38 protein-coding genes, 2 tRNA genes and 1 pseudogene are annotated in these 45,927 nt (G+C 65.8%); 15 read left to right on the top strand and 26 right to left on the bottom strand.

The genetic code is table 11. From position 1 onward, the window contains the following. Both AC27VE_RS26250 and AC27VE_RS26245 read right to left on the bottom strand, forming a co-directional pair. Positions 1–996, bottom strand: a 996-nt coding sequence (locus tag AC27VE_RS26250) for a peptidylprolyl isomerase (RefSeq protein ID WP_488705415.1), incomplete at its 3' end; no start/stop codon positions are given. After that, complete coding sequence (locus AC27VE_RS26245; RefSeq protein ID WP_488705416.1) at positions 993–3,398, bottom strand: LPS-assembly protein LptD; 2,406 nt, start codon at positions 3,396–3,398, stop codon at positions 993–995. The genes AC27VE_RS26245 and AC27VE_RS26250, both read right to left, overlap by 4 nt. 169 nt (positions 3,399–3,567) lie before the next feature. Between AC27VE_RS26245 and AC27VE_RS26240 the strand changes: the two genes are divergently transcribed. The 6 genes from AC27VE_RS26240 (at position 3,568) to AC27VE_RS26215 (ending at position 8,576) form a co-directional block, all read left to right on the top strand. Next, the gene (locus tag AC27VE_RS26240; protein ID WP_488705414.1) at positions 3,568–4,608 is read left to right on the top strand and encodes an aminoglycoside phosphotransferase family protein; all 1,041 of its coding nucleotides are present in this window, start codon (positions 3,568–3,570) and stop codon (positions 4,606–4,608) included. Then, positions 4,608–5,294, top strand: a complete 687-nt coding sequence (gene murU / locus AC27VE_RS26235; protein ID WP_488705413.1) for an N-acetylmuramate alpha-1-phosphate uridylyltransferase MurU — start codon at positions 4,608–4,610, stop codon at positions 5,292–5,294. Before AC27VE_RS26240 ends, murU begins: the two co-directional genes overlap by 1 nt. Before the next feature lie 146 nt (positions 5,295–5,440). Then, complete coding sequence (locus AC27VE_RS26230; RefSeq protein ID WP_488705412.1) at positions 5,441–6,139, top strand: DUF6776 family protein; 699 nt, start codon at positions 5,441–5,443, stop codon at positions 6,137–6,139. Positions 6,140–6,265: 126 nt separating this feature from the next. Further along, on the top strand, positions 6,266–7,891 hold the full coding sequence (locus AC27VE_RS26225; RefSeq protein WP_488705411.1) for an FAD-dependent monooxygenase: 1,626 nt from the start codon (positions 6,266–6,268) through the stop codon (positions 7,889–7,891). Further along, positions 7,888–8,115, top strand: coding sequence for a hypothetical protein (locus tag AC27VE_RS26220; RefSeq protein WP_315138107.1), 228 nt, complete (start codon positions 7,888–7,890; stop codon positions 8,113–8,115). Before AC27VE_RS26225 ends, AC27VE_RS26220 begins: the two co-directional genes overlap by 4 nt. Next, positions 8,112–8,576: a MarR family winged helix-turn-helix transcriptional regulator gene (locus AC27VE_RS26215; RefSeq protein ID WP_088587666.1), complete on the top strand. Its 465-nt coding sequence runs from the start codon at positions 8,112–8,114 to the stop codon at positions 8,574–8,576. Before AC27VE_RS26220 ends, AC27VE_RS26215 begins: the two co-directional genes overlap by 4 nt. Here the strand turns inward: AC27VE_RS26215 and AC27VE_RS26210 are convergent. From AC27VE_RS26210 to AC27VE_RS26150, 13 genes are all read right to left on the bottom strand, one after another. Beyond that, positions 8,573–8,899, bottom strand: a complete 327-nt coding sequence (locus AC27VE_RS26210; protein ID WP_006226318.1) for a 4a-hydroxytetrahydrobiopterin dehydratase — start codon at positions 8,897–8,899, stop codon at positions 8,573–8,575. The genes AC27VE_RS26215 and AC27VE_RS26210 overlap by 4 nt on opposite strands. Before the next feature lie 8 nt (positions 8,900–8,907). Continuing rightward, positions 8,908–9,555 (bottom strand): YiaD family glycine zipper/OmpA-like lipoprotein, encoded by a 648-nt coding sequence (locus AC27VE_RS26205; protein ID WP_035213772.1) that lies wholly within the window; start codon positions 9,553–9,555, stop codon positions 8,908–8,910. Positions 9,556–9,690: 135 nt separating this feature from the next. Continuing rightward, entirely contained in the window at positions 9,691–10,356 is a 666-nt protein-coding gene (locus AC27VE_RS26200; protein WP_427959137.1) for an HAD family hydrolase, read from the bottom strand. Between the two features lie 101 nt (positions 10,357–10,457). Then, positions 10,458–12,902, bottom strand: coding sequence for a TonB-dependent siderophore receptor (locus AC27VE_RS26195; protein ID WP_488705410.1), 2,445 nt, complete (start codon positions 12,900–12,902; stop codon positions 10,458–10,460). A gap of 112 nt (positions 12,903–13,014) precedes the next feature. Next, positions 13,015–14,016, bottom strand: a complete 1,002-nt coding sequence (locus AC27VE_RS26190; RefSeq protein ID WP_488705409.1) for a FecR domain-containing protein — start codon at positions 14,014–14,016, stop codon at positions 13,015–13,017. Beyond that, positions 14,003–14,518 carry a sigma-70 family RNA polymerase sigma factor gene (locus tag AC27VE_RS26185; protein WP_085946966.1) on the bottom strand — a complete coding sequence of 172 codons (516 nt, stop codon included), beginning with the start codon at positions 14,516–14,518 and terminating at the stop codon, positions 14,003–14,005. The genes AC27VE_RS26190 and AC27VE_RS26185 overlap by 14 nt, the downstream gene beginning before the upstream one ends. 84 nt (positions 14,519–14,602) lie before the next feature. Continuing rightward, the gene (gene pdeM / locus AC27VE_RS26180) at positions 14,603–15,286 is read right to left on the bottom strand and encodes a ligase-associated DNA damage response endonuclease PdeM (protein ID WP_488705408.1); all 684 of its coding nucleotides are present in this window, start codon (positions 15,284–15,286) and stop codon (positions 14,603–14,605) included. Then, complete coding sequence (locus AC27VE_RS26175) at positions 15,270–17,732, bottom strand: ligase-associated DNA damage response DEXH box helicase (RefSeq protein ID WP_488705407.1); 2,463 nt, start codon at positions 17,730–17,732, stop codon at positions 15,270–15,272. Before AC27VE_RS26175 ends, pdeM begins: the two co-directional genes overlap by 17 nt. Beyond that, on the bottom strand, positions 17,729–19,333 hold the full coding sequence (locus tag AC27VE_RS26170; protein WP_488705406.1) for an ATP-dependent DNA ligase: 1,605 nt from the start codon (positions 19,331–19,333) through the stop codon (positions 17,729–17,731). Before AC27VE_RS26170 ends, AC27VE_RS26175 begins: the two co-directional genes overlap by 4 nt. A gap of 21 nt (positions 19,334–19,354) precedes the next feature. Continuing rightward, positions 19,355–20,356, bottom strand: a complete 1,002-nt coding sequence (locus AC27VE_RS26165) for a ligase-associated DNA damage response exonuclease (RefSeq protein ID WP_488705405.1) — start codon at positions 20,354–20,356, stop codon at positions 19,355–19,357. A gap of 202 nt (positions 20,357–20,558) precedes the next feature. After that, on the bottom strand, positions 20,559–21,323 hold the full coding sequence (locus tag AC27VE_RS26160) for an SMI1/KNR4 family protein (protein WP_488705404.1): 765 nt from the start codon (positions 21,321–21,323) through the stop codon (positions 20,559–20,561). 187 nt (positions 21,324–21,510) lie between these two features. After that, a tRNA-Lys gene (locus tag AC27VE_RS26155) sits at positions 21,511–21,586 on the bottom strand. 164 nt (positions 21,587–21,750) lie between these two features. Next, positions 21,751–22,497 (bottom strand): SDR family oxidoreductase, encoded by a 747-nt coding sequence (locus AC27VE_RS26150; protein ID WP_488705403.1) that lies wholly within the window; start codon positions 22,495–22,497, stop codon positions 21,751–21,753. 115 nt (positions 22,498–22,612) lie between these two features. On the opposite strand from AC27VE_RS26150, the gene AC27VE_RS26145 reads away from it, so the two are divergent. Together AC27VE_RS26145 and AC27VE_RS26140 are read left to right on the top strand one after the other, a co-directional pair. Then, positions 22,613–23,257: a TetR/AcrR family transcriptional regulator gene (locus AC27VE_RS26145; protein WP_488705402.1), complete on the top strand. Its 645-nt coding sequence runs from the start codon at positions 22,613–22,615 to the stop codon at positions 23,255–23,257. 11 nt (positions 23,258–23,268) lie between these two features. Continuing rightward, positions 23,269–24,864 (top strand): sensor domain-containing diguanylate cyclase, encoded by a 1,596-nt coding sequence (locus AC27VE_RS26140; protein WP_488705401.1) that lies wholly within the window; start codon positions 23,269–23,271, stop codon positions 24,862–24,864. Positions 24,865–24,919: 55 nt separating this feature from the next. On the opposite strand, the gene AC27VE_RS26135 is transcribed toward AC27VE_RS26140, so the two are convergent. After that, a complete protein-coding gene (locus tag AC27VE_RS26135; RefSeq protein ID WP_488705400.1) occupies positions 24,920–27,004 on the bottom strand; it encodes an AsmA family protein in 2,085 nt (694 codons plus the stop codon). A 357-nt stretch (positions 27,005–27,361) separates the two neighbouring features. On the opposite strand from AC27VE_RS26135, the gene AC27VE_RS26130 reads away from it, so the two are divergent. Next, entirely contained in the window at positions 27,362–29,302 is a 1,941-nt protein-coding gene (locus AC27VE_RS26130) for an LTA synthase family protein (protein WP_488705399.1), read from the top strand. Here AC27VE_RS26130 and AC27VE_RS26125 read toward each other — a convergent pair. Then, positions 29,271–29,891 (bottom strand): DNA-3-methyladenine glycosylase I, encoded by a 621-nt coding sequence (locus AC27VE_RS26125; protein WP_488705398.1) that lies wholly within the window; start codon positions 29,889–29,891, stop codon positions 29,271–29,273. The genes AC27VE_RS26130 and AC27VE_RS26125 overlap by 32 nt on opposite strands. A gap of 138 nt (positions 29,892–30,029) precedes the next feature. On the opposite strand from AC27VE_RS26125, the gene AC27VE_RS26120 reads away from it, so the two are divergent. Continuing rightward, the gene (locus AC27VE_RS26120; protein WP_088587645.1) at positions 30,030–30,491 is read left to right on the top strand and encodes a YkgJ family cysteine cluster protein; all 462 of its coding nucleotides are present in this window, start codon (positions 30,030–30,032) and stop codon (positions 30,489–30,491) included. 116 nt (positions 30,492–30,607) lie between these two features. Here AC27VE_RS26120 and AC27VE_RS26115 read toward each other — a convergent pair. Together AC27VE_RS26115 and AC27VE_RS26110 are read right to left on the bottom strand one after the other, a co-directional pair. Then, a pseudogene (locus AC27VE_RS26115) lies at positions 30,608–31,321 on the bottom strand (alpha/beta hydrolase); the annotation flags it as partial. A 144-nt stretch (positions 31,322–31,465) separates the two neighbouring features. After that, positions 31,466–32,242 carry a helix-turn-helix transcriptional regulator gene (locus AC27VE_RS26110; RefSeq protein ID WP_088587644.1) on the bottom strand — a complete coding sequence of 259 codons (777 nt, stop codon included), beginning with the start codon at positions 32,240–32,242 and terminating at the stop codon, positions 31,466–31,468. Between the two features lie 108 nt (positions 32,243–32,350). On the opposite strand from AC27VE_RS26110, the gene AC27VE_RS26105 reads away from it, so the two are divergent. The 5 genes from AC27VE_RS26105 (at position 32,351) to AC27VE_RS26085 (ending at position 36,815) form a co-directional block, all read left to right on the top strand. Beyond that, positions 32,351–32,791 carry a transcriptional repressor gene (locus AC27VE_RS26105; protein WP_488705397.1) on the top strand — a complete coding sequence of 147 codons (441 nt, stop codon included), beginning with the start codon at positions 32,351–32,353 and terminating at the stop codon, positions 32,789–32,791. After that, on the top strand, positions 32,788–33,207 hold the full coding sequence (locus AC27VE_RS26100; RefSeq protein ID WP_006226297.1) for a hypothetical protein: 420 nt from the start codon (positions 32,788–32,790) through the stop codon (positions 33,205–33,207). The genes AC27VE_RS26105 and AC27VE_RS26100 overlap by 4 nt, the downstream gene beginning before the upstream one ends. A gap of 422 nt (positions 33,208–33,629) precedes the next feature. Next, on the top strand, positions 33,630–34,571 hold the full coding sequence (locus tag AC27VE_RS26095; RefSeq protein ID WP_488705396.1) for a LysR family transcriptional regulator: 942 nt from the start codon (positions 33,630–33,632) through the stop codon (positions 34,569–34,571). Positions 34,572–34,760: 189 nt separating this feature from the next. After that, positions 34,761–36,377, top strand: coding sequence for a methyl-accepting chemotaxis protein (locus AC27VE_RS26090; protein ID WP_488705395.1), 1,617 nt, complete (start codon positions 34,761–34,763; stop codon positions 36,375–36,377). 150 nt (positions 36,378–36,527) lie between these two features. Beyond that, positions 36,528–36,815, top strand: coding sequence for a ClpX C4-type zinc finger protein (locus AC27VE_RS26085; protein WP_006226294.1), 288 nt, complete (start codon positions 36,528–36,530; stop codon positions 36,813–36,815). Between the two features lie 49 nt (positions 36,816–36,864). Here AC27VE_RS26085 and AC27VE_RS26080 read toward each other — a convergent pair whose 3' ends face one another. From AC27VE_RS26080 to AC27VE_RS26050, 7 genes are all read right to left on the bottom strand, one after another. Continuing rightward, positions 36,865–39,342, bottom strand: coding sequence for a heavy metal translocating P-type ATPase (locus AC27VE_RS26080; RefSeq protein WP_488705394.1), 2,478 nt, complete (start codon positions 39,340–39,342; stop codon positions 36,865–36,867). A gap of 241 nt (positions 39,343–39,583) precedes the next feature. Further along, positions 39,584–39,659: transfer RNA gene (locus AC27VE_RS26075), tRNA-Lys, on the bottom strand. A gap of 137 nt (positions 39,660–39,796) precedes the next feature. Then, the gene (locus AC27VE_RS26070) at positions 39,797–40,594 is read right to left on the bottom strand and encodes a MetQ/NlpA family ABC transporter substrate-binding protein (protein WP_088587638.1); all 798 of its coding nucleotides are present in this window, start codon (positions 40,592–40,594) and stop codon (positions 39,797–39,799) included. Between the two features lie 56 nt (positions 40,595–40,650). Further along, a complete protein-coding gene (locus AC27VE_RS26065) occupies positions 40,651–41,304 on the bottom strand; it encodes a methionine ABC transporter permease (RefSeq protein ID WP_006226291.1) in 654 nt (217 codons plus the stop codon). Then, entirely contained in the window at positions 41,261–42,349 is a 1,089-nt protein-coding gene (locus AC27VE_RS26060) for a methionine ABC transporter ATP-binding protein (protein ID WP_088587637.1), read from the bottom strand. The genes AC27VE_RS26065 and AC27VE_RS26060 overlap by 44 nt, the downstream gene beginning before the upstream one ends. A gap of 225 nt (positions 42,350–42,574) precedes the next feature. Next, positions 42,575–44,800, bottom strand: coding sequence for a glycoside hydrolase family 31 protein (locus AC27VE_RS26055; protein ID WP_427959093.1), 2,226 nt, complete (start codon positions 44,798–44,800; stop codon positions 42,575–42,577). Positions 44,801–45,069: 269 nt separating this feature from the next. Next, the coding region (locus AC27VE_RS26050) for an FAD-dependent oxidoreductase (protein ID WP_488705393.1) at positions 45,070–45,927 on the bottom strand (858 nt) is incomplete at its 5' end.

Here is a 45,927-nt window from a genome sequence, read left to right as displayed (position 1 = left end):
GCGGTCCATCACCTTGATGATGTGGAAACCGTTGCCGCTCTGGATCAGGTTCGTCACCTCGCCCTTCTGCAGATTGCTGATGGCCTTGACGAACAGGTCGGGCCAGCCGTCCAACGGACGCACTCCCATGACGCCGCCTTGCAAGGCTTCGGGGCCGTCCGAGGCCGCCGCCGCCAGGCTGGCGAAATCATCGCCGCGCTTGGCGCGCGCCAGGATGCCTTCGGCCTTCTTGCGCAACGCGGCAAGCTGTTCGGACGACGAGCCTTCCGGCACGCGGACCAGGATCTGCGCCAAGGCGTAAAGCATCGGGCCGGAAGGTGCCGCAGCCTGTTCGGGCGCGGGTTCCGGTTGAGCCTGCGGCTGCGGCTGGGCTTGCGGTGCCGCGCCAAACGCCGGATTGCGGCGCTGGTCCTTCAGGAAGGCATCGACTTCGGTATCGGAGATGACGATGGTGGAATCCACCGCGCGCTGGCGCAGGCGATCCGTACGGATCTCATCGCGCAGCGACTTGCGGTAGGCATCCCACGTCGTGCCCGATTTTTCAATTTCGCCGCGCAGTTGCGCCACGCTGATCTTGTTGCGCCCGGCGATGGTCTGGATCGCCTGATCGACCTGGGCTTCATCCACGCGGATGCCAAGGCGATCAGCTTCATGGCGCTGCACGCGCTCCATGATCAAGCGCTGCAAGACCTGGTGCTGCAAGGTCTGGTCGTCGGGCACCTGGATGCCCCGCGACTTCAGTTCACCGGAAATGCGAAGCGAAGCATCGCGCAATTCGCGCAACGTGATCACATCCTTGTCGACCACGGCCGCGATGCCATCGACGAACTGCTCGCCCTTCGCTGCGGGAGCCGCAGCCTGCGGAGCGGCCTTGGCGCCATTGCTTGCGGCCCGGCCAGTCTGCTCGGCCGCATGCGCGGCGGGCAGGCCGGCGCAAAGGGCCAGCAACAGCGCGCTGCCGGACAGGCGGCGCAAAGAGTGCAACCTACGCATCATTCATACCTTTCAAATGTGGTCCCAGCCGGCACGGGCGGTGTAATGCTGGTGTAGCCGGGGATACTTCTGTTCAGCAGGTTCATCGGATCGGTTCCCAGGGAACCCAGGCCCGTCAGCTCAAGCTGGAAGAACACTGCGGAGTTGGCGTCCGTAGCCGATACGGCATAGCGCTGGTAGACCACGCGGCCCACCCAGCAGCAATCGCCTTTGTACTCCAGACCCGCAATAGCCTGCGTCACGCGAGGCGATTCCGTGGTGTTGGCCACCGTGCTGGACGGCCCGGAGCGCAGGGAATAATCCACCCGACCAACGCCGTACCAGCGCTTGGTGAAGGGCCATTGCAGCGCGAGGCTGACCTGATTCTGGCCCTGCGGCTGGTACGAAACCCCGGTCTGCGGGTCGCGCTGATAACGGTAGGACACGGCCACCGTCGTCAGGCGCTGCGGCGACCAGCGCGCGCTGATCAACCCGCGCGACCACTGGTTTTCATACGGGTTGTACTGGGCCGCCACGTCAGTGCTGAGCGTGTCGGTCAGTGCGGCGCTGGCGCCCACGAGGAAGTCGGAGCGCACGTTTTCACGCGGCGTTTCGCCCGGAAGCGTGACCTGTTGGTCTTCGAAATACAGTCGTTGCGCCACGGCCAGCGACATGCGCTCGAAGCCGGTGTTGGCGTCCAGCCAACGCGTCGTCAGCGCTGCAGTCAGCTGGTTGGCGTTGGAAATACGGTCCCAGCCGCCCGTGTAGATGTTCTCTTCAAAAGCCTGCGAGAAACTGAAATCCGCCAGCGACGTATCGTAGACCGGCAGCTTGGACTGATCCCGGTACGGAACGCGCAGGTAGTACAGGCGCGGTTCCAGGGTCTGCGTGGACGCCTTGCCGAACAATGTGGTGTCGCGTTCGAAGATCATGCCAGCATCCAGGGACATGATCGGCACGGTGCGCGATTGCGTCGACGGATAGCCGGAAGACGTGCCGGCGCTGGATGTGCCCGAATTCAGGCCCAACCAGTCTCTGCCATACCAATTGGTCTGGTACTGGGTGTAGTTCACGCCCGCCTTCGGGATGACGAACCAGCCCGGCCGCACGATCGGATAGGACACCGTCGGATAGGACTGCAGGCGATCGCCCTCGGGGCCGCTGCGCCTGCCGGCCACGGTGGGAATCTGGAAGCGGACCGCGGTCGACGTCCAGTCCACGTCAAAGCCGCCCCAGTCATATCGGGCGCCGCGCAGGTAGAGCTCGGGCACCTTGTCGTACGGCGGCACCAGTGGCGCGTCCGGATCTTGCAGGGTCTGGTACTTGTAGACCTGCGCGTACGTGCTCCAGTACGTCGAGGACCAGCCCACCCGCGCACGCTGCGGCAGATAGGTGGTGGACGCCTGGTTCAAACCCAATTGGGAAATATCCCGGAAATAGTTATCGTCCGAAACCTTCGCGATATCCCAGTCCGCATAGAAACCATGCGAGAACGTCTGCTGATGGCGCCACCAGTACATCCAGCGGTCTTCGCTGGTGATGTTGTCATTCGGCAGATAAGTACCGTCCAGCGTGCCGGCATAGCTCGCGCCCAGGTAACGGAATTCGCCGCCAAGTTGCATGCCACGCTTGGAAAAATAGCGTGGCTGAATGGTCGCGTCGTAGTTGGGCGCCAGGTTCAGGTAGTACGGCAGCGAGAAATCGAAACCGCCTTGGCTGGTCGTACCGTAGGTCGGCATCAGGAAGCCGGACTTGCGTTCCTTCTTGACCGGAAAGGTCATGTAGGGCGACGCCAGGATCGGCACATCCTTGAAATACAGCACGCCATTGCGCGCCACGCCTTCGTTCTCGTCGAAGTCGATGTCGACCGTGTTGGCCTTGATGTACCAGGACGGCGTCTCGCACGAGCAGCCGCTGTACGTGACGGTATGCAGCCGCATCTGCGACTTGCTGAAGATGTCTGCGTGCTCGGCCACGGCAAACCCGCCGGTGGCCCCCATCCAGAAGTTGGGCTTTTCAACTTCGCCGGAATACTTGTCGACGTTGAACTTGGCGTTCGGACCGGTCACCAGCGTGCCGTCGCGCATCATGCGCGCGCTGCCCTGCACGTCGACTTCGCCCGTATCCTTGCGGTAATTGATGCGGTCGCCCTTGATGATGCCGTCGATGCGGCGCACTTGCGCGCTACCGGTCAAGGTCAGGTCGGAATCAGGATCGCCCTCGATGCTGTCCGCTTCCATGTAGGCGGGAATGCTGCCATCGGGCAAGCGATGCACCCGCAAACCGGGGGACGTGCGCAGCACAGGGGCCGCGGGCGACGCGGTAGCGGATGATGCGGCGGAAGCCGGACCCTGGCTACCCTGGGCCTGAACGGCCCCGGCGGCGACGCTGACAGCAGAGAGGATCAACCACCGAACCTTGCGCACGAGTGAAAACAGCCCTTTTTTGACGATGGGGGAACCTGGCACGGGCGCCACGGAAGGGCCAATGCGAACGGAAACGAGCCGGTATTATAGAGAAGCCGCGCCATACGCCCAGCCTTATGTGCGCCGAACGCAAATTTCAGCAATATTGCCTTTCTGACACGGATCTTCCTTGAAAAACGATCACGACCCCCGCCTGGCACAGATCCGCAACTGGCTGGAAAGCCTGCCCGCCGACCTGCATCTGGCCGTGGACACGCTGCGCCCGGCCTCTGCCGACGCCAGTTTCCGCCGGTATTTCAGGCTGGACGCCGGTAAGCGCACCCTGATTGTCATGGACGCGCCCCCGACCCATGAAGACTGCCGCCCTTTCCTACACGTGGGGCAATTGCTGGCCGACGCCGGCCTGAACGTGCCCAAAGTGCTGGCTCAAGACCTGGACCTGGGCCTGCTGCTGCTCTCCGACCTGGGCGAACAGACCTATTACCAGCGCATCCAGGACGGCCTGTCCGACAGCCAGCTCCAGACGCTCTACCGCGAGGCGCTGGCCGCCCTGGTCCAGCTGCAGAAGGCGTCCACCGCCGGACTGGCGTCCTATGACTCGGCCCGCCTGGCCGACGAGCTCAAGCTGTTTCCCGAGTGGTACGTGCAAAAGCACCACGGCGTGACGCTGGACGACAAGACGGCGAATGCCCTGGAAAAGATCTTCGCGCTGCTGTCGGCCAGCAATGGCGGCCAGGCGCAAGTGCTGGTGCACCGCGACTTCCATTCGCCCAACCTCATGGTCTGCGATCAGGCGCAATACGGCCCCAACCCGGGCATCATCGACTTCCAGGACGCCCTGGCCGGCCCGATCACCTATGACCTCGCGTCCCTGGTGACCGACGCCCGCACCACGTGGGAAGAGCCGCAGCAGCTGGACTGGGCCATCCGCTATTGGGAAATGGCGCGCGCCGCCGGGTTGCCGGTAGAGGCCGATTTCGCCGATTTCCACCGCGCCTACGAATGGATGGGCCTGCAGCGCAACCTGCGCATCCTGGGCGTGTTCGCACGCCTGAACCACCGCGACGGCAAGGCGCACTACCTGGCCCACATGCCGCGCGTGAACGGCTACGTACGCCAGGTCGTCCAGCGCTATGGCGTCTTCACCCCCCTGCTGCGCCTGCTGGACAAGCTGGACGACCGCCAGGTCAGCGTCGGGTACACGTTCTGATGCAAGCCATGATTCTTGCCGCGGGCCGCGGCGAACGCATGCGCCCGCTGACCGACAAGCTTCCCAAGCCCCTGCTGGCGGTCGGCGGCAAGCCTCTGATCGTCTGGCACCTGGAGCGCCTGGCTGCGGCCGGCATCCGCGACGTCGTCATCAACCACGCCTGGCTCGGCCACGAGATCGAGCGCGCGTTGGGCGATGGCGGCGCCTTCGGCGTGCGGATCCGCTATTCGGCGGAAGGCACCGCGCTGGAGACGGCCGGCGGCATCGCCCAGGCGCTTCCACTGCTGGGAGACGCGCCCTTTCTGGTGATGAACGGGGACGTCTGGTGCGACTGGGACTCCGCGGCGGCCCCTGGCCTGGCCGCCAGCCTGCCCGACGGCGGAGCCTGGCTGCTGATGGTGGACAACCCCGCCCAGCACCCCAACGGCGATTTCCGGCTGGCGCCCGACGGCAGCCTGCACGCCCAGGGGGAACCGCGTTTGACCTATGCAGGCATCGCCGTCTACCATCCCTCGTTGTTCGCGGATGTCCCGCGCGGCACGGCCATGCCCATGCTGCCCCTTTTTCGGCAGGCCATGGCCCAGGGCCTGGCGCGCGGCGCTCACCATACCGGCCGATGGACTGATGTCGGCACCCCTGAACGGCTTGCCGACCTGGACGCCGAGCTCCACGCAGCGGCGCGTTGACGCTCACATATTTCACAATATCAAGGTGCGCAACCAGGATTTTCCGCGCACCCATCGCCCCCGGCTAACGGGGTATTCTCTGACGCTTTGGCACGCGCGGGCACCGCGCGGACGAGCAACACACAGGAAGTTTTCTAGGAATGGGGATGTTTGGAAGATCGCAACGGGCCGTGTTCAAGCCCTCCGTATACCAACCCGGTCAACGCACGCGACGCCTGCCGCGCTGGCTCGTCCTGCTGCTTGTGGGCATTGCCCTGGGTGCTGGCGGCGTGCTCTTCCTGCAAACCAACTATGGCCCGCAACGCCTGACGGTGGAGCAGTCCGAGTCGCTGCATAGCGAACTGAGCGCGTCCAACCTGGAACGCCAGCGCCTGCAGACGCAACTGGACGAAGCCACCCAGCAGCGCGACGCCAACAAGTCGGGCCACGAAAAGCTGACCTCCGATCTGGCAGACGCGCGCAGCAAGATCGAAACCATGAACAAGGAACTGGTGCTGTTCCAGGACGCCATGCCGCCCGATCCGCGCGGCGGTAACCTGGGCATCCGCTCGGCCACCTTCAAGCGCGCCCCCGGCCAGCTGGACTACCAGGTGCTGGTCATGCGCGAAGAGCGCACCGGCGCCCCCTTCAAGGGCACGCTCACGTTCTCCATCGACGGCAGCTACCCCAACGGCCGCGCCGCCACCGTCACGCCGGAAGGCCCGGCGCTGAACGTGGACCGTTACGACTACGCACTGGGTCAGTTGAAACTGCCCGACGGCTTTACCCCCAAGGTGGTGGTGCTGCGCGTGATGGACGGCGCCCAGAAGCAGCAGGCGATGCGCATCTATTACGTGCGCAACTGACGCCCACGGCATCGCCCGCGAAGACCCGCCCTGATCCGGCGGGTTTTTTTTCGCCCTGCGCAAGTAGTTGCGTGCACAACCTTTTCGGGAATATAGTTGCGCACACAACTACATATCGGAGACAAGATGCCGCTCCCCTCGCACGTTCCCGTCCTGATCGCCGGCGGAGGCCCCGTGGGCCTCACGCTTGCCGCCCTGCTGGCCGAATACGGCATCGCCTCGCTCACCGTGGAAGCCGACGATGATTACTGCGCCGGCAGCCGCGCCATCTGCATTTCGCGCCGGTCCCAGGAAATCCTGAGCTGGGCCGGCGCCGACCAGCCCTTGATGGCAACCGGGCTGCCCTGGACCGGCGGGCGCAGTTACTTCCGCGATCGGGAAGTCCTGCACTTCGAAATGCCGCATGACCCGTTGCAGCGCTATGCGCCGATGGTGAACATCCAGCAGTACTCGATCGAGGAATACGCCCATCAGGCCATGCAGCGCCATCCCGGACAGGCCGCGCTGCAATGGTCGGCCCGGGTGGCCGGATTGCAGGCGGATGCGGACGGCGTCACGGTCGAGGTGGATGCTGGCGGCCAGCGCCAGACCGTGCGCGCCGACTGGTTGATCGCCTGCGACGGCGGACGCAGCACCGTGCGCGAAGCAATGGGCCTGAAACTGGAAGGCATGCAGTACGAAGGCCGCTACGTCATCGTCGACATCGAGCAAGCCTCCAGCCGCCCCGTCGAGCGCCTGGCCTGGTTCGATCCCCCTTCCAACCCAGGGTCGACGCTGCTGATGCATCGGCAGCCTGGCAACGTATGGCGCGTGGACTATCAGATCCGCGACGACGAAGACCCCGACGAAGCCGTCAAGCCCGAGAACGTGCTGCCGCGCGTGCAAAGCCATCTGGACATGATCGGCGAGACCGCCCCCTGGAAGCCGCTGTGGATCTCCATCTACAACGCCAAGTGCCTGACGCTGGACCAGTATCGGCATGGCCGCGTGCTGTTCGCCGGTGACGCTGGCCACCTGGTGCCGATCTTCGGCGTGCGGGGCCTGAATTCCGGCCTGGACGACGCGGGCAACCTGGCCTGGAAACTCGCCTGGGTGCTGAAGAGCCAAGCGCCGGCCAAGCTACTGGACAGCTACAGTGTCGAACGCGTCCACGCCACCCGACAGAACCTGGCCTACGGCGCGAAGAGCACCGAATTCATGGCGCCGCCGGATTTCGGTTTTCGCCTGATGCGCGAGGCCGCGTTGCGGCTGGCGTTGGTGGACGACAACGTGCGCTCCTTGATCAACCCGCGCCAATCCGCGCCCATTTCCTACGACACCTCGCCCCTGAATCTGGCGGACGGCGCGCCTACGGCCGGCCCCGCCGCCGCGCCCGGCCAGCCCGCGCCCGACGCGCTGCTGCAGGACGGCGATGCGCCGCGCTACCTGAGCGAATGCTTTGGCCGCGGCTTCGTGGCGCTGGCGGTCTCGCTCGCCACGCCCCTGTCGGCGGAACTGGATGCGCTGGCTGCGGCAACGCAAGGCTTGCCGCATCCCCTGCAGGTCGTGAGTGTGGGCGCCGGCGGCTGGCACGATGCGCATGACCAATTGCGGCAACGCTATGGCGCGGCTGACGGCATGGTCTACCTGCTGCGCCCCGATGGCTATGTGCTGGGCCGCTGGACCGCCCCCGACGCAGCGACCCTGCGCACCGCCCTCATTCCCTACTATCCCTCGATCGCCCTGCCCGCCAAGAAGGAAGCCCAAGCATGAACCACGAAGAACTGGACCAGGTCTATACCGGCATGGCGCAGGCGCTGACCCGCGTGGGCGAATCGAACGCGCCGCTGTTCCTGTCGATACTCGGTTTGTCGTTGCTGAGCCGGCAACCGGATGCAGCGTCCGCGCTGGCATTGCTGGCACAGGCGGAAAGCGCCTGCCGGGGCGATGACGCTGTGGCAAACTATCCCGCCGCCACTCCTGCCCGCCCGACGTGAAAACGCCTGCCCTGGAACGATTCCTGACCTATCGCCTGCACGTGCTCAACAAGATCACGGACCGGGATACGAATCGCGCCTACCTGTCAGACTGCGGCATTCCGTTAGGCGAAGCGCGCTGCCTGGCGGCGATCGGCCGCTACGCGCCGCTCTCCGTCAACGACCTGGCCCGGTCGGCCAACCTGAACAAGGGTCAGGCCAGCCGATCGGCCCAGGCGCTGGTTGAACGCGGACTGGTCGAAAAAGCCCTGTCGGCCGCCGACGGACGCGGCGTGGTGCTGACGCCGACCGACGCAGGCGTGGCGCAGTACCAGCGCATCATCGCGCTGATCGCGCAACGCAATGACGAGATCTTCGCTTGCCTGGATGCCGACGAACAACGCGTCCTGGGCGACATGCTGGATCGCCTGATCGACCATCTGCAAGCGCGCGAAGACGGCGAACCTGGCGAAGGCGCCTAAGCGCCTGCCTTCGGCGCCGTCGCGCCCATCTGCGCGGCGGCCTCGTCCATGAACTGCGCCATGCGCACATCCAGTTCGGTCACGCCGCCGGCGTCATGCGTGGTCAGCGTCACGTCCACCCGGTTGTAGACGTTGGTCCACTCCGGGTGGTGGTTCAGCTTTTCCGCGAACATGGCCACCCGCGCCATGAAGCCGAACGCCGCGTTGAAATTCGGAAAGCGGAAGCGCTTCTCGATGGCATCGCGCGTGGCCACGGCCTGCCAGCCTGACAACGCGGCCACGGCGATATCGGTGCCGATACGGGCGGGAGGAAACATGCTCATGACAGACCTTATTGCTTGACCGCGTACAGGTAGATTTCCACGCGCCGGTTCAGCGCGCGCCCTTCGGCGGTCGCATTATCGCCGATGGGGTCGTTCGGACCGCGCCCTTCCACCGCCATGCGCCCGGCGGCCACGCCTTGCTTGGCCAGGTAGTCCGTCACGCTCTTGGCGCGGTTGACCGACAGCGTCTGGTTATGCGCAAGCGCGCCTGTGCTATCCGTATGGCCGACCACCTTGGTGCGCAGCTCCGGATGCTGGTTGAGCGAACGCGCCACGCTGTCGAGCACCGGCAGCAACGCGGGCTTCAACTGCGTCTTGTCCGTGTCGAACGACACGCCGCTGGGAATATTGACCTTCAGGCTGCCGTCGGGCATTTCCACGACATCGATCCCCAGGGACGACGCGCCGGACTGCTGCACGTCATCCTTGACGACCTTCCAGTTGTACCCGACCAGACCACCCGCCACCGCGCCGATGCCGGCGCCGATGGCCGCCCCCTTGCCGTGACCGATCAACGCGCCGATGCCGGCGCCGACCGCCGCGCCTGCACCCGTGCCCACGGCAGTGTTCGTCTGCTGCTGCGTGGCGCACCCCGCCAGCAACGCACCCGCCGCCGCGACCACCGCGATCCGGTTGAATATTGTTCTTGAGTTCATGGCAACCTCCACTATCCCGTCGGTGCGCCGGATCATTCCGGCGTAAACCATGCTAGCAAGGGGAGGCGGCGCGACCGGCAACATTTTGTATTGGCGGACGGCCCCAAAAGGACCCCCACGGGACGCCCGAACGGGTCAGGCGGTACGGAACCGGGCCAGCCACGGCAGCGCCTCATCCAGGCGGGGGGATTCACGTTCCGGCGCGGGCGCCCCTTCGGGCAAGGACAACCCCACGCGGTTGTGCCAGTACGTGCGCAGGCCCACCTTGCTGGTGCCGAACAGGTCGTAACCCGAGCCGGCGACGAACGCGGCATCTTCCGGCCGCACCTGCAAGCGCGCCAACGCCAACGCGTACGGCCGGGGATCAGGCTTGTAGAAACCCGCCTCTTCGGACGTCACCACCACGTCCCAGTCCACGCCCAGCAGACTGGCTGCCTGGCGGCCCAGGCGGTCGGAACAGTTGGTAACCACACCCAGGCGGCAATGCGGGCGCAAGGCCTGCAGCAGCTCGCGCGCCCCATCCCACACGGGCAGCTCCACCCAATGCGCTTCCAGCGCCTGGGGCGCGCTGGCAGGAAGCCCCACCGCGGCAGCAGCCTCTTGCACCAATTGCTCATAGGGCTGATACGCACCGCAACCATAGGTGCGGCGCAGATAGTCAGCGCGCCAGGCGCGGCCCTGGGCTTCGCTGCCCGCCGCGCGATTCCAGACCGTCCAGGAATCCAGCAAGGCGGTCAGCAGGTCGAACAGCACCGCTTGCGGGTAGCCGGACGGGACAGGGGTATCGGTGGAATCGGACATGCGGCGCTCCTTGGATGGCAATGCGCCCACTATAAAGAGCCGGACGCCCGCTGTGATTTAGCGGGCGTTTACCCATCGTTAAGCCGGCCCTTAATGCCGGACTACCAGCGGTAGGTGGCGGTCGCCAGCACCGTACGCAGGTCGCCGTAGCGGCAGTCGCCCTGGCTGCAATTGCTCAGATAGGTCTTGTTGGTCAGGTTGCGCACATTCAGCGCCAGATTCCAGCGCTGCATCTGATAGCCGACCATCGCGTCGATCAGCGTGTAGCCCGGCAGCTTTTTCGATGCGGATTCCGCGTAGCCCTGGTTGGGTCCGGTGTAGCGCGCGCCGACGCCCACCTTGATGCCCGACCCGAAGCGGTAATCGGTCCACAGCGCAAACTGGTTGCGCGACACTGCCTGCATCTGCTTGCCCACTTCGCTGGGCGTGCTGCTGGCCGTCACATCGGCTTTGGGGGTATAGGTGTAGGCCGCCACCACATTCATCTGCGGCACGGGGCGGAACCCGGCTTCGAACTCCAGGCCGCGCACCTGCACTTCGCCCGTCTGCTTGGGCAGGAAATCCTCGGTATAGGTGATGTAGTTGCGGCGCCGCAGGTCGAACGCCGCGACGCTGTAGCGGCTGGTGCCGCCCGGCGGCTCGTAGCGCACGCCCACTTCGTACTGGCGCCCCGTCTCCGGCTTCATCGGACTGTTGGTGACGGGATCGATGGTGGCCGTCGGCGAGAACGACTCCGCATAGCTGAAGTACGGCGCAATACCGCTCGGATGCAGATACACCAGCCCGCCGCGGCCGCTGAAATTGTGTTCGTCGACCTTGGTCCGCGACCCGTCGATATTGCTGCTGACATCGGCGGAGGCCCGGTCATAACGACCGCCCAGGGTGGCGACCCAGTTGCCCCACTTGATCTGGTCCTGCAGATAGAAGCCAGTCTGCGCCAGACGGGTGGTGCCGTCGAACCAAGGGTCGGCGGGGTTCACGGGGCTGCCGTGCACCGGCGAATAGCCATCGATCGGTCCCACCGTGCCGTCGTTGTAGGTGGCCTGATAGTTGCGCGAATGCTGGTAGTCCAGCCCGGCCAGGAACGTGTGCTGCCAATCGCCCAGCCTCAACTTGGCTTGCGCCTGGTTGTCGATCGTGAAGAGCCGAGCGTTCTCGTTGCTGCCGAACGGATAACGGTCCAACAGGCGGAAGTTGGAGGGGTCGCTGGGATTGTCGGCGTCGACCGTCGCAAAGCCGCGCACATAGACCTGCCGATAGTCCACGCTGGTATAGCCGTAGCGCGCGTTCTGCCGCACCGTCCAAGTGTCGTTGAAACGGTGCTCCAGCATATACCCGACCATCCACTGTTCCTGGTTGAAGCGGTCAAAGCCCGGTTCGCCCACGTAGGTCTTCGGCGAGAACTTGCCGTTCGGGTTGGGCTGCAACGTGCCCGCTTCCGGGAAACTGCCATACGAACTGCCATCGCGTACGCGCAGATAGTGCGACAGCAGCGTCAACGTCGTGTCGCTGGACGGCTTGATGGTCAGCGCAGGCGCGATGTAGAAGCGGTCGTTCGGCAAGCCGCTGGCGGGCAGTTCGGCGTCGCGCGCCAGGCCGGTAATGCGGTAGAGCACTTTGCCCGCCTCGTCGACCGGCCCGGAAAAATCCGCCGCCACCTGGCGTCGCGCGTTGTTGCCGACCTGCACTTCCATCTCGTGCAACGGTTCCTCGGTGGGCCGCTTGCTGACCACGTTGATCATGCCGCCCGCCCCGTTCTGCCCATACAGCACCGACGTCGGCCCGCGCAGCACTTCGATGCGCTCGGCCCCGTAGACCTCGGTCTGCCAGACGGCCCAGCTGTTGTTGTTGCGCAGTTGCAAACCGTCCAGGTAGTAGCCGGGCGTCTGCGCGTCAAAGCCCCGGATGATCGTCCAGTCGAACCGGGAATCCGATCCCCACGGCGACGTGTTGATGCCCGGCGTATAGGACAGGCTTTCCTTCAGCCGGGACGCGCCGATCTCCTTGATGAAATCCGCGGATACCACCGAGATCGATTGCGGGGTCTCGAGGATAGTGCTGTCGGTCTTCGTGCCGGTGGCGCTGCGCTTGGCAAGATAGCCGTCGACCGGCCCCGCGGCCGATTCCGCACTGCCCGTCACCGTCACCGCGGGCAACGTGGTCGCGCCACGCGCGTCGGCCTCGGGCACCGGCGCAGGCCGCAGGGAATAGGCGCCGCTGGCCCCGCGCACGATGCGCAGGCCCTGCCCACGCAACAGTTCGGCAAAACCCTCCTTTACTCCGTAGCTGCCCGCCAGCCCCGCCGACGTCTTGCCCTGGATCAACGCCCCATCCACGGACAACTCCACGCCCGCCTCGCTGGCGTAGCGATTCAGCGTGCGGTCCAGCGGTCCGGCGGGGATATCGTAGCGGCGGGGAGATTCAGGGCTGGATGGCGGGTTCGCGGCTTGCGCCTGCGCGGCGGACACGGGCAGCAGCGAAGCCCCGGCCAGCATCAAGGCCACGGCGACGTGGCGGTTCAGTTCAAGGGTGCGGTGGCGTGCCATCGGCAGGTTCCTGGAAGTACGGACGATGAAGGTGCTTTTGACGTCTTCCGAACGAACCTGCGGAATCCTCAATGATTGGCAAAAATAAATTGCAACCGCGCTGCTTCGCCCGTTACGCGGGCTCCTTCGCGTGCACGGTCACCCAGTACGGCGTGCGGTAGCTCACGGTCAACGGCAGCCCCAGCATCAGGTTGCGCAAGGCGCGGTCGGTGTCCTGGACCGAAAACACGCCCGTCACCCGCCAATCGGCCACCGCGGCATCGCAACGCAGGAAACCGGCGCGGTAGCGGCCCAGTTCCTCCAGGAAATCCGCCACCCGCATGTTTTCCGCCACCAGCACGCCGCGCGACCACGCCGCGGCGCTCTCGCGCACGGCCACCGGCGGCTCCGCCCGCTGCGCGGAAAAAACCGTCCGCTGGCCGCTATTGACGCGGACTACACCGCTATCCGCCCCAACCGCGTCAGCGGGATACACATCGACCGCGCCATCGAAAACCGCCACATGGGACAGGTCCGCCTCTTGGCGCACCGTGAAGCGCGTGCCCAGCGCCTGCACCATGCCCTGGCGGCTCTGCACGCGGAACGGACGATGCGCAGGCGCTGTATCCGGCGCGGTGGTCACCAGGATCTCGCCCTGCCTGAGGATGACGCGGCGTTCGTCCGCATCGAATCGCACGTCGATCGCCGTGCGGGTGTTCAGCACCACGCGGGTGCCGTCGGGCAAGGACACTTCGCGGACCTCGCCGGTGCCGCTGCGATGATCCGCCAGCACGGCCTGCCAATCGCCGGACTCGCGCAGAGCCAGCGCCGCCCCGCCTGCCGCCACGGCCAGGCCCAAGGCCTGCAAGGCCCGGCGTCGCCCGCGCGACGGCGCTTCCAGCAAGGCTCGGCTGGCGCCGGGGGCCGCCGCCTTGCCCAGTTTGGCGTCCATGAGCTGCAGACGGGACCACGCACGTTCATGGTCGGGATGCGCCGCCCGCCACTGAGCACAGGCCGCCAGGTCCGCGTCCGACGCGGTGTCCGACCACAGCCGCGCCATCCACTCCGACGCACGTCGGACAATCGCGGGATCGATCGGGCCCGCGACTCCTGGCGTCGCGTCAGCCCGCGTCATCGTAGAGCGCTTGATAGCAAGCCAGCAGCGCGGCGGCCACATACTTCTCCACCGACGACACCGACACGTTCAAGCGTTCGGCGATATCGCGGTAGCTCAAGCCGTCTAGCTTGCACAGCAGCAATGCCATGCGCACTTTGGCGGGCAACTTGTGCAGGATGGTGTCGATCTCGACCAGCGCCTCCAGCACCAGTGCCCGCGCCTCTTCCGAGGGCGCCTGCGCCTCGGGCAGGCAAGCGACGGCGTCCAGATAGGCGGCTTCGATATTGCGGCGGCGGTACAGGTCGATCAGCAGGCCGTTGGCGATTTGGGTCAGGTATCGGCGCGACTGTTCCGGTTGCGGCGTCGTACCCGCCGCGATGATCCGCACGTAGGTGTCATGCGCCAGGTCGGCGGCGTCGAAGGCGTTGCCCAGCTTCTTGCGCAACCAACCGCGCAGCCAGCCGTGATGGTCGCCATAGAGCGTTTCGATAGCTTGGGCGGGAGCCCCGGGCGCGGACATGATGGGCAAACCTGGTTGTGGGAGACGAAAGGATCGGGGCCTTGCTGCGCCCAGGAATAAATGCGAATTATTCTTAATAATAATTTATTCGCGATTCGTTTCGCAAGACGCAAGGCGCCCCACTGCCAAAGCGCTCCCCTCCACGCAGGCCACCAGGGCGCTGCCGTCCCCGGCGCCGACCGCGTGCCCGCCCGTGAAATCGGAAAACGCGGGCAACACGGTGATCCCTTCCCGAAGCCAGAAAGCCGGCCAACTGCGGGGGACGCCGGGCACGCGAGTCTTGGGATGCACATGGCCCGCGATGACGTGCAGGCCATGCGGATCGGCGTGCGGCAGATGCCGGAACAGGAAGGGCCCGTCGGCCAAGGATTCGCCCAGTTGCCGCAGGTTCAGCGCAGCGCCGTCCAACGCGCGATCATGGTTGCCCGTCAGGGCCGCCACGTCCAGGTCCGCATGCTGCTTGCGCCATTGCGCCCAGGCATCCCGCCACCCCGCCTGGGCCATCGGGCCATGCAGCACATCGCCCACGATCCATAGGCTGCGCGCGGCAGTAGAGTCGATCAACCGGGTCAGGCGCAGCAGGTCATCCTGCGTCGCGCCCCGCGGGACGGCGATGCCGGCCTGGCGAAAGACATGGCTCTTGCCCAGATGCAGATCCGCGATGATCAAGCGCGACCGTGCCGGCCAGTACAGGGCGCGCGCGCCCAGCAACACCACCGGTTCGTTCGCCAGCTTGATGGGCAGGGCGTCGTCACCCGATCCGGGCATAGCGCTTCTCCAATTGCGCGGCGGCGCGCTTGACGCGGGCCTGCCAGGTTTCCGTGCTGAGCTGGCCGCGCAAGCTTTCCGTCCATAGCGGAAAGGACAACGGCGTCAACGCGCGGGGCGCGCGCAGCTCCAGCGACCGCGCCGCGCAGTCCTGCAACGCAGCCTGCAACCGCGGCGCCTCCAACTGGAATTCCAGGACTTCCCTTTCGGCTTGCGCCAACAACAGATGGTCCGGGTCGTAGCGGCGCAACACGTCGTACAGCAGGCCGCTGGAAGCTTGCACCTGGCGCAGGGAACGTGCCGCGCGGCCCGGCAGCGAAGGCGTCAACAGCCCCGCCACCCGGGCAATCTCGCGGAACTGGCGGCGCGCCAACTCTCCCAGGTTGACGCCATCGCGCAAGTCACCCGCCATCTGCTCGGGGCTAAGCAGTTCACGCAGCAGTGCGTCGTCAAGGTCCGCGGGTTCCGCCAGCGTCAGCATCAAGCCGTAATCGTTGACCGTGTATGAAAACGTGTTGGCCTGCCGCCGCCCCCACCGCAACGCGATCATGGCCGCCATGCCCTCATGGACGGCGCGTCCGGCGAACGGGAACAGGAACAGATGCAGGCCACGGCGCGTGGCGATGCGCTCGGCCAGCAGACGGCCCCGATCGGGTAGCGCGCTGGCCTCTCGCTGGATCCGCAACAGCGGTTCCATGGCGCGCATCTCCGCGTGCTTGCCAGGATGCGCAAACAGGCTTTCGACCTCGCGCGCCAACTGGGTCGACAACGGCATGCGTCCGCCTTGCCAGGTCGCCACCGGTCCGTTGCCGCCCTTGGCGCGGCGCACGTAGGCCGTCATGCCTTCCAGCCGCACCAGTTCCAGCGTCCGGCCGGCAAACTGGAAGTGGTCGCCGGGGCGCAGGCGCGCCAGGAAGCCCTCTTCCACCGAGCCCAGCACGCCGCCCCGTAAGTACTTCACCGAAACGGCGCCATCAGCGGTGATGGTGCCGATCGACAGCCGATGCCGCAGCGCGATGCGGCGATCATGGACGCGGTAGCAACCGTCGTCATCCTGCTGCACCCGGCGGAACTCGGGATAGTTCGACAAGGCGCGTCCACCTTGAACGATGAAATCCAGCACGGCCTGCCACGTGGCGACATCCAGGCCGGCGTAGGCATGCGTGCCGCGGACCTCCTCATAAAGCGCAGCGGCGTCGAAGCCCCCGCCCAGCGCAAGGGTGACGGCGTGCTGCGCCAAGACGTCCAGGCTGCCGCGCGGTGGCGGCCGCGACTCGATGGCGCCGCGCGCAATGGCCTGACGCGCTGCGGCGTATTCGATCAGTTCCAGCGCCTGCGCGGGGACGCAGATCACGTGGCCGGATTCACCCGGCCGATGTTTGGCGCGGCCGGCGCGCTGCAACAGCCGCGCGACGCCTTTGGGGCTGCCGATCTGCAATACCTGATCCACCGCGGGAAAATCCACGCCCAGATCCAGGCTGGACGTCGCGACCACGCAGCGCAAGCTGCCATCCCGCAAGCCTTGCTCAGCCTGCGTCCGAAGCTTGGGGTCCAACGAACCGTGATGCAGCGCCAGCGTGGACGGCGCTTCGGGCCAGATGGATTCCAGAGCGCGATGCCATAGCTCGGCCTGCGCGCGGGTATTGGTGAACAGCAGGCTGGCGCGGACGTCGAACAAGCGCTTGAACACGCGCGGCAACTGGGACAGCCCCAGATGCCCGGCCCACGGCAAGGCACGGCTGCGCTCAGGCAGCAACGTCGAGATCACGACCTTGCGCGGCGCCGCTCCCGCCACCAGCGGGCTATCCGGCGCATGAGGCAGCAACACGGCACGCGCCTCATCCAGGTTGCCCAACGTGGCCGACAGGCCCCACGTGCGCAACGCCGGTGACAAGCGGCGCAAACGCGCCAGGCATAGCTGCAGCAACACGCCGCGCTTGTTCCCCAGCAATTCGTGCCATTCGTCGACCACCACGCAGCGCAGCGCGCGAAAGCGCGACGACGCATCCGCGTAGGACAGCAACAACGCCAGCGATTCGGGCGTGATCACCAGCACGTCCGCCTTGCCCTGGCGCGCCAGGCGCTTGTCGCGTGCGCTGGCGTCGCCGGTGCGTAGCGCAACCGTCCAGTCCACCTCCAGCGCTTGCGCCGCCTGGGCCAACGCCCGCGTGGTATCGGCCGCCAGCGCGCGCAGCGGTGTGACCCACAGCACCCGGGGCCCCGCGCCTGCCGCGCCGTGCGCGGTGGCCGGATCGGCCAGGGCCTCTAGCAACGGCCCGCCGAACGCGGCCAGCGTCTTGCCACTGCCGGTCGGTGTGTGCAGCAGCCCCGATTGGCCATCCAGATAACGGCGCCAGGTCTCGCGCTGGAACGGCGCCGGCTTCCAGCCCTGCGCCTGGAACCAGGCCGACAGCGGCGCATCCCAACCCCGCCGCGCTGCCGTCATCGTGCCAGCGCCTTCAAGGTATCCAACTGGTCGGCCTCGGCTGCCGGCTTGTCGTGCCGCCAGCGCAAGATGCGCGGAAAGCGTACCGCCACACCGGACTTATGGCGCTTGGACAGATTGACGCCCTCGAATCCCAGTTCAAAGACCTGGACAGGTTCTACCGAGCGCACCGGACCAAAGCGTTCGCGCGTGTGCGCGCGCAACCAGCGGTCCAGCGCCAGGATCTCTTTATCGTCCAGACCTGAATACGCCTTGGCAATGGGCACCAGCGTGTCGCCCTGCCACAAGCCGAACGTGTAGTCGGTGTAAAGCGTGCTGCGGCGGCCATGGCCAGACTGCGCATACAGCAGCACGGCGTCGATCGTCAGCGGATCGATCTTCCATTTCCACCAGTCGCCGCGCCGCCGACCGCTCTGGTAGACCGCACTGCTGCGCTTGAGCATAAAGCCTTCCACGCCGCGTTCGCGGGCCTCTTCGCGCAATGAGGCGGCGGCGTCCCAACTGTCCGGCGCCACCAAAGGCGACAGCCCCAGGCGCGCATCCGGGTGACGGCGCAGCAGCGCCTCCAGCTGCCGGCGGCGCTCGGCCTGCGGCAGTTCGCGCAAGTCGGCGCCATCAAGCTCCAGCAGGTCGTAGGCCAACATTCGAACAGGCGCGTCGGCCAGCCACTTGGGACCCGGCTTGAGCCGTTGGATGCGCGTCTGCAAGGCAGAGAACGGCATGGGCTGCGTCGCGTCTTCCTGCCACGCGAGCAGTTCGCCATCCAGCACACAATCCACGTCCAGCGCCGAGGCCGCCGCCTCGACTTCCGGAAAGCGGCCGTCCAGCCGCTCTTCGCCCCGCGACCACAACGCCACCTCGCCATGGCGGCGGATCAGCTGGGCGCGGATGCCGTCCCATTTCCATTCCAGCAGCCAGTCCTGGATGGGGCCAAGCGCAGACGGCGAACCCTCCAGCGGCGACGCCAAAAAGAACGGGTACGGCTGTTGGCGGTCGCCGGGCAGGTCTTCGGCGCTGAGCAAGTCGCGCAAAAAGGCGGGGCTGGGTTCCCAGGTGCCCAACATCCGCTGGGCGATGCGCGCGATCGGCACGCCCGACATCTCGGCCAGCGCCTGCTGCACCATGCGTTGGGACACACCCACGCGCAGCGCGCCCGTCAGCAGCTTGTTGAAGACCAGACGTTCCTCGAACGGCAGGCCGAGCCAGGCGGAGACGATGACGTCGCGCCGCTCGACCTCGTCGCGGTTGGCGACAGGCAGCAACACCTCTTCGATCCAATCCGCCAAGCCGCGCTCCGGCGCCGGATGAGCGGGATCGGGCATCAGCAACGCCAGCGTTTCGGCCAGGTCGCCGACCTGGTCATAGCTCGCGTCGACGAGCCACGGCGCCGTACCTGAAGCTGCCGCGGTCCACGCGCGCAATTCGGCCACGCCCGCAATCTTGCGGCGTGCGCTGGTGATCTTTCCGCCCGCTAGCAGGTACAGCGCCCAGGCGGCATCGCGCGGCGGCGCATCCCCGAAATACGCGGCCAGCGCCGCCCGCTTGTCCAACGTGGCGGTACTGCGGTCCAGCTCCTGGTACAGCGCTGCGAATCGCTTCATGCCCGGGTACGCCTCCGATGTCTAATCGTCTTCGCCATACTGCGTGGCCAGCGTTTCAGCCGCCACGCCCGCTTCGTTCAGCGTGCGCACCAGCGCGTCCGTGTCGCCATGCGTGGCGATGACGCGGCGCGCGCCGGTGTCATGGATGGTGCGCAGCAGATCCGGCCAGTCCGCATGGTCGGACACCACAAAACCGCGGTCCATGTTGCGGCGGCGGCGGTTGCCGCGCAGCCGCATCCAGCCCGACGCGAAGCCCTGCTGCGCACGGCGAAAACGCCGCAACCACGCGCTGCCCGCGGCCGACGGCGGGGCAATGACCAACTCCCCCGCAAAACCGGCCGCCGCCTGCGACTTGCCGTCGGCATCGATCACCAGCCGCGTGTCCGCCATGTCGATGCCCGCCTGCCGATACACGTCCACGCCGGCCGCAATGGCGCCATGCACGTAGACAGGCCGGTCGATGAAGGGCTTGAGCTCGGCCAGGACGCGCTGCGCCTTGCCCAGCGCGTAGCAATACAGAATGGCGGTCTCGCCGCGCGCGGCGCACAGATCTCGCCATTGCACGATGTCGCGGGCGACGTCCGCCGCGCTGGGCCAGCGATAGATCGGCAGCCCGAACGTGGCTTCGGTGATGAAGGTGTCGCAGGGCACGACTTCAAATGGGCTGCAGGTAGGATCCGGCTGGCGCTTGTAGTCCCCCGACACGACCCAGGTCTGGCCGTCCGCCTCGATGCGTACTTGTGCGGAACCCAGCACATGCCCGGCCGGATGCAGCGATACGCGGGCATTGCCCAGCGTGAACGGCTGGCCATAGGCGTGCACGCGATAGTCCTGCTCGCCCAATCGCCATTGCAGGATCGGCAGGCCTTCGACACTGGTGTGATAGCAGCCCATTCCCACCCTGGCGTGATCGCCATGCCCATGGGTCAGCACGGCGGTGGCCACCGGCCGCCACGGGTCGATGTAGAACTGGCCGGCCGGACAGTACAGGCCTTCAGGACGCAATTGCACAACGTCGCGCATGACTCTCCCCGGGCACAAATCTTGCTGTCTCAACGATCAGGCACCGCGGCGAATGCCGCCGCGGCTTCGATACGCTTCACGATACTCCAAAGGGAAATATGCGAACCAATCACATTCTGACGCTTGTCGTGCTGGTGGTCGTCTTATCGGTGGCGCTGTCCGTCGTGCCGTGGTAGCGCGGTCGAAGATGTGCGGCGGGTGATCAGGACCCGGCGGTTTGACTGCGTACTGAAGCCGTCACCCGGAAGCCCTCATCCGTCAGGTCTGCGATGAAAGGCGCCACGTGCTTGGCCACGGCGTCGTCAAACTCCAGACGCACGCCGACGCGTGTATCGCCGGGGGCTTGAGTCAGCTGTGCCACGCCACGGAGGTCCGGCAGAAACAAGCGGGAGCCCCATGCCGCATCGATCCGATGCGCGGGCGGCCACAGCCGACAGATTCGCGCTGCGATGTCGGAAAGCTGAAAGGCGCCCGACGAAAACAATTCGACAATGCTGCGGTCGATGTACGAATCAAAGTAACGCCAGGCACCTTCAAGCACTGGCAGGCCCCAATCCAGCGGGTCGTCCAGGCCTTGCGGCATCCAGAGGACTTGAAGGCCGTGCCGAGGCAACACGAAGAGTTGGCGGCGAACGATGCTGTAGAAGATCTTGTCGCCGTCTACCGTAGCGGCAAACGGCACGCCCTGCGCCGCATCGTGCATTGAGAGCGAACTGTCTTCGCCCCAGAAGTCGTCGAAATATTCCCGGACAAAAGCGCGTTCGGATTCGCAGTCGGCCTGAATCTGCGACGGCATCAGCACCATCAAGCGACCGCAATAGGTCCCTTGGCCAAGCGTGGTGACGAAATGGCGGTATCCGGAGGGCAGCTCCGCGCCCAGCCAGGCTTCCAGCGCGTCGACCTCGTCCGAGCGAGCGAGCACTTGTTTCGGGGTGATCAGGTAAACGTCGTCAAAGGTCGTTGGCATGCGGGGCGTGAGTCGGAGTGGAGGTGTCCACTTTACCCGCAGATATGGGGCGGCCAATCGCACGCGCTTGCCCACACGCGTCTGGCGTATGAATCGCGTCTGGCGTTTGAATCGTTAAGACATGCTCAAACGGCGCGCCAATGAAAAAACGCCTTAGTCGCTAGGCGGCTAAGGCGTTTTTGAATTCTGGTGGGCTGTGAGTGGCTCGAACACTCGACCTACGGATTAAGAGTCCGCTGCTCTACCAACTGAGCTAACAGCCCTGCAATCCACTCAGTTCCGATTCGTTTTCAACTGCTCTTTACCGTTGCCGGTGCGTTGCTGCTGTCTGCGTTTCGTTATGTGTGTAGTGCGAAGAAGCAAGATTATATGTAGGTTTTTTGGTTTGTGCAAGTCGTGTGCGAAAAAACTTTTCTGACCTGCGATATCAAGCGGCGTAACCCCCGTCCACCGCCAGGCTCGCACCCGTGATGTAGCGGCCTTCGGGGCCCGCCAGGAAGGCCACCATCCCGGCGATGTCGCGCGTTTCGCCATAGTGCGGCAAGGACAGCACGGCCACCAGTTCGCCCGCGCGTTCGCCGTCCGCCGGGTTCATGTCGGTGTTGATCGGGCCCGGGTGCACCACGTTGACGGTGATGCCGCGCGTGCCCAGGTCTCGGGCCAGGCCCTGCGTCAGGCCGATCAGTGCGGACTTGCTGGCAGAGTACAGGGCCACGCCGGCGCGGCCGGCGCGCATGGCCAGGCAGCTGCCGATATTGATGATGCGCCCGCCGTCGGGCATCGACGCCTGCGCCGTGCGGATGGCGACGAAAGGCGCACGCACGTTGATGTCCATCGTGCGCTCGTAGTCGTCCAGGCTGGTGTCGCCGATCAGGCCGGCGACAAAAATCCCGGCGTTGTTGACCAGTACGTCCACCGGCCCCAGCTCCGTGATGGCCGCTTCCACCGCCTGCCGCACGGCCAGCGCGTCTTCGGAATCGGCCTGGATGGCGAGCGCCCGGCGCCCGTCCACGGCTAGTTCCTCGGCGAGCGCCTGCGCGGCGTCCGCAGACGACGCGCTGACATAGGTGAACGCCACGTCGGCGCCGTCGGCCGCCAGGCGCCGCACGATGGCCGCGCCGATGCCACGGCTGCCGCCCGTCACGAAAGCCACTTTTCCAGTCAGGTTGCCCATCGTTCTTCCTTAATTTGTAGTGATCAGTACAAATATCATCGCCGGGCCATGTCACGCTCGTCAATCATTTTTTTATCGATCAACACAAAATAGCGGTCGCGAGTAAAATCGCTCCATGGCAGAACGTGGGCGCCCCCGGAACTTCGACCGGGCCCAGGCCTTGCAAAAGGCCATGGAAGTCTTCTGGTCGAAGGGATATGAAGGAGCATCGCTAACCGATCTGACGGAAGCGATGGGCATCAACTCGCCCAGCCTTTATGGGGCATTCGGCTCAAAAGAAGGACTATTTCGTGAAGCGGTCGAGCTCTACCGCGAAACGGAAGGCGGATCGTCCCGGCGCGCGCTGCAAGACGCGCCCACCGCCCGCGGCGGCATCCAGTCCATGTTGCTTGCTGCCGCCGAACGCTTCACCGCGCCCGGCCTGCCGCCTGGCTGCATGATCGTGCTGGGCGCGCCGTCGGGCAGCGTCAATCACGCCAGCGTCGGCGGCTTCCTGTGCGACAACCGCCGCGAGATGCAAGGCCGCATCCTGGCCCGACTGAACGCCGGCGTCGGGCAAGGCGAGCTGCCTGCCGGCGCCGACACGAAGAGCCTCGCGGCCTTCTACACGACCGTACTGCACGGCATGTCCATTCAGGCGCGCGACGGCGCCACCCGCAAGACCTTGCAAGCCGTGGCGCGCCAGGCCATGTGCGCCTGGGACGCGCTGACGGGGGGCATGCCCCCTTCCGGCGTACCGCCGGGCCCCGCCCGATCCTGACGGAGTCGGCCATGTTCCGCATCGACCTTCGGCGCCTGATCCTGTGGATCAGCCTGCTGTCGGTCATTCTGGTGCTGGCCGGCGGCCTGCACGCCAGTTATCTGGTGCAGCGCGATCTGTTGCTGCACAACGCGCTGGAGGTCAATCGCGTCTATGCCTCCAAACTAGCCTCGACCACCGATACCTTCCTGAACGACGTAAGACGGTATCTGGCCTACAGCGCCGACGTGCTGGCCGACATGGAAACCCGGCCCGCGCTGATGGCCGAAGAGACGCGGCGCCAGCAGGAACAGCTGGGACACTTCAATTCCAGCGTGGTGGTGTCGCCGCAGGGCAAGGTGATTGCCGTGTCCTCCGCTTATCCGGAATTGCTGGGCCAGCAGTTGACGAGCGACGCCTCCAAGACCGCCATCCGAACCAAGCAGCCGATCATCAGCGAGCCCTACCAGACCAGCACCGGCCGTTGGCTGATCCTGTACTCGTATCCCATCTTCTCCCACGACTATCGCTATCTTGGCTATATCGCGGGCACGCTGTACCTGCATGAAGACAATGTGCTGGATCGCCTGCTGGGCCAGCATTTCTACCGCGACGATTCCTTCCTGTATGTGGTGGACCGCAATGGCACGCTGATCTTTCACCCCGACCGCAGCCGGCTGGGGCACAAGGCGCCCGACGACGAAGCCTTCGCCGCGGCCCGGCGCGGCGAAACCGGAGAACGGCGCTTCACGGACAGCCAGGGCCGCGACATGCTGGCGGGCTATGCGCCAGTGCCCAGCACCGGTTGGAGCATCATTGCGCAGCGTCCGGTGGACAGCACCCTGCAACCCTTGAGCGACCTGCTCATGGCCACCGCCCGCAATGCCCTGCCGCTGCTGTTGCTGTCGGTGATCTTGATCTGGCTGCTGTCGCGCTGGATCGCGCGCCCGCTGGGCGAACTGGCGGGCATCGCACGGCACATGCAGGATCCGGATGCGGCGTCCCGCATCCACAATGTGCGGTCCTGGTATTTCGAGGCGGCGCAGCTCAAGCGCGCGCTGCTGATGGGGTTAGCGTCGATTCACCACAAGATCCGCGACCTGCGCCGCGAAACCACGACCGACACGCTGACGGGCCTGCTGAACCGACGCGGCCTGGACGAGGCGCTGGCGATGCTGCAAGCCGACGAATCTCCGGTGGCGCTGATGGTCCTGGACGTGGACCACTTCAAGGGCATCAACGACCGCTATGGCCACACGGCCGGCGACCGCGCGCTGCAGGCCCTGGCCACGCAGATGAGCGAAGGCTCGCGCAGCGGCGACACGCTGGCGCGCTCAGGCGGGGAAGAATTCGTCATCCTGATGCCCGGCGCATCGCTGGCCGCAGCCGTCTCGGCAGCCGAACGCCTGCGCCAGCGGCTGGCGGCGCAGCCCGCGCCGGGCGCCATCAGTTCGCCCATCACCGCATCGGTGGGCGTGGCGCGCTACCCCGATCACGGCGCCACGCTGGACGCCGTCTTGCAACGCGCGGACCAGGCGCTGTACTACGCCAAGAACCATGGCCGCAACACCGTGTGCGTCGCCGACGACGACGCGCGCGACGGCTCGCGACGCGTGTCGCCGGGCTGAGCTGCGGGGCTAACCTGCCGGGTTGACCCTCCAGACGCCCGCGCCCGGCGTGCGGCTACTTCCCCTTCGGCGCGGCAGGCGCCGGCGCCTTGGGCGGTTTGCGCATCTGTTCCAGCAGTGGGCCGCAGGCGTTCTCGTCGGTGGTGCTGGGCGCAATCAGCGCCAGCAAACCGGCCGCCGGCGTCAACAGCACCCCCAATGCCACCATGCCTGCGCCGCGCGCGGCCAGCGGCAGCACATGCACGCCCACGTCCGGCGAGCCAAAGGTGCCGCGCACGTACAGCGGCGAACGCAGCGAGAAGATGCGGAAACCCTTGCTGTCCGGCGTGATGTCCATGTCCATGGTTTCGTTCTTGAAATCGGCGGTGCCGGTGATGCTGATCAGCGCGTTCTCGGTATCGAACACGAACACCCGCGGCGTCATCACGCCATTCTTCATGGCAAGGTCGGCGGCGCCGCAATTGATCTTCACCTCGTCGTCGCCGAACAGCTTGGACATGACGTAGTTGCCCACATTCAAGCCCGCGATCTCCATCAGGCTGCGGCTGATGACGCCGTCGTTGACCAGCATCTTCACGTCGCCCGTCGCCGAGCCCAGCAACGCCGCCACCGAATTGCCGGTGCCGCTGATCGCCAGATCGCCGTTCAATTCGCCCAGCGTCTTCTGCATGGCTTCCGTCGCGGGGAACAATTGCTTCAAGCGCAGACGGCGCGCCTGCAGATCGACGCGCCCGGTCAAAGCTTCGTTGGCACCGTCCAGCTTGATGGTGCCGTTGATGTTGCCACCGGCAATGCCAAAACGGAACGGGTCCAGCGTCAGCTTGCCGTCTTGCAGCACCACGTGCACCGTCAGGTCCGACAGCGGCAGCTTGCTGTCATGCACGATGCGCCCCGCGTCCAGCGAGACGTCGGCATCCATGTCGCGCCAGCGGTCAGTACGGAAAGCCTGCGTCGGCAGCACCTTGCCGCCCTTGGGCTTGGCGGGCGCATCCTTGGCGCGGTCGGCGGGCGCCGCCGCCGTGCCGCCGGCGGGCACCCCGATCAGCGGCCCCAGGTCGACCATGCGCAACTGCTTCGACGAGAGCTTGCCGGTGAGCTTCGGCCGCGGCACCCCCAAGGCGAAGGTGATGTCGCCATGCAGGTCGCTGTTGCCCACCTTGCCGTTGAAATCCTTGTAGTCGAACACGGCGCCGCCGGGGTTGTTCAGCTTGGCGACCAGGTGCCCATCGGTGGAGTAAGGCGGCGTATCGGGCAAGGTCACTCCCGTCAGCGGATACAGCTGCGCCATCGAGGCGCCGGACAGTTTCAGCCGCAGGTCGAGCGCGCCCAGGTTGGCCGGATCGGTCAACGTCCCCGTCACCGACGCCTTGGTACCCCCGATCGCCACATCCGCCTGCACCGGGAACGGCTGCTTGGCATCCTGCAAGGCCAGCATCCCGCCCACCTTGCCTTCACCCTTGGTGGCCAGCCCCTTGAACTTGCCGTCCACCTTCCAGCCGAACACGTAATCTCGCGGTGCGGGCGCCGCACCGTCCGCGGGCACGAAGGCGGAGCCGGCCACATCCGCGAAGGGCACGGGTTTGCCCAGCGGGTCCACCAGCACGGTCAAGTCGGCCTTGAGGACCTCGTCGACCAGCCCCACCCGGCCCTTGTCGAATCCGATTTCGTTGATGTCCAGCACCCACGGCGAGGGCTCGCCGGTCTCGGGCAAGGTAAAGACCCAGTTGGCGCGGCCATCGGCCAGCCGCTCCAGGTCGGCGGCGGGCTCGGTCAGCTGGATCCGGCGAATGACCACCCGCTGGCGCAAGAGGGGCAGCGGCGCCAGGCTGAACTCGCCGCGCTTGAGCTTGGCGAAGTAAGGCGCTTTCGCCCACGGCGCGTTGCCCACCGAGATATCGTTGGCGATGATGTGCGGCCACGGCACCCAGGCTCGCCAGCCGCCTTCGTCGGGCTCGCGCTCCCATTTGACGCTCAGGTCGCCATTGATGGCGAAAGGTCGGCCGATGGCGGCGCTGGCGCGCTCGTTGATCATGGGTTTGGCCCGGTTCCAGTCGAAAGTGGCGATCACCACTCCCAACACCAGCACGACGAGGGCCAGACCCCCTACAATCCCGATCGCTATTTTTCTTGTGCGCGTCATGGTTATTATCCTTGGCGTTGTGGCCGGCCTTCGACCGCCAGCCCTCTGTTACCGGTAAGGGTATCGCGGCGCACCGCAAGGGTTAAGCCAACCGGCCCCATAATGTGTGCGGATCTTTCCGCCCGCGAAACGACCGGCCGGCCTTCGCCGCACGGCGACACATCGCCGCCTGCGGGTTTGCGCAGCACGCCGTGTTCCCGGCCTGGCGCCAAGCAGTTACAAAACGAAATGGCTGTGACCCCCGGAAAGTGACCGGAAGGCAGTACCTCACTGAATTTTCGACGCGCGCCCTGCTCCAATGCGCGGACGATTGATTCCGCCCCAACGGGTCGGATAGCAGAACAACCTGGAGGCCCAATGCGGCATTCAACCTTGATTTTCGTGGTGGCGGCGTTTGCGCTGCTGACGCTCAGCCGCCTGGCGCTGGCCGCCTGGCAATGGCAGCGCGTGCGTAACGCTGGCGGCCTGTTCCCGCTGCTGCTGGGCGGCCTGCGCATCGACGCGCACCAGATCGCCGTGTTGGCCGCGCTGCCTGCCGTGCTGTCGCCCCTGCTGGGGCACTTCCCCATCGCCGCGACCATCGCCGGCTACTGGTATCTGGTCGCGTTCATCTTGCTGGCCTTCCTGGAAGTCGCCTCGCCCCCTTTCATCCTGGAATACGACTCGCGGCCCAACCGGCTGTTCGTGGAATACCTGAAGCATCCGCGCGAAGTCTCCGGCATGCTTTGGCGCGGCTACAAGCTGGCGCTGCTGGGCGGCCTGGGCGGTCTGGCGGTGATCGGCTGGGGCGCGTTCGGGCTGTTCGGCCATGCCCAGCCCGATGCGCAATTGACCTGGTGGCAGATGCCGCTTGCCAGCGTGGCCATCCTGGCCATCGTCATCCTGGCCATCCGCGGCACGCTGGGCCACCGGCCTATCAACCCGTCCTCGGTCGCCTACTGCTCAGATGGCATGCTCAACACGCTGGCCCTGAACTCGCTTTACAACGTGTTCTACGCCATCTACAGCATGAAGAACGAGAAGTCGGCATCGGACGTATACGGCGGCATGGACGACGCCAAGATGCACGACCTGGTGCTGGCGCAGGCCCAACTGCCCAACCCGCCTTCCAACCCCGACTACCCCAGCCTGCATCGCCAGCCCGCCACGCGCAAGACGCCGCGTCCGCTCAACCTGGTGATCATCCTGGAAGAAAGCCTGGGCGCGCAGTACAGCGCGGGCTTGGGCGGCGCCGACCTCACGCCGGAGCTGGACGCGCTGGCGCGGGAATCGTGGGCCTTCACGCGCGCCTACGCCACCGGCACCCGCTCGGTGCGCGGGCTGGAAGCGGTAGTCACGGGTTTTCTGCCCACCCCCGCGCAAGCCGTGCTGAAACTGCCCCGCTCGCAACGCGGCTTCTTCTCGCTGGCCGATCTGCTGGGCCGCCACGGCTACCATTCGCGTTTCATCTATGGCGGCGAATCGCACTTCGACAACATGAAGGGCTTTTTCCTGGGCAATGGCTTCAAGCAGATCGTTGACCGCGCCGACTTCGTGGACCCGGCCTTCGTGGGCACCTGGGGCGCGTCGGACGAAGACATGTTCAACCAGCTGGATCGCTTGCTGCGTGAAGACGCCGACCAGCCCACCTTCACGCTGGCCTTCAGCGTGTCGAACCATTCGCCGTGGGAATACCCCGCCGGCCGGATCCAGACCGAAGGCAACCCGGCCACCGTCGAAAACACCGTGCGCTACGCCGACTGGGCGCTGGGCCGCTTCTTCGAACGCGCCAAGGCGTCGCCTTATTGGGAAAACACCGTCTTCCTGGTGGCAGCCGACCACGACTCCCGCGTGTTCGGCGCCAGCCTGGTGCCCGTGCGCCACTTCCATATCCCGGCCGTGATCCTGGGCGCTGGTATCGAAGCGCGCCGCGACGACCGCCTGATCAGCCAGATCGACCTGCCGCCCACCTTGCTGTCGCTCATCGGCGTGGACACCGAGCACCCGATGATCGGCCACGACCTGACGCGCAGCACGCCGGGGCGCGCCATCATGCAGTACGACAGCACTTACGGTTATCTGAAGGAAAACGATCTGCTGGTACTGGCGCCCAACAAGACGCCCGTGCAGTACCGCTATACCGCGCCGGAAGACTACGCGCCGGTGGCGCTGGACCCGGCGCTGGCGACAGAGGCGCTGGCGCACGCGCTGTGGCCCAGCTGGGCCTACCGCGAAGGCCGCTACAGCCTGCCGGGCCACGTGCCCGAGCAAGCCGCCGCGCCCGCCGCTAGGCCGGCCGCCGGACCGCCGGCCGCCTGAATTCCCTGCGCGCTTTTTCGCTGAGCGCGTGGCAATGGCAACCGGGGCTGTGATCGTTCACCATGCCCACCGACTGCATGAACGCGTAGACGGTGGTGGGCCCCACGAACTTCCAGCCCAGCTTCTTCAGCGCCTTGGACAAGGCCACGGATTGCTCGGAGGTTGAAGCGCCCAAGGTGGACGGCGCGCCGGCCGGCGCTTCGAAGCGCCAGAAGAACGCCGCAAGCGAGCCCTCCTTTTCGATCATTTCCAACGCGCGTGCCGCGTTGTTGATCACCGCTTCGATCTTGCCGCGATGCCGCACGATGCCGGCGTCGGCCAGCAAGGCGGCTACCTGCTTTTCACCGAAGCGCGCCATCTTGGCCGGATCGAAATCCGCGAAGCCGCGCCGGAATGCCGGGCGCTTGTTCAGGATGGTGCGCCAACTGAGGCCCGACTGGAAACCTTCCAGGCAAAGCTGTTCGAACAAGGCGCGGTCATCGCCTTGCGGGCGGCCCCATTCGTTGTCGTGATAGGCCATGTATTCGGCGGACGTATCCACCCAGCCGCAGCGGGCCAGGCCGTCGGGATATTCGGTTTTAGCGTTCAAGGCATCGCTCCAGGCGGCAATCAGGCCACCGATGCTACCGCAGCAACGTCCCCGAAAAAAGTCGTAGCGGCCGCAGTCCGAATCCCGCTACTATTTGCGCCCCAGATCCCGCGCCAGCCGTGTCCGCGCGCACCCCCCATGTCCCTGCTAGAGACCGCTGTCCTGACGTTCGTTTCACCCGCCGTGCTGGCCGGTGACAAGCCGGACGCCAACCCTTGCCTCGATTGCGGAGCCTGTTGCTCCCACTTCAGGGTGTCGTTCTATTGCGGCGAACTGGCAGGTGAAAACGGCGGCCACGTTCCCGTGGAACTGGTCACCCAGATGAGCCCGCTGCGCGCCTGTATGAAGGGCACCGAAATGGGCGGCGGCCGCTGCATCTCGTTGCGCGGCGAACTCGGCCAGCCGGGCATCCACTGCGCCATCTACGAAAACCGCCCCACCCCGTGCCGCGAATTCGACATCTGGATGCCGGACGGCTCGCCCAACCCCGATTGCCAGCGTCTGCGCATGGGGCTGGGCTTGCCGCCGGTGCCACCCCGGCCGGATGCGGAGAACGACCCGCAAGGTCCGCTGCTGCCGGACCAGCCCGCCGCGGCCTGAGCCGGCACTCCCGCATCGGCGGCCGCCGGCCGCTTGCGCACCCGCACCAGGTCGGGGTCCCTGCCCAGGAAGGCCAGCACGTCGCGCATGACGCGGTCACGCTCGTGGTCGACGCAGATCATGTGATAGCTGTCTTGCAGCATTACCACCGTGGCGCCAGGGATGCGGGAACCCAGGAAGCGGGCGGACCGCGGACTGGTCAGCTCGTCTTCTTCCGCATGCATGATCAGGGTCGGGCAATCCAGATGCTCAAGCCCTTGCTGGACCATGCCGCGCAGGCGGTCCACCTGCCGTACGCAGGCCAACGGCACCCACTGGTAATGAAAGCCGTCGCCGCGCGCGAAGCCCGCCTTGATGAACGCGCGCACCAGCTCGCTTTTCACGCCGTAGGGGTCTTCTTCCTGCACCCGGATACGGCGCGGCACGCCCGGCACGTGGTACAGCAGATACCGCAGGCCGCGATACCAGGGCGTGCTCCAGCCATCCAGGAACACGGGGGCCGACAGCACCACCAGCGCGCCACGCGTGTGCGATTCCCGCTTGCACAATTCCACGGCCAGCAGCGCCCCCAGGCACATGCCGATCACGTGCACCACCTCGTATTGGCTGCAAAGCTCGCGGTAGCGCTGGGTCACCACGGCCATCCAGTCCTCTACCCGCACATCCAGCAGGTCTTCGGGCTGTCCGGCGTGGCCGGGCAACGTCACGCCGTGCGTTTCCACGCCCGCGCGCGCCAGCACCTTGTGCAGCGCGCCCATATCGAATTCCGTACCGCCCAACCCATGGATAAGCAGCGCACCGGTGCGATGCGGCCTCGAAAGGTCATTCATTTCTCACCCCAAAAGCATCATGGGTGGACGAACGCAGCCGCCCACCCGTGACGCCATACTAGGGACAGGGCGCGAATGAAGATCCGCAAAAATGTCGGAGAAACGTGAAGATGCGTAAAGGCGGAAGGCCGCGGCCCCGCGCGGTCAGCGGTCCGCCAGGTAGCGCGTCGGCGTCATGCCGAAGGCGCTGCGAAAGCTGCCGATGAACGCGCTGGTGCTTTCGTAGCCGACCGACAGCGCGGCTTCGGTCACCGACCCGCCGCGGCTCAGCATTTCCAGCGCACGCAGCAACCGGGCCTGCTGCCGCCATTGCCCCAGCGTCACGCCGGTTTCCTGACGGAAGCGGCGCATCAGCGTGCGTGAAGACATGTTCAGCCGCTGCGCCCATTCATCGATGCCGGCGGTGTCGTCCGGCGTATCCAGCAAGGTATTGGCCAGGTCCTGCAGGCGGGCGTCAACCGGCATGGGCAGCAATTGGGGCGCGTGTTCGCGGTGCTTGAGCTCTTGCAGCAGCACCTCGAACAACTGCGCCTGGTAGGCGCCCGACACCCCGCCGTCCTGGTTGCTGGTAAAGCGGTCGATCAGGGCTTCGATCAGCTTGGACGACGGCCAGGAACGGCAGTGCGCCGGCAAGCGGTCGCACACGTCGCGCCGCACATACAGGAACGAACCGCGCGCATCGCCGAACCAGCGCGCGCCATGCGGCGTGCCAGGCGGAATCCAGCCCAGGCTGCCCGGCATCACCGTCCAGACCTCGGCCCCGGCCTGCACTACCACCAGCCCCTCGTGCACCAGCACCAGCATGCCCTCGGCATGGACATGCGAGGGCACGGCAATGCCTTTGGACTCGCGTCGCCCCTGCACGCTGAACGGAGTCAGCAGCACATCGGGAAGCGGGTCGGCGATAGCCACATGAAGCATGGTTGGCAGGTTTGAGCTACAGGTTGACGGGTTCCCGTTAGCGGGTTCAGTTGAAAATGTACATCATTCTCATCAGTCGGGCATCAGCCCCCCGAACGGAGAAACCACATGGATACCACGCGGCTGCGCGACGCCGGCATCAAAGCCACCTTCCCCCGGCTGAAGATCCTGGACATCTTTTATCAGCGGGACAATCAGCACATGAGCGCGGCAGACGTCTACCGCAGCCTCATCTCGGACCACAGCAGCATCGGCCTGGCGACGGTTTATCGCGTCATTACGCAACTTGAGGACGCCGGCCTACTCAAACGTACTCAGCTCGACGCGCACACCACCGTGTTCGAGCTCAACGACAAGGGGCACCACGACCACATGGTCTGCACGCATTGCGGGCAGATCCTGGAATCCAGCGATCCCGCCATGGCGCAATTGGTCAGGAAGATCGCCAAGCGCAGCGGCTTCGCGCTGAATTCCTACAGTCTGGTGCTCTACGGCGGCTGCGGCTGCAAGCCGGGCGCGCCTGCCCACCCCCACGGAGAATTCGAATGAACCGCGATCAGTTTTTCTTCCACGACCTGTCCCAATTCCCCATCGTCACCGCCAAGCACGGCGGCGCGCCCAAGGGCTATTCGACCAGCTGGATCCGCGAAATGGAATTGCTGGTGGACAACCCGCAGACCTTCGTCATGGTCGTGCCCGACATGCGCCAGGAAGCCGGCCACGAAGACCGCAAGGCCATGATCGAATGGCAGACCACCAACATGCCGCGGCTCAGGGCGCGTTGCCGGGCTTTCATCGCGGTCGAACGCGACACGGATGCGCTGGACAAGGTCCGCAAGCAGGGCGAGAAAATGGCCCGCGCGTTCGGCATGCCGTTCCTGGCGGTGGCAACGCCTGGCGAAGCGATTCAATGCGCACGCGAGCTGCTGGGCCATAGCGGCCCCGGTGGTTTCGTCGTGGACTAAGCCGCCCCCGCCTTCCACACCTTCTACCTATTGCAGCGCGCCTTCGGGCGCGTTTTGCGTTTCCGGGGCCTGCCCGCAATGGCATCAGGCCAAGGCAGGCCGTGATTGCCGAAATTAGAATGCAATATTGATAAATTTGCGATTGTGGCAAAAGGTGGAGCTGGAATAAATTCCACCCCTGGCACATCCGCCCGTCCCGCCACGTCGGGGCTGGCGTCCTGGCGCGCCGGACTCTCCGGATGACGCTTGTCGGCCTATCCATGGCGCAACCCGCCATCGCTTCCCTGGTCCGTACCTGTTGGCCTGCGCGTTCACAAGACGCCGTGGCGGGCGGCTATCCCACTGCCACCTGCCCCTCGCGCGCTATTTTTGCGGCTGCCAACCGCCTGGACTCGACATTGAGATTTACGGCATTCACATCAATGAAGCGATTCCAATTCGATAGCACCGCGCTTCGTTATTTCCTGACCGTCGTCGACACCGGGTCCGTCAATGGCGCGGCCGCACGCCTGAACGTGGTCAGTTCCGCGGTCAGCCGACAGATCGCCGGCCTGGAACAACGGTTGCAGAACCAGCTGTTCGAACGCCACCCCAAGGGCATGCGCGTGACGGAAGTGGGCCGCATCCTGGCGGATCATGCACGCCGGGTCGAAGCCGACGCGGCGCGCACCTATGCCGAGATCGGCGGGCAGAACGGCCGCTTTACCCAGACGGTGAAGGTCGCCGGCGCCCACGGCTTCGCGGCCCAGGCGCTGCCGCGCAAATTCGCCGCCTTCCAGGCCGAACACCCTTCCGTGCGCTTTAACCTGACCATCCTGGATGCCGGCCTGGTCACGGAACGCGTGCGCTCGGCACAGGCGGACATCGGCTTCACCTATAGCCATGCGGCCGAAAAGGACATTGCCGTGATCGTCGCGCGCCCGGCCGAGATCGTCGCCGTGATGCGGCCCGGCCACCCGCTGGCCGGCCACAGCGCCCTGCTCTCGACGTCGCCGCTCACAACGCCGCTAGTCCTGACCCAATTGTCGGCATATCCCCTTGCCCTGCCCGAAGGCGGCAGCGCCTTGCGCCGGGTGCTGGACATGGCCTCCAGTCTGTACAACACCACCCTGTCGCCCGCCTTCACGTCCAACCACCCCGAGGCGGTCTATAACTATCTGCTGACCGGAAACGCCGTGACCCTGTGCGCGCGCCTGTCGGCGGCCGAGCACCTGGATTCGGGCCGGCTGGTCTGCCGCCCGATGGACGACGCGCTGCTCAACGGCGGGCAGATCCAGGTCCAGACGCATGTCTCCCGGCCCTTGCCGGACGCCGCCCAACGGTTCCTGCGCTTCATCCGCAGCGACCCTTCTCCCCTGTTCTGACCGCGCGCGCCTGCCGCCGGCCCCGGCCTTCCTGGCTGCACGCTGCCGCCGTGGCGTTGCCGAAACCAGAATGTCCCAGTGAAAAATGATCAATTGTTAAAAATGTAATTCAAACTTACATTTGCCACGGGTTTACCACTAGATCTTGGCTGCCGGCCCCGCCGGCTGCCTTATGCAGGAGCCGTGTGCATGCTTAAGAACCTGAAAATCCGAACCGGACTGCTCGCCGTCCTGGTCCTTTTCGTGCTGGCCCTGGCCGGCGCCACCAGCATGGGCTGGGTGTTCGCCCGCGCGGCCGACGACGCCGTCGACGACCTGAACCGCGTCGCCACCGAACAGACGCGCCCGCTCTACGAAACCCAGGTGCTGCTGCTGCGTACCCGCATCACGCTGGTGGCCGCCTATCTGGATGTACAGGCCGGCCGCGGCGCGCAGGCGCAAGCCAGCGTGGACCAGGCCGGCAAGTTCCTGGCCAACGCCCGCCAACGCTACGCCACGTTCCAACGCGTGCCCAAAGTCACGGAGGCGGCGCGTAAATTGACCGCTGACCTGGACGGCATTTTCAACGCCTATGTGCGCAGCATCGATGCGCTGGGCGAGGCCTTGCAAAAGCAATCCGCGGAGAACTACGTTACCGCCGTCGCCGAGGCTCGCACGGCCGACACCCGCTTCGAAGAACGGGTCGTCGCCTTCCTGGCGCACACCGAACGGCGCGCTGCCCAGATCAACGACGCGTCCGATCAGCGCTACAACCAGGCGGAACTGGCCACGATCATCATGCTGGTTCTGGCCGTCGTCCTGGCCGCCGGATGCTGGCGCTTCATCAGCCGTCAGGTGCTGTTGCCGCTGAAAGACGCTGCGCAGCACTTCGACCGCATCGCCTCGGGCGACCTGACCCAACGCGTGGCCGTCGGCGCCCACAACGAGATCGGCGTGCTGTTCGCGGCGCTCAAGCGCATGCAGGACAGCCTGACCCGCACCGTCGCCGAAGTGCGCCGCAGCGTGAACGAGATCAACACCGGCGCTGCCGAGATCTCGTCGGGCAACACCAACTTGTCCTCGCGCACCGAAGAACAGGCCGCTTCCCTGGAAGAAACCGCGGCCAGCATGGAAGAGCTGGCCACGGCCGTGAAGCAGAACACCGAACACGCCCACCAGGCCAACGCGCTGGCGGCCGAAAGCCGCGGCGTGGCGCTGCGCGGCGGCCAGGCCGTCGACCAGGTCGTCCAAACCATGACGCGCATCTCCGACAGCTCGCGCCGCATCGCCGAGATCGTTTCGGTGATCGACGGCATTGCCTTCCAGACCAACATCCTGGCACTGAACGCCGCGGTGGAGGCCGCCCGTGCGGGCGAACAGGGCAAGGGCTTCGCCGTCGTGGCGGGCGAGGTGCGTTCGCTGGCGCAACGCAGCGCGCAAGCCGCCCGCGAAGTGAAGGACCTGATCGAGCAATCCACCAACAACGTAGACAGCGGCGCCGCGCAGGTGCGCGAGGCCGGCGAGACCATGCAGGAAATCGTGACCTCGGTGCAGCGCGTGACCCAGATCATGGCCGAGATCACCGAGGCGTCCACCGAACAGTCCATCGGCATCGACCAGATCAACCGTGCCGTCACGCAGATGGACGACGTGACGCAGCAAAACGCCGCGTTGGTCGAGCAGGCCGCCGCGGCCGCGTCCTCGCTGGAGGATCAGGCCAAGCGCCTGGCCGCCACCGCAGCCTTCTTCAAGGTACCCGCCGAAACCATCATCGACATGGCGGCGGAACCCGCCCCGGTGGCCCTGCGGCCCACCTACGCAGCGTAAGCGTCACCGGCGAGTTCATCCTTTCGGCCGACTCGCTTTGTCCTAGGGATTTGCGCCGGCTTAAGAGTTGGCCCGCCAGGCCGTTGTCTAGGGGCAAGGCGCCGTTTACTGCGGCGCCGCCCGCCAACCCGACGATGAGCCGCCCTACGCATGAACTGCGCACTCGCCTGTACCTTTTGCCAATCCACGCTGGCCCAAGGCGTGCCGCTGCTGGATAAGAACGGCGCCGCCATCTGCAAGCCCTGCGTGGACCAGTTCGCCGAGTTGTTCGCGGAAAGGGCCTGGCTCATGGCCGCCACCTTGCAGGAGCAATTGGACGTGCTTTTGGAAGAAAGCCGGCGGGCGCTGGCGCAGAGCGAATCCCTCGCCGAGCGCGCCCGCGGTTGCGGGCTGAGCCTGCATGACCTGTCGGGCGCGGCCACCCGGACCTTGTCTTAGGTGAGGAAAGCGCGGGGATGCCTCCCCCGCGCTCAATGCCCGGCCGGCGTCAGGCCTTGACGGCGAACGGAGCCACGAAGCGGCGCAGGCGCAGCGCATTGCTCAGGACGAAGACGCTGGACAATGCCATGGCGCCGGCTGCGAACACCGGTGACAGCAGGCTGCCGTTGACGGGGTACAGCAGGCCGGCCGCGACGGGAATCAAGGCCACGTTGTAAGCGAACGCCCAGAACAGGTTCTGTTTGATGTTGCGGATGGTGGCCTTGGACAAGGCGATAGCGTTGGGTACTCCACCCAGGTCGCCAGACATCAGCACCACGTCCGCCGCCTCGATAGCGATGTCCGTGCCGGTGCCGATCGCCAGGCCCACATCGGCTTCGGCCAGCGCCGGCGCATCATTGATGCCGTCGCCCACGTAGGCAATGGGACCGTACTGCTGCTTCAGGCGCTGCACGGCAGCGACCTTGCCGTCAGGCAGCACTTCCGCGATCACCTCGTCGATGCCCAGCTGGCGGGCAATCGCCTCGCCCGTGCGCCGGTTGTCGCCGGTGATCATGGCGACCTTCAGGCCCAGGTCGTGCAGCGCCCGGATCGCGGCGGCCGTCGTTTCCTTGATCGGGTCGGCCACGGCGATCATGGCAGCCAGTCGTCCATTGACCGCCGCATACAGGGGCGTCTTGCCTTCGTCGCCAAGGCGCGCTGCGTCCTGGCCGAACGTGGCGACATCCAGGCCCAGGTCCCGCATGTAGCGGTCGGCACCGATCTCGACCAGGTCGCCGTCCACGCGAGCGCTGACGCCGAAACCGGTGATCGACTGGAATTGCTCGATGGCGCCCAGGGAAATGCCTTGCGCCCGGGCGGCGTCGACAATCGCCTGTGCGATGGGGTGCTCGGATTTCGCCTCCACCGTCGCCACCTTGCCCAATACGGCGGACCGCTCAAAGCCGGAGGCGACGATAAGGTCCGTGAGTTCGGGGCGGCCCTTGGTCAGCGTGCCGGTCTTGTCCACCGCCACTACCTTGGCGTCCTTCAGGGACTGCAAGGCTTCGCCCTTGCGGAATAGCACGCCCATCTGCGCCGCGCGCCCGGTGCCCACCATGATGGAGGTCGGCGTGGCCAGGCCCATGGCGCAGGGGCAGGCAATGATCAGCACGGCCACCGCATTGACCAGCGCGAACGTCAGCGCAGGCTCGGGCCCGAACGTGAGCCAGATGATGAAGGTCACCACCGCCGCCGCCATAACGGCCGGCACGAACCACATCGTGATGCGGTCCACCATGGCCTGGATCGGCAGCTTGGAGCCCTGCGCCTGCTCGACCATGCGGATGATCTGCGCCAGCACGGTGTCGTTGCCGACCTTGGTGGCGCGGAACGTCAGCGCACCATTCTGGTTGACCGTGCCGCCGACGACTTCCGCGCCCGGGCTTTTCTCCACGGGAACGGGTTCGCCGCTGATCATGGATTCGTCGATGAAGCTGCTGCCTTCCACCACCTCGCCGTCCACGGGAACGCGTTCGCCGGGGCGCACTTCGATCAGGTCGCCCGCGACCACGTCTTCGATGGCCAGCTCAATCGTGGCGCCGTCGCGGACGACGCGCGCCGTCTTGGCCTGCAGGCCAAGCAAGCGCTTGATGGCCTCGGAAGTGTTGCCCTTGGCTCGGGCCTCGAGAAAGCGCCCAAGCAGGATCAGCGCCACGATCACCGCGGCGGCTTCGAAATAGACATTGACCGTGCCGGCAGGCAGGAGCCCGGCCGCGAAGGTCGCGACCACCGAATAGGCATACGCGGCGGACGTGCCCACCGCCACCAGCGAATTCATGTCAGGCGCGCCGCGCAGCAGCGCCGGGATGCCTTTCTGGAAGAAGCGCAGGCCGGGCCCGAACAGGACGATGCTCGCCAGCACAAACTGGATGTACCAGCTGTTCTGCGTGCCGATGCTTTCGGCGATGACGTGGTGGAACGCCGGAACCAGATGCGCGCCCATTTCCATGATGAACACGGGCAACGCGAAGACTGCGGCGATCGTCAGCGCGCGCTTCAGCGATTTCAGCTCGGCGGCTTGGCGCTCGGCGACCGCATCCGTATCGGTGGATTCGCCGGAAAGGACTTTTGCCTCGTACCCCGCCTTGGCCACGGCCTGGATCAGCGCGTTCGGCGACGTGCCGCCGGTGGCGGTCACCTGCGCACGCTCGGTGGCCAGGTTGACGGTTGCGGCGCTGACGCCCGGCACGGCCTTCAGGGCCTTTTCGACCCGGCCGACGCACGAGGCGCACGTCATGCCGGACACCGACAGCTCGATGGTGTTCTCGGCGACGGCGTAACCGGCCTTCTGAACAGCCTGGACAGCCGCTACGACGTTCGGCGTCCCGTCAAACGTGATATCGGCGCGTTCGGTGGCCAGGTTGACGCTGGCCTTGTGGACGCCCGGCACGGCTTTCAGGGCTTTCTCGACGCGGCCAACGCACGAGGCGCACGTCATGCCTTCGATCGGAAGACTGATCGCGGTGCTGTCTGCTGTGGCGCTCATCACTGCTCCTTTAACTGGGATTTCCCTTCAGATGCAGACCAAGATAAAGGTTCCAATGATGTGAAGGTCAAGCCCTTATCGCGCAGGCAGCGATGGTCGGGCCCGGGGTTTTGCTCCAGCTTTTTGCTCCGGGTTTTTGCTCCGACTCGCTGCCGCTTCGCATCGTACAGACGAAAAAAAAGCACCGCGATCACTCGCTGGTGCTTGATTCTCTTTCCGCCCCAGTAAAAAAGGCGGGGGGTGGTGGGCTGAGCGAGACTCGAACTCGCGACCAACGGATTAAAAGTCCGCTGCTCTACCGACTGAGCTATCAGCCCGACCGAAGCCAGAAATTATGGCGGATTTTTTTGGTCTTGTCAAAAAGTTTGGCGGCAAGCTGCCATGGCCACCCGCTTGCCGTCCATGAAAAACGGCCGCGCTGGGCGGCCGTTCTTCCGGGCAGATGACGCTGGACTTACCAGGCGGCCACCACGGCGCCCTTGTACTTGGTCTCGATGAACTGCTTCACGGCCGGGCTGTGATAGACGCTGACCAGCTTGGCGAACTCGGGGCGGTCCTTGTCCTTCTCACGCACGACCAGCACGTTGGCGTACGGCGAATCCGGCGATTCCTGGGCGATGGCGTCCTTGGTCGGGTTCAGGCCGGCTTCCAGCGCGAAGTTGGTGTTGATGGCCGAGGCGTCGGTGTCGTCCAGCGAACGCGGCAGTTGGGCGGCGTCCAGCTCGATGAAGCGCAGCTTCTTCTTGTTCTCGACGACGTCGATCGGGGTTGCCTTCAGGCCGGCTTCCGGACGCAGCTTGATCAGGCCATTGGCTTGCAGCAGCAGCAGGGCGCGGCCGCCGTTGGTCGGATCGTTCGGCAGCGCGATGCGGGCCCCGTCTTTCAGTTCGGCCAGCGACTTGATCTTCTTGCTGTAGATGCCGATCGGGAAAATCACGGTCTTGGCGATGCTGACCAGCTTGTAGCCGCGGTCGGCGTTGGCGTTGTCCAGATAGGGCTGGTGCTGATAGCTGTTGAGGTCCAGGTCGCCCGAGGCCAGCGCCACGTTGGGCTGCACGTAGTCGGTGAATTCGATGATCTGGATATTCAGGCCCTGCTTGGCGGCTTCGGCCTTGACCACATCAAAGATCTGGGCGTGCGGGCCGGCCGTGACGCCAACCTTCAGCGGCTTGTCCTGGGCCAGCGCGGGCTGGGCAAAAACGGCGGCGCCCAGGGCGAACGCGGCCAGCGACTTCAAAACCTTGATGCTCATGTTGCGATATCCCGAATAACGGATGTAGAGAGAAGAATGAATAGGCGCCGTTGCGATCAGCGATGCGACATGCGGCGCACGAAGCGGTCGCCAAGGCTTTGGATCGCCTGGACCAATACGATCAGCACGATCACGACCGCGGCCATGACGTCCGATTGGAAACGTTGATACCCGTAGCGGATGGCCAGGTCGCCCAGGCCGCCGCCGCCGATGGCGCCGGCCATCGCCGAATAGCCGATCAGGCTGACGACCGTGACGATGGTGGCGGCGATCAGGCCGGGCAACGCCTCGGGCAGCAGCACCTTCAGGATGATCTGCATCGGCGATGCGCCCATGGCGCGCGCTGCGGTGATCAGCCCCGGATCCACTTCGCGCATGGCGTTCTCGGCGATGCGGGCCATGAACGGGATGGCGGCCACCGATAGTGGCACGATGGCGGCCGTGGTACCGATGGAGGTCTGCGCGACCAGGCGGGTGAACGGGATGATCGCGACCATCAGGATCACGAACGGCACCGAGCGCGTGGCGTTGATGATGGCGCCCAGCACGTGGTTGACGGGCTGGTTCTCCAGCATGTTGCCGCGCGCGGTCACGGTCAGTGTCACGCCCAGCGGAATGCCGATGACCACCGCGATGGCGCTGGCCACTCCCACCATCAGCAGGGTGTCAAGCAGCGACGTAATAAGCAGATCGATCAGTTGCGGACTCATGAGCTATTTCTTCAACGGTGATGTCACGGGCGGTCAACGCGGCGATCGCGTCCTTGACTGCGGCGGGCGCGCCTTGGGCCAGCACGAACATCGTGCCCACGGCCACGCCCTGGATGTCTTCGACGCGGGCCTGCACCAGGCCGACGTCCAGCGAGTACTGCTTGGACAGGTCCGACAGGAACGATCCAGACGCGTCCGTGCCGGTCAACGACAGGCGCAGCAGGCGTACGGCCTGACCCGGCTTGGCGGCGGCCAGCGCGGCGATGCGTTCCTTCACGGCGGCCAGCGTGGCGTCGGTCAGGTCGGACGCGGTAGCGGCCGACACCATGCCGCGCGTGACGTCGTGGCGCGGCTGCGCGAACACTTCACGCGTGCTGCCCACTTCCACCACTTCGCCTTGCGACAGGACGGCGACGCGGTCGCAGACCTCGCGCACGACTTCCATCTGGTGCGTGATCATGACGACGGTCACGCCGGTCTTGCGGTTGATGTCGCGCAGCAGCGCCAGGATGTTGTGCGTGGTTTCCGGATCCAGCGCGGACGTGGCTTCATCGCTGAGCAGCACGTCCGGGTTGTTGGCCAGCGCGCGCGCAATGCCCACGCGCTGCTTCTGGCCGCCGCTGATCTGGCTGGGATAGCGGTCGCGCAGATGCTCCAGGCCCACCAGCGCCAGCAGGCGTTCGACGCGGGCCGGGATCTCGGCCTTGGCAACGCCGGCGATTTCCAGCGGCAAGGCGACGTTGCCGTAGACGGTACGGCGCGACAGCAGGTTGAAGCCCTGGAACACCATGCCGATGCGGCGCCGCTGCTCGCGCAGCTGCGCTTCATTCAGGCCGGTCAGTTGCTGCCCACCGATGGCGATCGTGCCTTGGTTGGGACGTTCCAGCAAATTGATGCACTGGACCAGCGTGCTTTTACCGGCCCCGCTGGGACCGATGATGCCGAAGACCTCGCCCTGCGCAATATGCAGGTTGATGCCTCGCAACGCCTGGAATTCTCCATGCGGCGTGGCATAGGTCTTGGATAGGTTCTCGATGTGGATCATGGCAAGCGATTTTGTATCTTTTCTCTTCTAAAGAGAACGACCGTTTTTTCCATTTTCTATAACTATAAGTAATATAGAACGCCGTGACCGCCCGAGGGCGAGCCGACAGGGCCTATCTCGAATCCTGCAATCGGTGCCGGACAGAAGGCGTAAAGGGCAGTCAGGAAGGAAAGCCTTCCTGACTGCCCTTTTGTCGCGGTGGCCGGCGAACCGGCCACGCTACTGTCAACGAGCGCGGGAAATGCGGACTTCCGCGCCCCGGCGCTTGACCTCAAGGCCTTCGGACGGCGAAATGCGCAGCCCTTCCAGCCCCTTGATGTAGCTGGAGCCTTGCATCTGCATCACGCGGATCTTGTTGCGCATGACGACCGGGTTATGGACCGGCATGCCGAACATCCAGACTTCGTCCAGGATGCGGGCCGAGTTGAACTCGCCCGTATGCTGCGCGGCCGGTCCCAGACAGAGCATGTGCCCTTCGCGGCCGAAAACCGGGAACTGGCCCAGTTCGCAGTCGATCGTCCAGGTGGTGCCGCCTTCGTAGCGGTGCCCCGTGTTCAGGTCCCACCAGGCCTCGCCCTTGGGCAGGTACACGCGCACCTGCTTGCCGGGTTCGGTCACCGGCGCCACCAGCAGGGCCGGGCCCAGCAGGTATTGCAGGTCCCATTCATGAGCATGCGGATCGTTCGGGAACGACAGGGCCATGGAACGCTGCACCGGCAGACCGGTGCGCGCCGAATCCTCGATGGCGCCCAGCACATAAGGCACCAGGCGGTAGCGCCACTGCATCCACGTCTTGGCCTGGGCCAGCGTTTCTTCGCCGAAGTCCCAAGGCATCAGGCCTTCAACGCCCTGGAACGAGAAGTTCGCCGAGAACACGCCCACCGTCAGCCAGCGCAGGTACAGCTCAGACGTCATGCCCGAGCGATCGCGCGAGCCCGAACCGATGCCATGCACTTGCACCGGCACGCCGCTGGCGCCGATCGACAAGGCGGTACGCAGGGTGTGACGCAGGCCATCCCAGCTGTTTTCCACCTGCGGCCCCACTTGCCACGGCAAGCGCTGGGCGGCGGGGAACAGGTCGGAGCTGGGCACCACGCCTTCCGGCGGCACCTTCAGGCCGGCAACTGCGTCGAACAGCGCGCGGCGCACCAGCAGCGGATACATGCTGCGCAGCGCCGGGCCGGTTTCGCCGTTGCGAGCGGTCACGCCGTCGGGGATGGCGATCTGGGCGTCGCACGCGGGCGCGTCCAGGCCGTCTTCGACCAATTGGCGATGACGCTCGACCCACTGGTTGTAGATGTCGCGATAGGTCAGGTCCAGCAGGCCATAAGGCTGGCCGGAGGTGGCGGCGTTGCCGTCGAACACCTGGGCCGAACCGTCATCCTTGGCGAGCAGCCAGCCGCGGTCTTCCAGTTCTTCGAACAGCGGGCTGGTCTTCAGCACGCCGGGGAAACCGGAGGCCGACACGTGCACGTTGTGCTTGTGGAAGAGCGCCAGCATCTGCTTGGCGTCCGGGAAGCGCTGGGCGTCCCATTCGAAAACGGCCTTGTCCGCCTGGAAGCCCCAAGCGGCAGGCTGCGCCAGAGTCACGGCATCCACCGGGATCTGGTTTTCACGCATGCGGGCAACCAGGGCCACCGTCTGCGTCGGCATTTCGCCCGCGGCCTGTTGCAGCCACGCGCCCATCGCCCACAGCACAGGCTGGCCGGCACGGCCGGTCAGCGCGGTGTACTGGTTCAGGATTTCCGCGGGTTCGCCGGCGAACAGGAACACGTCCAGCACGGCATCGTCCACGGTCAGCACGTAGGCCGATTCCGCGGGCGCGACGCCCACCGCGTGCTCGACGCGGCGCATGGTGTTCACGTAGACGCCCCAGCCGCGCGGGCTCCATGCCAATGGCAAGGCGCGGTGCTCAGGGTCATCGGAGACGACCGATTCCTCGCGGCGGTTCAGGTCGCCCGGGGTTTCGCCCAGGCCGAAGACGCGATCATCCGCCTGCAGGGTGAACCCCGCAGACCAGACCGCGTCATCGTCCTGGTCCAGCGCGTTATGCCCAAATGCGGGCGTATGCGCGGAAACCTCGGACTCGAACACCCGTTCCTCGTTGCGGTAGAGCGCCACACGCACGGGGTTGGATTGGATCTCCAGGGCGACGTCGCCCTGGGTAATGCGCCAGCCATCCCCGCCTTCGCGAGGGGCAATGGCGGCTTCGCCCACGGCCTCTTGGCGCGCGAGCAGCATCTCCGCCACGGCGCGCGCACGCGCGCTGGGCTTATCTTCATTCAGGTGGTTCGCCTCGCCGCAGCGCAGGCGAAAAACACCAGGCGCATGCGCCTCGACTACCAGGTGCAACCCATCGCCCGCATCGAAATCGAAACGACTGGGGCGGGACGTCAGCAGCTCGACATTATCGAGCTGGGTAGTATGGGCAAAGTCGAACTTGGGCGGCACAGAGCATCCCCCGGCTTAAGCCAAAAACCATCAAAAGACGCTATTTTGACGGATTTGAGCTTTGAAATAAACTCGGTCCCTCTTTTGGAAGGCGATCTCATCCAAAAAAGGGGCATAAAGCCCTCGGCCAGCGCCCATCGGTCTACACGCCCGTGCGCTGCCGAAACGCCAATTTCGAGGCCAATGCGGCCCATTTGGCGCCAAATCCTGGCAATTACTGCAATTCTACGCCACCTGACCCCGGGGCCCGTCACGGCCCTGACTTTTTTTCACCGCGGTGAAATAAGTTGGGCCAGATCGGTTTCCAGCGGCGAGGGCTCGCCCGCCAGGCGGGCGGCGATCAAGTCGCCCATCAATGCCGACCAGGACAGCCCCCGCGAGGCATAGCCCACGGCCAGCCACAAGCCCCGAGCATGCGGCAATTCCCCCACTGCCGGCAAGCGTCCCGGCAACACAGCGCGCCAGCCGGCCCAACCGGGCAGGCTGCCCGGAACCAGGGCGTCGAAGTCAGGGAAGTGACCGCTTAGTAGCCCTGCCGCCTTGGCCAGCGTGACCCGCTGGCCGTCTGCGCTGATCCGCGCCTCGGCCGCATCATGGACGTACGTGCTGCCCACCACGCAGCCTGCGCCCACATCCGGCAGCAGATACCCTTCCCCGCCGACGATGCAACGGGGGCCGCCCGACAGCGCTGCGGCAGGCACCAGCGTTACCTCGCCCGTCAATGCATGCATCTGCGCCACGCGCGGCAGGGGATCCAGCAGGCCGCTGTCGGCCAGTACGCCGCGCGCGCCAGCCGCATTGGCCAGGATGACCGTTTGGGCCTCCACCAATTCGGCGCCTTGCCCATCCAGCACGCGCCAGCCCTGCCCACTGGGCTCCACACGCGCCGCCTGGCCGGGGAGCAGCGTCACGCCCGGGGTGGCCAGCAGCGCGTCGATCAGCCGGTTCGGCTGCACCAGCATGCCCTGGGCAAAGAACACCCCGCCGCGGGCCAGCGGCAGGCCAGCCAGGGCGCTGGCCTCATCGCGATCCACCTGACGCACCCAATTCGACGGAAACGCCAGGGTTTCCAGGGTGCCGGCCAGGGCGGCAGACTTGCCCGCATCGCGCTCGACCTGCACGGTGCC

This window comes from Achromobacter sp. 18P8.1.1 (genome assembly GCF_057799415.1).
Note: the sequence above shows the minus strand (reverse complement) of the source record. Positions and strands in the feature narration are given on the sequence as shown.

Bases quoted from the DNA above. Each gene is read 5' to 3' on its own strand.
- murU (WP_488705413.1), top strand. From the start codon at position 4,608: ATGCAAGCCATGATTCTTGCCGCGGGCCGCGGCGAACGCATGCGCCCG.
- AC27VE_RS26230 (WP_488705412.1), top strand. From the start codon at position 5,441: ATGTTTGGAAGATCGCAACGGGCCGTGTTCAAGCCCTCCGTATACCAA.
- AC27VE_RS26225 (WP_488705411.1), top strand. From the start codon at position 6,266: ATGCCGCTCCCCTCGCACGTTCCCGTCCTGATCGCCGGCGGAGGCCCC.
- AC27VE_RS26220 (WP_315138107.1), top strand. From the start codon at position 7,888: ATGAACCACGAAGAACTGGACCAGGTCTATACCGGCATGGCGCAGGCG.
- AC27VE_RS26210 (WP_006226318.1), bottom strand. From the start codon at position 8,899: ATGAGCATGTTTCCTCCCGCCCGTATCGGCACCGATATCGCCGTGGCC.
- AC27VE_RS26205 (WP_035213772.1), bottom strand. From the start codon at position 9,555: ATGAACTCAAGAACAATATTCAACCGGATCGCGGTGGTCGCGGCGGCG.
- AC27VE_RS26200 (WP_427959137.1), bottom strand. From the start codon at position 10,356: ATGTCCGATTCCACCGATACCCCTGTCCCGTCCGGCTACCCGCAAGCG.
- AC27VE_RS26195 (WP_488705410.1), bottom strand. From the start codon at position 12,902: ATGGCACGCCACCGCACCCTTGAACTGAACCGCCACGTCGCCGTGGCC.
- AC27VE_RS26190 (WP_488705409.1), bottom strand. From the start codon at position 14,016: ATGACGCGGGCTGACGCGACGCCAGGAGTCGCGGGCCCGATCGATCCC.
- AC27VE_RS26185 (WP_085946966.1), bottom strand. From the start codon at position 14,518: ATGTCCGCGCCCGGGGCTCCCGCCCAAGCTATCGAAACGCTCTATGGC.
- pdeM (WP_488705408.1), bottom strand. From the start codon at position 15,286: ATGCCCGGATCGGGTGACGACGCCCTGCCCATCAAGCTGGCGAACGAA.
- AC27VE_RS26175 (WP_488705407.1), bottom strand. From the start codon at position 17,732: ATGACGGCAGCGCGGCGGGGTTGGGATGCGCCGCTGTCGGCCTGGTTC.
- AC27VE_RS26170 (WP_488705406.1), bottom strand. From the start codon at position 19,333: ATGAAGCGATTCGCAGCGCTGTACCAGGAGCTGGACCGCAGTACCGCC.
- AC27VE_RS26165 (WP_488705405.1), bottom strand. From the start codon at position 20,356: ATGCGCGACGTTGTGCAATTGCGTCCTGAAGGCCTGTACTGTCCGGCC.
- AC27VE_RS26160 (WP_488705404.1), bottom strand. From the start codon at position 21,323: ATGCCAACGACCTTTGACGACGTTTACCTGATCACCCCGAAACAAGTG.
- AC27VE_RS26150 (WP_488705403.1), bottom strand. From the start codon at position 22,497: ATGGGCAACCTGACTGGAAAAGTGGCTTTCGTGACGGGCGGCAGCCGT.
- AC27VE_RS26145 (WP_488705402.1), top strand. From the start codon at position 22,613: ATGGCAGAACGTGGGCGCCCCCGGAACTTCGACCGGGCCCAGGCCTTG.
- AC27VE_RS26140 (WP_488705401.1), top strand. From the start codon at position 23,269: ATGTTCCGCATCGACCTTCGGCGCCTGATCCTGTGGATCAGCCTGCTG.
- AC27VE_RS26135 (WP_488705400.1), bottom strand. From the start codon at position 27,004: ATGACGCGCACAAGAAAAATAGCGATCGGGATTGTAGGGGGTCTGGCC.
- AC27VE_RS26130 (WP_488705399.1), top strand. From the start codon at position 27,362: ATGCGGCATTCAACCTTGATTTTCGTGGTGGCGGCGTTTGCGCTGCTG.
- AC27VE_RS26120 (WP_088587645.1), top strand. From the start codon at position 30,030: ATGTCCCTGCTAGAGACCGCTGTCCTGACGTTCGTTTCACCCGCCGTG.
- AC27VE_RS26110 (WP_088587644.1), bottom strand. From the start codon at position 32,242: ATGCTTCATGTGGCTATCGCCGACCCGCTTCCCGATGTGCTGCTGACT.
- AC27VE_RS26105 (WP_488705397.1), top strand. From the start codon at position 32,351: ATGGATACCACGCGGCTGCGCGACGCCGGCATCAAAGCCACCTTCCCC.
- AC27VE_RS26100 (WP_006226297.1), top strand. From the start codon at position 32,788: ATGAACCGCGATCAGTTTTTCTTCCACGACCTGTCCCAATTCCCCATC.
- AC27VE_RS26095 (WP_488705396.1), top strand. From the start codon at position 33,630: ATGAAGCGATTCCAATTCGATAGCACCGCGCTTCGTTATTTCCTGACC.
- AC27VE_RS26090 (WP_488705395.1), top strand. From the start codon at position 34,761: ATGCTTAAGAACCTGAAAATCCGAACCGGACTGCTCGCCGTCCTGGTC.
- AC27VE_RS26085 (WP_006226294.1), top strand. From the start codon at position 36,528: ATGAACTGCGCACTCGCCTGTACCTTTTGCCAATCCACGCTGGCCCAA.
- AC27VE_RS26080 (WP_488705394.1), bottom strand. From the start codon at position 39,342: ATGAGCGCCACAGCAGACAGCACCGCGATCAGTCTTCCGATCGAAGGC.
- AC27VE_RS26070 (WP_088587638.1), bottom strand. From the start codon at position 40,594: ATGAGCATCAAGGTTTTGAAGTCGCTGGCCGCGTTCGCCCTGGGCGCC.
- AC27VE_RS26065 (WP_006226291.1), bottom strand. From the start codon at position 41,304: ATGAGTCCGCAACTGATCGATCTGCTTATTACGTCGCTGCTTGACACC.
- AC27VE_RS26060 (WP_088587637.1), bottom strand. From the start codon at position 42,349: ATGATCCACATCGAGAACCTATCCAAGACCTATGCCACGCCGCATGGA.